The 55,475-nt window shown below is 59.3% G+C and carries 59 protein-coding genes and 5 tRNA genes; 61 read left to right on the forward strand and 3 right to left on the reverse strand.

Annotated elements, in window-relative coordinates:
- The first annotated feature begins 181 nt into the window (after positions 1–181).
- From birA to bfr, 50 genes are all read left to right on the forward strand, one after another.
- Positions 182–1,141: a bifunctional biotin--[acetyl-CoA-carboxylase] ligase/biotin operon repressor BirA gene (gene birA / locus HU720_RS09125; protein WP_186519342.1), complete on the forward strand. Its 960-nt coding sequence runs from the start codon at positions 182–184 to the stop codon at positions 1,139–1,141.
- Positions 1,131–1,880, forward strand: a complete 750-nt coding sequence (locus tag HU720_RS09130) for a pantothenate kinase (RefSeq protein WP_186519344.1) — start codon at positions 1,131–1,133, stop codon at positions 1,878–1,880. Before birA ends, HU720_RS09130 begins: the two co-directional genes overlap by 11 nt.
- Before the next feature lie 7 nt (positions 1,881–1,887).
- The gene (locus HU720_RS09135) at positions 1,888–2,313 is read left to right on the forward strand and encodes a hypothetical protein (protein WP_186519346.1); all 426 of its coding nucleotides are present in this window, start codon (positions 1,888–1,890) and stop codon (positions 2,311–2,313) included.
- Positions 2,314–2,456: 143 nt separating this feature from the next.
- Positions 2,457–2,541: transfer RNA gene (locus HU720_RS09140), tRNA-Tyr, on the forward strand.
- 23 nt (positions 2,542–2,564) lie between these two features.
- Positions 2,565–2,638 (forward strand) — tRNA-Gly (locus tag HU720_RS09145).
- Positions 2,639–2,666: 28 nt separating this feature from the next.
- A tRNA-Thr gene (locus HU720_RS09150) sits at positions 2,667–2,742 on the forward strand.
- Between the two features lie 80 nt (positions 2,743–2,822).
- Positions 2,823–4,016, forward strand: a complete 1,194-nt coding sequence (gene tuf, locus HU720_RS09155; protein WP_186519348.1) for an elongation factor Tu — start codon at positions 2,823–2,825, stop codon at positions 4,014–4,016.
- A 54-nt stretch (positions 4,017–4,070) separates the two neighbouring features.
- Positions 4,071–4,146: transfer RNA gene (locus HU720_RS09160), tRNA-Trp, on the forward strand.
- Between the two features lie 44 nt (positions 4,147–4,190).
- Positions 4,191–4,559, forward strand: coding sequence for a preprotein translocase subunit SecE (secE, locus tag HU720_RS09165; RefSeq protein WP_186519350.1), 369 nt, complete (start codon positions 4,191–4,193; stop codon positions 4,557–4,559).
- A gap of 9 nt (positions 4,560–4,568) precedes the next feature.
- Positions 4,569–5,102: a transcription termination/antitermination protein NusG gene (nusG, locus tag HU720_RS09170; RefSeq protein ID WP_186519353.1), complete on the forward strand. Its 534-nt coding sequence runs from the start codon at positions 4,569–4,571 to the stop codon at positions 5,100–5,102.
- Positions 5,103–5,221: 119 nt separating this feature from the next.
- On the forward strand, positions 5,222–5,653 hold the full coding sequence (rplK, locus tag HU720_RS09175) for a 50S ribosomal protein L11 (protein ID WP_186519355.1): 432 nt from the start codon (positions 5,222–5,224) through the stop codon (positions 5,651–5,653).
- A complete protein-coding gene (gene rplA, locus HU720_RS09180) occupies positions 5,653–6,348 on the forward strand; it encodes a 50S ribosomal protein L1 (RefSeq protein ID WP_186519357.1) in 696 nt (231 codons plus the stop codon). Before rplK ends, rplA begins: the two co-directional genes overlap by 1 nt.
- 199 nt (positions 6,349–6,547) lie before the next feature.
- Complete coding sequence (gene rplJ, locus HU720_RS09185) at positions 6,548–7,048, forward strand: 50S ribosomal protein L10 (RefSeq protein WP_186519359.1); 501 nt, start codon at positions 6,548–6,550, stop codon at positions 7,046–7,048.
- Positions 7,049–7,126: 78 nt separating this feature from the next.
- Positions 7,127–7,492 carry a 50S ribosomal protein L7/L12 gene (gene rplL / locus HU720_RS09190; RefSeq protein WP_033703494.1) on the forward strand — a complete coding sequence of 122 codons (366 nt, stop codon included), beginning with the start codon at positions 7,127–7,129 and terminating at the stop codon, positions 7,490–7,492.
- 219 nt (positions 7,493–7,711) lie between these two features.
- The gene (gene rpoB, locus HU720_RS09195; protein ID WP_186519361.1) at positions 7,712–11,785 is read left to right on the forward strand and encodes a DNA-directed RNA polymerase subunit beta; all 4,074 of its coding nucleotides are present in this window, start codon (positions 7,712–7,714) and stop codon (positions 11,783–11,785) included.
- A gap of 65 nt (positions 11,786–11,850) precedes the next feature.
- Positions 11,851–16,050, forward strand: coding sequence for a DNA-directed RNA polymerase subunit beta' (rpoC, locus tag HU720_RS09200; protein ID WP_186519363.1), 4,200 nt, complete (start codon positions 11,851–11,853; stop codon positions 16,048–16,050).
- A 209-nt stretch (positions 16,051–16,259) separates the two neighbouring features.
- Positions 16,260–16,631, forward strand: a complete 372-nt coding sequence (gene rpsL, locus HU720_RS09205) for a 30S ribosomal protein S12 (protein ID WP_003255492.1) — start codon at positions 16,260–16,262, stop codon at positions 16,629–16,631.
- A gap of 106 nt (positions 16,632–16,737) precedes the next feature.
- Complete coding sequence (gene rpsG, locus HU720_RS09210; protein WP_003246741.1) at positions 16,738–17,208, forward strand: 30S ribosomal protein S7; 471 nt, start codon at positions 16,738–16,740, stop codon at positions 17,206–17,208.
- Positions 17,209–17,238: 30 nt separating this feature from the next.
- Complete coding sequence (gene fusA, locus HU720_RS09215; RefSeq protein WP_186519365.1) at positions 17,239–19,386, forward strand: elongation factor G; 2,148 nt, start codon at positions 17,239–17,241, stop codon at positions 19,384–19,386.
- Positions 19,387–19,417: 31 nt separating this feature from the next.
- The gene (gene tuf, locus HU720_RS09220) at positions 19,418–20,611 is read left to right on the forward strand and encodes an elongation factor Tu (RefSeq protein WP_186519348.1); all 1,194 of its coding nucleotides are present in this window, start codon (positions 19,418–19,420) and stop codon (positions 20,609–20,611) included.
- A gap of 141 nt (positions 20,612–20,752) precedes the next feature.
- Positions 20,753–21,064, forward strand: coding sequence for a 30S ribosomal protein S10 (gene rpsJ / locus HU720_RS09225; protein WP_003186070.1), 312 nt, complete (start codon positions 20,753–20,755; stop codon positions 21,062–21,064).
- Positions 21,065–21,144: 80 nt separating this feature from the next.
- The gene (gene rplC, locus HU720_RS09230) at positions 21,145–21,780 is read left to right on the forward strand and encodes a 50S ribosomal protein L3 (RefSeq protein ID WP_186519368.1); all 636 of its coding nucleotides are present in this window, start codon (positions 21,145–21,147) and stop codon (positions 21,778–21,780) included.
- A 12-nt stretch (positions 21,781–21,792) separates the two neighbouring features.
- Entirely contained in the window at positions 21,793–22,395 is a 603-nt protein-coding gene (rplD, locus tag HU720_RS09235; protein WP_186519370.1) for a 50S ribosomal protein L4, read from the forward strand.
- On the forward strand, positions 22,392–22,691 hold the full coding sequence (gene rplW, locus HU720_RS09240; protein ID WP_010220306.1) for a 50S ribosomal protein L23: 300 nt from the start codon (positions 22,392–22,394) through the stop codon (positions 22,689–22,691). The genes rplD and rplW overlap by 4 nt, the downstream gene beginning before the upstream one ends.
- Before the next feature lie 14 nt (positions 22,692–22,705).
- The gene (gene rplB, locus HU720_RS09245; protein WP_008089816.1) at positions 22,706–23,530 is read left to right on the forward strand and encodes a 50S ribosomal protein L2; all 825 of its coding nucleotides are present in this window, start codon (positions 22,706–22,708) and stop codon (positions 23,528–23,530) included.
- 16 nt (positions 23,531–23,546) lie between these two features.
- Entirely contained in the window at positions 23,547–23,822 is a 276-nt protein-coding gene (gene rpsS / locus HU720_RS09250) for a 30S ribosomal protein S19 (RefSeq protein ID WP_010486981.1), read from the forward strand.
- Positions 23,823–23,833: 11 nt separating this feature from the next.
- Entirely contained in the window at positions 23,834–24,166 is a 333-nt protein-coding gene (rplV, locus tag HU720_RS09255; RefSeq protein ID WP_003103908.1) for a 50S ribosomal protein L22, read from the forward strand.
- Between the two features lie 13 nt (positions 24,167–24,179).
- On the forward strand, positions 24,180–24,866 hold the full coding sequence (gene rpsC, locus HU720_RS09260; protein WP_003255481.1) for a 30S ribosomal protein S3: 687 nt from the start codon (positions 24,180–24,182) through the stop codon (positions 24,864–24,866).
- A 12-nt stretch (positions 24,867–24,878) separates the two neighbouring features.
- The gene (gene rplP / locus HU720_RS09265; protein ID WP_009397508.1) at positions 24,879–25,292 is read left to right on the forward strand and encodes a 50S ribosomal protein L16; all 414 of its coding nucleotides are present in this window, start codon (positions 24,879–24,881) and stop codon (positions 25,290–25,292) included.
- Positions 25,292–25,483 (forward strand): 50S ribosomal protein L29, encoded by a 192-nt coding sequence (gene rpmC, locus HU720_RS09270; RefSeq protein ID WP_186519372.1) that lies wholly within the window; start codon positions 25,292–25,294, stop codon positions 25,481–25,483. The genes rplP and rpmC overlap by 1 nt, the downstream gene beginning before the upstream one ends.
- Positions 25,484–25,485: 2 nt before the next feature.
- On the forward strand, positions 25,486–25,752 hold the full coding sequence (gene rpsQ, locus HU720_RS09275; RefSeq protein ID WP_023534981.1) for a 30S ribosomal protein S17: 267 nt from the start codon (positions 25,486–25,488) through the stop codon (positions 25,750–25,752).
- 23 nt (positions 25,753–25,775) lie between these two features.
- Entirely contained in the window at positions 25,776–26,144 is a 369-nt protein-coding gene (rplN, locus tag HU720_RS09280) for a 50S ribosomal protein L14 (protein ID WP_186519374.1), read from the forward strand.
- Between the two features lie 11 nt (positions 26,145–26,155).
- Positions 26,156–26,470, forward strand: a complete 315-nt coding sequence (gene rplX / locus HU720_RS09285) for a 50S ribosomal protein L24 (protein WP_023629180.1) — start codon at positions 26,156–26,158, stop codon at positions 26,468–26,470.
- A 20-nt stretch (positions 26,471–26,490) separates the two neighbouring features.
- Complete coding sequence (rplE, locus tag HU720_RS09290) at positions 26,491–27,030, forward strand: 50S ribosomal protein L5 (protein ID WP_003255474.1); 540 nt, start codon at positions 26,491–26,493, stop codon at positions 27,028–27,030.
- Positions 27,031–27,043: 13 nt separating this feature from the next.
- Complete coding sequence (gene rpsN, locus HU720_RS09295; RefSeq protein ID WP_186519376.1) at positions 27,044–27,349, forward strand: 30S ribosomal protein S14; 306 nt, start codon at positions 27,044–27,046, stop codon at positions 27,347–27,349.
- Positions 27,350–27,559: 210 nt separating this feature from the next.
- The gene (rpsH, locus tag HU720_RS09300; protein WP_186519378.1) at positions 27,560–27,952 is read left to right on the forward strand and encodes a 30S ribosomal protein S8; all 393 of its coding nucleotides are present in this window, start codon (positions 27,560–27,562) and stop codon (positions 27,950–27,952) included.
- 12 nt (positions 27,953–27,964) lie between these two features.
- Positions 27,965–28,498, forward strand: coding sequence for a 50S ribosomal protein L6 (rplF, locus tag HU720_RS09305; RefSeq protein ID WP_186519380.1), 534 nt, complete (start codon positions 27,965–27,967; stop codon positions 28,496–28,498).
- 10 nt (positions 28,499–28,508) lie between these two features.
- Positions 28,509–28,859: a 50S ribosomal protein L18 gene (rplR, locus tag HU720_RS09310; RefSeq protein WP_029614571.1), complete on the forward strand. Its 351-nt coding sequence runs from the start codon at positions 28,509–28,511 to the stop codon at positions 28,857–28,859.
- A gap of 3 nt (positions 28,860–28,862) precedes the next feature.
- A complete protein-coding gene (gene rpsE / locus HU720_RS09315) occupies positions 28,863–29,363 on the forward strand; it encodes a 30S ribosomal protein S5 (RefSeq protein ID WP_011531894.1) in 501 nt (166 codons plus the stop codon).
- A 2-nt stretch (positions 29,364–29,365) separates the two neighbouring features.
- Entirely contained in the window at positions 29,366–29,542 is a 177-nt protein-coding gene (gene rpmD, locus HU720_RS09320; protein ID WP_008089798.1) for a 50S ribosomal protein L30, read from the forward strand.
- A 3-nt stretch (positions 29,543–29,545) separates the two neighbouring features.
- Positions 29,546–29,980 (forward strand): 50S ribosomal protein L15, encoded by a 435-nt coding sequence (gene rplO, locus HU720_RS09325; protein WP_110996350.1) that lies wholly within the window; start codon positions 29,546–29,548, stop codon positions 29,978–29,980.
- Positions 29,981–31,312 carry a preprotein translocase subunit SecY gene (gene secY / locus HU720_RS09330; RefSeq protein WP_186519382.1) on the forward strand — a complete coding sequence of 444 codons (1,332 nt, stop codon included), beginning with the start codon at positions 29,981–29,983 and terminating at the stop codon, positions 31,310–31,312. It abuts the gene before it with no gap.
- 29 nt (positions 31,313–31,341) lie between these two features.
- Complete coding sequence (gene rpmJ / locus HU720_RS09335; protein ID WP_002555468.1) at positions 31,342–31,458, forward strand: 50S ribosomal protein L36; 117 nt, start codon at positions 31,342–31,344, stop codon at positions 31,456–31,458.
- Between the two features lie 131 nt (positions 31,459–31,589).
- Positions 31,590–31,946 (forward strand): 30S ribosomal protein S13, encoded by a 357-nt coding sequence (gene rpsM, locus HU720_RS09340; protein ID WP_186519385.1) that lies wholly within the window; start codon positions 31,590–31,592, stop codon positions 31,944–31,946.
- Between the two features lie 18 nt (positions 31,947–31,964).
- On the forward strand, positions 31,965–32,354 hold the full coding sequence (gene rpsK / locus HU720_RS09345) for a 30S ribosomal protein S11 (protein ID WP_003255454.1): 390 nt from the start codon (positions 31,965–31,967) through the stop codon (positions 32,352–32,354).
- Positions 32,355–32,369: 15 nt separating this feature from the next.
- Positions 32,370–32,990 (forward strand): 30S ribosomal protein S4, encoded by a 621-nt coding sequence (rpsD, locus tag HU720_RS09350; RefSeq protein WP_011531898.1) that lies wholly within the window; start codon positions 32,370–32,372, stop codon positions 32,988–32,990.
- Between the two features lie 22 nt (positions 32,991–33,012).
- Complete coding sequence (gene rpoA, locus HU720_RS09355; protein ID WP_003255452.1) at positions 33,013–34,014, forward strand: DNA-directed RNA polymerase subunit alpha; 1,002 nt, start codon at positions 33,013–33,015, stop codon at positions 34,012–34,014.
- 42 nt (positions 34,015–34,056) lie between these two features.
- Positions 34,057–34,443: a 50S ribosomal protein L17 gene (gene rplQ, locus HU720_RS09360; protein ID WP_003255451.1), complete on the forward strand. Its 387-nt coding sequence runs from the start codon at positions 34,057–34,059 to the stop codon at positions 34,441–34,443.
- Positions 34,444–34,615: 172 nt separating this feature from the next.
- A complete protein-coding gene (locus HU720_RS09365) occupies positions 34,616–36,055 on the forward strand; it encodes a catalase (RefSeq protein ID WP_186519387.1) in 1,440 nt (479 codons plus the stop codon).
- Between the two features lie 163 nt (positions 36,056–36,218).
- Positions 36,219–36,683 (forward strand): bacterioferritin, encoded by a 465-nt coding sequence (gene bfr / locus HU720_RS09370; RefSeq protein ID WP_186519389.1) that lies wholly within the window; start codon positions 36,219–36,221, stop codon positions 36,681–36,683.
- Between the two features lie 66 nt (positions 36,684–36,749).
- Here bfr and uvrA read toward each other — a convergent pair whose 3' ends face one another.
- Positions 36,750–39,584, reverse strand: coding sequence for an excinuclease ABC subunit UvrA (gene uvrA, locus HU720_RS09375; RefSeq protein WP_186519391.1), 2,835 nt, complete (start codon positions 39,582–39,584; stop codon positions 36,750–36,752).
- A gap of 129 nt (positions 39,585–39,713) precedes the next feature.
- On the opposite strand from uvrA, the gene HU720_RS09380 reads away from it, so the two are divergent.
- The 10 genes from HU720_RS09380 (at position 39,714) to HU720_RS09425 (ending at position 51,763) form a co-directional block, all read left to right on the forward strand.
- Entirely contained in the window at positions 39,714–41,108 is a 1,395-nt protein-coding gene (locus tag HU720_RS09380; RefSeq protein ID WP_186519393.1) for an MFS transporter, read from the forward strand.
- 9 nt (positions 41,109–41,117) lie between these two features.
- Positions 41,118–41,675 carry a single-stranded DNA-binding protein gene (locus HU720_RS09385; protein ID WP_186519395.1) on the forward strand — a complete coding sequence of 186 codons (558 nt, stop codon included), beginning with the start codon at positions 41,118–41,120 and terminating at the stop codon, positions 41,673–41,675.
- A 240-nt stretch (positions 41,676–41,915) separates the two neighbouring features.
- Complete coding sequence (locus tag HU720_RS09390; RefSeq protein ID WP_186519397.1) at positions 41,916–42,398, forward strand: hypothetical protein; 483 nt, start codon at positions 41,916–41,918, stop codon at positions 42,396–42,398.
- Positions 42,399–42,583: 185 nt separating this feature from the next.
- A complete protein-coding gene (gene fdnG / locus HU720_RS09395; protein WP_186519399.1) occupies positions 42,584–45,652 on the forward strand; it encodes a formate dehydrogenase-N subunit alpha in 3,069 nt (1,022 codons plus the stop codon).
- Positions 45,652–46,602 (forward strand): formate dehydrogenase subunit beta, encoded by a 951-nt coding sequence (fdxH, locus tag HU720_RS09400; protein WP_186519401.1) that lies wholly within the window; start codon positions 45,652–45,654, stop codon positions 46,600–46,602. The genes fdnG and fdxH overlap by 1 nt, the downstream gene beginning before the upstream one ends.
- Positions 46,599–47,255 carry a formate dehydrogenase subunit gamma gene (locus tag HU720_RS09405; RefSeq protein ID WP_186519403.1) on the forward strand — a complete coding sequence of 219 codons (657 nt, stop codon included), beginning with the start codon at positions 46,599–46,601 and terminating at the stop codon, positions 47,253–47,255. The genes fdxH and HU720_RS09405 overlap by 4 nt, the downstream gene beginning before the upstream one ends.
- A 4-nt stretch (positions 47,256–47,259) precedes the next feature.
- Positions 47,260–48,180 carry a formate dehydrogenase accessory protein FdhE gene (fdhE, locus tag HU720_RS09410; RefSeq protein WP_186519406.1) on the forward strand — a complete coding sequence of 307 codons (921 nt, stop codon included), beginning with the start codon at positions 47,260–47,262 and terminating at the stop codon, positions 48,178–48,180.
- 135 nt (positions 48,181–48,315) lie between these two features.
- Entirely contained in the window at positions 48,316–49,740 is a 1,425-nt protein-coding gene (gene selA, locus HU720_RS09415) for an L-seryl-tRNA(Sec) selenium transferase (protein ID WP_186519408.1), read from the forward strand.
- Positions 49,737–51,659, forward strand: coding sequence for a selenocysteine-specific translation elongation factor (gene selB, locus HU720_RS09420; protein WP_186519414.1), 1,923 nt, complete (start codon positions 49,737–49,739; stop codon positions 51,657–51,659). The genes selA and selB overlap by 4 nt, the downstream gene beginning before the upstream one ends.
- An 8-nt stretch (positions 51,660–51,667) precedes the next feature.
- Positions 51,668–51,763: transfer RNA gene (locus HU720_RS09425), tRNA-Sec, on the forward strand.
- Between the two features lie 41 nt (positions 51,764–51,804).
- Here HU720_RS09425 and HU720_RS09430 read toward each other — a convergent pair.
- Positions 51,805–52,794: an asparaginase gene (locus HU720_RS09430; protein WP_186519410.1), complete on the reverse strand. Its 990-nt coding sequence runs from the start codon at positions 52,792–52,794 to the stop codon at positions 51,805–51,807.
- Positions 52,795–52,868: 74 nt separating this feature from the next.
- Complete coding sequence (locus HU720_RS09435; RefSeq protein ID WP_186519412.1) at positions 52,869–54,311, reverse strand: alanine/glycine:cation symporter family protein; 1,443 nt, start codon at positions 54,309–54,311, stop codon at positions 52,869–52,871.
- 179 nt (positions 54,312–54,490) lie between these two features.
- Here HU720_RS09435 and HU720_RS09440 point away from each other — a divergent pair, with 179 nt between their 5' ends.
- Positions 54,491–55,303: a helix-turn-helix transcriptional regulator gene (locus tag HU720_RS09440; protein WP_186519416.1), complete on the forward strand. Its 813-nt coding sequence runs from the start codon at positions 54,491–54,493 to the stop codon at positions 55,301–55,303.
- Positions 55,304–55,475 lie beyond the last annotated feature (172 nt).

Here is a 55,475-nt window from a genome sequence, read left to right on the forward strand (position 1 = left end):
CCATGTGAGAGTAGGTCATCGTCAAGATTCATTTCGCAAAACCCCTATCTGCGCATGCAGGTAGGGGTTTTGTCTTTCTGGCGATTAAAGCGCTGCAACGCTTGTCGCCGCAGGGCCCTTTTCCTATGCAAGGCCGAAGGCCGTGGCTATCATGCCAGCCTTATTCCAAGTCGAGACTGGCATGCTGAAGTTGTTGAACCTCCTCAAGGATGGCCGGTTCCATTCCGGTGAAGCCCTGGGGGCTACGCTCGGGGTGAGTCGCAGCGCCGTCTGGAAGCAGCTGCAGCACCTTGAGAGTGAGCTGAACCTGACCATTCACAAAGTGCGCGGCCGCGGCTATCAATTGGCGGTGCCACTTAACCTGCTCGATGCAGAGGCAATTGCTGGTTTTGAGTTGGGCGTACAATGGCCGACATTCATTCAGCAATCCTTGGATTCGACCAATGCCGAAGGCCTGCGCCTGGCAGCTGCTGGCCAGGCGGCGCCTTTCGTCGTGCTAGCCGAGCGCCAGACTGCTGGCCGTGGCCGGCGTGGTCGACAATGGGTGAGTCCGTTTGCCGAAAACCTCTATTACAGCCTGGTGCTGCGTGTCGAAGGCGGCATGCGTCAGCTCGAGGGGCTCAGCCTGATAGTCGGGCTCGCGGTGATGCGTACACTTCAGGCGTTCGGGCTGTCCGGTGTCGGCCTCAAGTGGCCCAACGATGTGCTGGTCAATGGTAAGAAAATCACCGGGATTTTGCTGGAGCTGGTGGGTGACCCTGCTGATGTTTGTCACGTGGTGCTGGGTATTGGTATCAATGTGAACATGCAGGTGAACGATGACATTGATCAGTTGTGGGCTTCCATGCGCAGCGAGACGGGCCAGCCCATTGATCGCAACCATCTGGTAGCGGTGCTGAATCAGCAACTGCAGCACGAGCTGGCCCGTCATGCTCGTTACGGTTTCGCTGCATTCCAGGAAGAGTGGGAGCAGGCGCACCTCTGGCAGGGCCGACCTGTTTCTCTGGTCGCCGGCTCCACCCGCATAGACGGTGTGGCGCGCGGTGTGGATGGTCAAGGTGCTTTGCGCCTTGAGGTAGATGGTGTTGAAAAGAGCTACAGCGGTGGTGAGCTCAGCCTGAGGTTGCGTGATGATTCTTGAGCTCGATTGTGGAAACAGCTTTATCAAGTGGCGTGTCATTCACGCGGTAGATGCCGTGATTGCCGGTGGCGGTATTGTTGATTCCGATCAAGCGCTGCTTGCCGAAATTGCTGCTGTGCACGGTTTGCGGCTTACCGGTGCGCGAATGGTCAGTGTGCGTAGCGAGGATGAAACCGAAGCCTTGTGTCGGCTGCTAGGTGATGCCTTCGCCATCCAGGTACACGTTGCACAACCGGCAAAGGCGATGGCCGGCGTCATAAATGGCTATGAAGATCATCTTCGCCTCGGCATGGACCGCTGGCTTGCCGCCTTGGGTGCGTACCACCTGGCTAAAGGCGCGTGCCTGGTGATTGATCTGGGCACCGCGGGCAAGGCCGACTTCGTTGCAACTGATGGCGAGCATTTGGGTGGATACATCTGCCCGGGCATGCCGCTGATGCGTAGCCAACTGCGTACCCATACGCGGCGCATACGTTATGACGACGCATCCGCCGAGCGGGCGCTTGGCAGCCTTGCGCCTGGGCGCTCCACTGTGGAGGCGGTCGAGCGTGGCTGCGTGCTGATGCTTCAGGGGTTTGCGCGTATCCAGATCGAGCAGGCGAGGGCGCTATGGGGTGATGACTTCACCGTTTTCCTGACTGGCGGCGATGCGCCTTTGGTGCGCGATGCTGCGCCCCAGGCGAGGATCGTGCCCGACCTGGTATTCGTTGGCTTGGCCATGGCCTGCCCATTGAACTGAGGTGTCTATGCGCTGGTTGTTTCTGCTGCTTCTGGTACTGAACGCTTTCTATTATGTGTGGCATCAGCAGGAGGCGCCGCTCAAGGCCAAAGAGGTTGCGCCGCTGTCTCTTTATAAAGGCAGCCAGCAGGAAATTCGCTTGTTACGTGAAACCGGTGCCGCGGCACCGGCCCGGCGCCGGGATGAATGCCTGGTAGTGGGGGGGCTTGCTGCGCGTGATCAGCTCGAAGCGTTGCGCCAGCGGTTGCTGAGCCTGGATATCGGTGCATTGCCACTGGCGGGCCAGCTGCCCGGCGCGGAGGGTTTCTGGCTAAAGGTGGCCCCTGAAAGCGAGCGTTTGCTGGACCAAGAGGTGCTCGCAAGTCTTTCCAAGGATTTCAAAGACTTAAAACAGAAAATTATTTTCTGCGAGGGTATTGCAACTGGTGAATAGATTGATAGAATGGCGCCCGCTTCACAGGGAACACCACTTAGGTGGTTAACCGGAAGCCGCTGTCAAATTAGCTAACTTCAAGATTTAATTGAAAAAAAGCTTGACAGCAGGACGGCAAGAGTTGAAAATGCCGCCCACGCTTAGGAGGGGTTCCCGAGCGGCCAAAGGGAACGGACTGTAAATCCGTCGTCTTCGACTTCGAAGGTTCGAATCCTTCCCCCTCCACCATTTCAGCGAGAGCCGCAAGCTCCGCGGGTATAGTTTAGTGGTAGAACCTCAGCCTTCCAAGCTGATGATGCGGGTTCGATTCCCGCTACCCGCTCCAAGTTTGCTGTTGTTGCACAATGTGTTTCGCTCTTGTAGCTCAGTTGGTAGAGCACACCCTTGGTAAGGGTGAGGTCAGCGGTTCAAGTCCGCTCAAGAGCTCCATACAAAACAAGGCAGATATGAAAATATCTGCCTTTGTTTTATCAGCAGTTTGACTATTTCTTCTGCAGAGGGCTGTATCGATGGCTAAGGAAAAGTTTGATCGTTCCCTACCGCACGTTAACGTTGGCACTATCGGCCACGTTGACCACGGTAAAACTACTCTGACTGCAGCGCTGACTCGTGTCTGCTCCGAAGTTTTCGGTTCGGCTGTTGTTGACTTCGACAAGATCGACTCGGCTCCAGAAGAAAAAGCACGCGGCATCACCATCAACACCGCGCACGTCGAGTACAACTCGAAGATTCGTCACTACGCTCACGTTGACTGCCCAGGTCACGCTGACTACGTGAAGAACATGATCACCGGTGCTGCCCAGATGGACGGCGCGATCCTGGTTTGCTCGGCCGCTGATGGCCCGATGCCACAAACCCGTGAGCACATCCTGCTGTCCCGTCAGGTTGGCGTTCCGTACATCGTGGTCTTCCTGAACAAGGCTGACCTGGTAGACGACGCTGAGCTGCTGGAACTGGTCGAGATGGAAGTTCGCGACCTGCTGTCCACCTACGACTTCCCAGGCGACGATACCCCGATCATCATCGGTTCGGCTCGTATGGCGCTGGAAGGCAAAGACGACAACGAGATGGGCACCACTGCCGTCAAGAAGCTGGTCGAAACTCTGGACAGCTACATCCCAGAGCCAGAGCGTGCTATCGACAAGCCGTTCCTGATGCCAATCGAAGACGTATTCTCGATCTCGGGTCGTGGTACCGTTGTTACCGGTCGTATCGAGCGTGGTATCGTCCGCGTTCAAGATCCGCTGGAAATCGTTGGTCTGCGTGACACCACCACCACCACCTGCACCGGTGTTGAGATGTTCCGCAAGCTGCTGGACGAAGGTCGTGCTGGCGAGAACTGCGGCGTTCTGCTGCGTGGTACCAAGCGTGACGACGTTGAGCGTGGCCAGGTTCTGGTCAAGCCAGGTTCGGTCAAGCCGCACACCAAGTTCACCGCAGAAGTCTACGTTCTGTCGAAGGAAGAAGGCGGTCGTCACACTCCGTTCTTCAAAGGCTACCGTCCTCAGTTCTACTTCCGTACTACTGACGTAACCGGTAACTGCCAGCTGCCAGAAGGCGTTGAGATGGTAATGCCAGGTGACAACATCCAGATGGAAGTCACCCTGATCAAGACCATCGCAATGGAAGACGGTCTGCGCTTCGCCATCCGTGAAGGCGGTCGTACCGTCGGCGCCGGCGTCGTTGCAAAAATTATCGAATAAGTAGTTGATTTAATTAATCAGGCCGGTATAATGGCCGGCCTGATACAGCGTTACAGGTCAGTAGCTCAATTGGCAGAGCGACGGTCTCCAAAACCGTAGGTTGGGGGTTCGATTCCCTCCTGACCTGCCATTCACCTTGGTGTGATTGGCTTTCTTCTTACAGGATCCTCCTCGATGACCCCCAAAACTGAAGCCCAAGAAACTCGTTTCGATCTGTTCAAGTGGCTGGCTGTAGTGGCTTTGGTGGTTGTTGGCGTCGTGGGTAATCAGTATTACTCCGCTTCTCCGATCCTGTACCGCGTCCTTGCACTTCTCGCCCTGGCTGCTGTCGCTGGCTTCGTTGCTCTGCAGACTGCGAAGGGTAAGTCGTTCTTCACGCTGGCGAAGGAAGCTCGTACCGAGATCCGTAAAGTCGTGTGGCCGACCCGCCAAGAAACCATGCAGACCACGCTGATTGTTGTGGCTGTCGTTTTGGTAATGGCACTGCTGTTGTGGGGTCTTGATTCCCTGCTCGGTTGGGCGGTCTCCTTGATTGTTGGCTAAGGGTGTCCCGTGGCTAAGCGTTGGTACGTAGTGCATGCTTACTCGGGTTACGAGAAGCATGTGATGCGCTCCCTGGTGGAGCGAGTCAAGCTGGCTGGCATGGAAGACGAGTTCGGCGAGATCCTGGTTCCTACCGAGGAAGTCGTCGAAATGCGCAATGGCCAGAAGCGCAAGAGCGAGCGCAAGTTCTTCCCGGGCTATGTGCTGGTTCAGATGGATATGAACGAAGGGACTTGGCACCTTGTCAAGGATACTCCTCGTGTCATGGGTTTCATTGGTGGTACCGCAGACAAGCCTGCGCCGATCACTGATAAAGAAGCTGAGGCTATCCTGCGTCGCGTTGCCGATGGCAGCGACAAGCCGAAGCCGAAGACGTTGTTCGAGCCGGGTGAAGTGGTCCGTGTTATTGACGGTCCCTTTGCAGACTTTAACGGTAACGTCGAAGAAGTTAACTACGAGAAGAGCAGGCTGCAGGTTGCAGTGCTCATTTTCGGTCGCTCTACCCCGGTGGAGCTCGAGTTCAGCCAGGTCGAGAAGGTCTAGCGGAACGAAGCATCCCACACCCCGCAGCCCTATGTGCTGCGGGGTTTTGTCGTCACTGGGATAAAACGCAAGTCATCCGGGGAGCCATCAGGCGTTCGTACCCGATTTTGGAGTAGCTCATGGCTAAGAAGATTCAGGCTTACATCAAGCTGCAAGTAAAGGCCGGCCAGGCCAACCCAAGCCCACCCGTAGGTCCAGCACTGGGCCAACACGGCGTGAACATCATGGAGTTCTGCAAGGCCTTCAACGCCCGTACTCAGGGTCAAGAAGCCGGTCTGCCGACTCCAGTGATCATCACTGTCTACAGTGACCGTAGCTTCACCTTCGAGACCAAGAGCACTCCTGCCTCGGTTCTGCTGAAGAAAGCTGCTGGCCTGACCAGCGGTTCGGCTCGCCCGAACACCGTCAAGGTCGGTACTGTGACCCGTGCCCAGCTCGAAGATATCGCCAAGACCAAACAGGCTGATCTGACTGCTGCTGACCTGGACGCTGCTGTACGCACCATCGCTGGCTCTGCCCGCAGCATGGGTCTGAACGTGGAGGGTGTGTAATGGCTAAGCTGACCAAGCGTCAAAAGGCAATCGCCGAGAAAATCGAAGCAGGCAAGGCCTACAGCTTCGAAGAAGCAGCAGTTCTGCTGGCTTCGCTGCCGGCTGCCAAATTCGTCGAGTCGTTCGACATCGCCGTTAACCTCGGTGTTGACCCGCGTAAATCCGACCAGGTCGTTCGTAGCGCTACTGTGCTGCCACACGGCACTGGCAAGACCGTACGCGTTGCTGTCTTCACCCAGGGTCCAGCTGCTGAGGCCGCTCTGGCTGCCGGCGCTGACCGCGTAGGTATGGACGATCTGGCTGCCGAAATGAAAGCCGGCGACCTGAACTACGACGTTGTTATCGCATCGCCTGATGCAATGCGCGTTGTCGGTCAGCTGGGTCAGGTTCTGGGTCCTCGCGGCCTGATGCCTAACCCGAAGGTTGGTACTGTTTCGCCAGACGTAGCCACTGCCGTGAAAAACGCCAAGGCTGGTCAGGTTCGCTACCGTACCGACAAGAACGGTATCATCCACACCTCCGTTGGCAAAATCGGCTTCGAAGCCGGCAAGCTGAAGGAAAACGTTGAAGCCCTGATCGCTGATCTGAAGCGTATCAAGCCAGCTTCCTCGAAAGGTATCTACGTCAAGCGCGTTACCCTGAGCACCACTATGGGCCCAGGTCTGATCATCGATCAGAGCTCGCTGGACGTGTAACACCTTGTCGGCGGGTATAATGCCCGCCGGCAGCAAAAATTGGGGTCCCTGCCTGGCGGGGGCTATCCAAGACCGTAGGCGGCGCAAGCCTTAAACCATCAGCCTACGCAGATGGTGCTCCCGGTTCCTTACCGAATCAGACACCAAAACGACATCCGGCTTCGGCCAGATGAAACGGTAACAAGCAGGAGTTTTACCCGTGGCAATTAGACTCGAAGACAAGAAGGCCATCGTCGCTGAAGTCAACGAGGCTGCCAAAGTCGCTCTGTCCGCTGTCGTGGCTGATGCCCGTGGTGTGACTGTAGGCGCAATGACCGGACTCCGTAAAGAGGCTCGTGAAGCTGGCGTTTACGTACGTGTCGTACGTAACACCCTGCTCAAGCGTGCTGTTGCTGACACTGAATTCAGTGTCCTCAACGACGTCTTCACTGGCCCGACCCTGATCGCTTTCTCCAACGAACACCCGGGCGCTGCTGCTCGTCTGTTCAAAGAGTTCGCCAAGGGTCAGGACAAGTTCGAGATCAAGGCAGCTGCGTTTGACGGCAATTTCATTGCCGCCAACCAGATCGATGTACTGGCTACCTTGCCGACCCGTGACGAAGCTATCGCACGTCTGATGAGCGTCATTCAAGGCGCTACCAGCAAGCTGGCTCGTACTCTGGCGGCCGTTCGCGACCAGAAAGAAGCTGCTGCTGCCTAAGGCTGCGTAACCTCTTTCAAAATCAATTGTTTAATTTGATGGCTGCGTAGGCTGTCACCCCAATACAGGATTTAAGTCATGTCCCTGACTAACGAGCAAATCATCGAAGCAATCGGCCAGAAAACCGTTCTGGAAGTTGTTGAGCTGATCAAAGCAATGGAAGAAACCTTCGGCGTTACCGCTGCTGTTGCCGCTGCTGGCCCAGCTGCTGCTGCTGCCGTTGTTGAAGAGCAGACCGAGTTCAACGTTGTTCTGCTGGAAGCCGGCGAGAAGAAAGTGAACGTCATTAAAGCCGTTCGCGAGCTGACCGGTCTGGGCCTGAAAGAAGCCAAAGAGAAAGTCGATGGCGCTCCTCAGGTTGTAGCTGAAGGCGTTTCGAAAGAAGCCGCTGAAGACGCTAAGAAGAAGCTGGAAGAAGCAGGCGCCAAAGTCGAGCTGAAGTAATTTCGACTGTGCGACTCCAGCCTGAGCGTCAAGCGTAGGGCTGATGGCTGGTGGCTTATGCCACCGGCCTTTTTCCGTTATTGGTGGCCGATCAGGTCGGCCCCGATAACGTAGCGGCAACCACCAAGACGGTGGCGCAAACCAAGGGGTTTGCACGATTTTCTGGCTGCTCCCGCCGGGAGATGCCAAACAAGCAGGTGACCAAGCTGGGGAATGCTGATGGCTTACTCATACACTGAGAAAAAACGTATCCGCAAGGACTTTAGCAAGTTGCCGGACGTCATGGATGTGCCTTACCTCCTGGCCATCCAGCTGGATTCGTATCGCGAATTCCTGCAGGCGGGAGCGTCCAAGGACCAGTTCCGCGACGTCGGTCTGCATGCGGCCTTCAAATCGGTATTCCCGATCATCAGCTACTCCGGCAATGCTGCCCTGGAGTACGTCGGCTATCGCCTGGGCGATCCGGCGTTCGATGTGAAGGAATGTGTCCTGCGTGGTGTGACCTTTGCGGTCCCACTGCGTGTGAAGGTGCGCCTGATCATCTTCGACAAGGAATCGTCGAACAAAGCGATCAAGGACATCAAAGAGCAAGAAGTCTACATGGGTGAAATCCCCCTGATGACTGAAAACGGTACCTTCGTTATCAACGGTACCGAGCGTGTGATCGTATCCCAGCTGCACCGTTCGCCTGGTGTGTTCTTCGACCACGACCGTGGCAAGACGCACAGCTCCGGCAAGCTGCTGTACTCCGCGCGTATCATCCCTTACCGCGGTTCGTGGCTGGACTTCGAGTTCGACCCGAAAGACTGCGTGTTCGTGCGTATCGACCGTCGCCGCAAACTGCCGGCCTCGGTACTGCTGCGCGCGCTGGGCTACAGCACCGAAGAAGTTCTGAATACCTTCTACACCACCAACGTGTTCCACGTTTCCGGCGAAAAACTGAGCCTGGAACTGGTACCACAGCGTCTGCGTGGTGAAGTTGCCGTCATGGATATCCATGACGAAACCGGCAAAGTCATCGTCGAGCAAGGCCGCCGTATTACCGCGCGCCACATCAACCAGCTTGAAAAATCTGGTGTGAAAGAGCTCGAAGTACCGATGGAGTACGTGCTGGGCCGTACCACCGCCAAGGCCATCGTGCATCCGGCCACCGGTGAGATTCTCGCTGAGTGCAATACCGAGCTGACGACCGATCTGCTGGTCAAGATCGCCAAGGCTCAGGTCGTTCGCATCGAGACCCTGTACACCAACGACATCGACTGCGGTCCGTTCATCTCCGACACGCTGAAGATCGACACCACCAGCAACCAACTGGAAGCGCTGGTCGAGATCTACCGCATGATGCGTCCTGGCGAGCCGCCAACCAAGGATGCTGCCGAGACCCTGTTCAACAACCTGTTCTTCAGCGCCGAGCGTTACGACCTGTCGGCCGTTGGCCGCATGAAGTTCAACCGTCGTATCGGTCGTACCGAGATCGAAGGTTCGGGCGTGCTGAGCAAGGAAGATATCGTCGAGGTCCTCAAGACCCTGGTCGACATCCGTAACGGCAAAGGCATCGTCGACGACATCGACCACCTGGGTAACCGTCGCGTGCGTTGTGTCGGCGAAATGGCCGAGAACCAGTTCCGCGTTGGCCTGGTGCGTGTAGAGCGCGCGGTCAAAGAGCGTCTGTCGATGGCCGAAAGCGAAGGCCTGATGCCTCAGGACCTGATCAACGCCAAGCCGGTTGCGGCGGCGGTGAAAGAGTTCTTCGGTTCCAGCCAGCTCTCGCAGTTCATGGACCAGAACAACCCGCTCTCCGAGATTACCCACAAGCGCCGTGTTTCGGCTCTTGGCCCGGGCGGTCTGACCCGTGAGCGCGCAGGCTTCGAAGTGCGTGACGTACACCCGACCCACTACGGCCGTGTGTGCCCGATCGAAACGCCGGAAGGCCCGAACATCGGTCTGATCAACTCCCTGGCGGCCTACGCCCGCACCAACCAGTACGGCTTCCTCGAAAGCCCGTACCGCGTGGTGAAAGAGGGTGTGGTCAGCGACGACATCGTGTTCCTGTCCGCGATCGAAGAAGCCGATCACGTCATCGCCCAGGCCTCCGCCGCGATGAACGAGAAAAAGCAGCTGATCGACGAGCTGGTAGCGGTCCGTCACCTGAACGAATTCACCGTCAAGGCGCCGGAAGACGTCACCCTGATGGACGTTTCGCCGAAGCAGGTTGTTTCGGTCGCCGCGTCGCTGATTCCGTTCCTCGAACACGACGACGCCAACCGTGCGTTGATGGGTTCGAACATGCAGCGTCAGGCTGTACCGACCCTGCGCGCCGACAAGCCGCTGGTAGGTACCGGCATGGAGCGCAACGTCGCCCGTGACTCCGGTGTCTGCGTGGTTGCGCGTCGTGGTGGTGTGATCGATTCGGTTGACGCCAGCCGTATCGTTGTTCGCGTTGCTGACGATGAAGTTGAAACCGGTGAAGCCGGTGTCGACATCTACAACCTGACCAAGTACACCCGTTCTAACCAGAACACCTGCATCAACCAGCGTCCGCTGGTGAGCAAGGGTGACGTGGTCAAGCGTCATGACATCATGGCTGATGGCCCGTCCACCGACATGGGTGAGCTGGCTCTGGGTCAGAACATGCGCATCGCGTTCATGGCATGGAACGGCTTCAACTTCGAAGACTCCATCTGCCTGTCCGAGCGTGTGGTTCAGGAAGACCGCTTCACCACGATCCACATCCAGGAACTCACCTGTGTGGCGCGTGACACCAAGCTTGGCCCAGAGGAAATCACCGCAGACATCCCGAACGTGGGTGAAGCTGCGCTGAACAAGCTGGACGAAGCCGGTATCGTCTATGTTGGTGCCGAAGTCGGCGCCGGCGACATCCTGGTCGGCAAGGTCACTCCGAAAGGCGAGACCCAACTGACTCCGGAAGAAAAGCTGCTGCGTGCGATCTTCGGTGAGAAGGCCAGCGACGTCAAAGACACCTCCCTGCGCGTACCTACCGGTACCAAGGGTACTGTCATCGACGTACAGGTCTTCACCCGTGACGGCGTCGAGCGCGACAGCCGCGCCCTGGCCATCGAGAAAATGCAGCTGGACGAGATCCGCAAGGACCTCAACGAAGAGTTCCGCATCGTCGAAGGCGCTACCTTCGAGCGTCTGCGTTCGGCTCTGAACGGCCAGGTTGTCGATGGCGGTGCGGGCCTGAAGAAAGGCACCGTGATCTCCGACGACGTCCTGAACGGTCTGGAGCATGGCCAGTGGTTCAAACTGCGCATGGCTGAAGATGCACTGAACGAGCAGCTGGAAAAGGCTCAACAGTACATCGTCGACCGTCGTCGTCTGCTGGACGACAAGTTCGAAGACAAGAAGCGCAAGCTGCAGCAGGGCGATGACCTGGCACCGGGCGTACTGAAGATCGTCAAGGTCTACCTGGCCATCCGCCGTCGCATCCAGCCGGGTGACAAGATGGCTGGTCGTCACGGTAACAAAGGTGTTGTCTCGGTAATCATGCCGGTTGAAGACATGCCGCACGACGCTAACGGTACTCCAGTTGACGTCGTACTGAACCCGCTGGGCGTACCTTCGCGTATGAACGTCGGTCAGATCCTTGAAACCCACCTGGGCCTCGCGGCCAAAGGTCTGGGCGAGAAGATCGATCGCATGATCGAAGAACAACGCAAAGCCGCAGAAATCCGTGGCTTCCTCACCGAGATCTACAACGAGATCGGCGGTCGTCAGGAGAACCTCGATGAGTTCACCGACGCTGAGATCATGGCCCTGGCAAGCAACCTGAAGAAGGGCGTGCCAATGGCAACGCCGGTCTTCGACGGTGCCAAGGAAAGTGAGATCAAGGCCATGCTGAAACTGGCAGACCTGCCAGAAAGCGGCCAGATGCAACTGTTCGACGGCCGCACCGGCAACAAGTTCGAGCGTCCTGTGACCGTTGGTTACATGTACATGCTCAAGCTGAACCACTTGGTGGACGACAAGATGCACGCGCGTTCCACTGGTTCCTACAGCCTGGTTACCCAGCAGCCGCTGGGTGGTAAGGCGCAGTTCGGTGGTCAGCGTTTCGGGGAGATGGAAGTGTGGGCGCTGGAAGCATACGGCGCGGCATACACCCTGCAAGAAATGCTCACAGTGAAGTCGGACGACGTGAACGGCCGTACCAAGATGTACAAGAACATCGTGGATGGCGATCACCGTATGGAGCCGGGCATGCCCGAGTCCTTCAACGTGTTGATCAAAGAGATCCGTTCGCTCGGTATCGATATCGATCTGGAAACCGAATAACACGTGACGCGAATTGGGAGCGGGGCTGAAACAGCCCGCTCCCTGCTCCGCCAGGAGGAAAGGCCTTGAAAGACCTACTGAATTTGCTGAAAAACCAGGGTCAAGTCGAAGAGTTCGACGCCATCCGTATCGGTCTGGCGTCGCCTGAAATGATCCGTTCGTGGTCGTTCGGTGAAGTCAAAAAGCCGGAAACCATCAACTACCGTACGTTCAAACCTGAACGTGATGGCCTGTTCTGCGCCAAGATCTTTGGCCCAGTCAAGGACTACGAGTGCCTGTGCGGCAAGTACAAGCGCCTCAAGCACCGCGGTGTAATCTGCGAGAAGTGCGGCGTCGAAGTTGCCCTGGCCAAGGTTCGTCGTGAGCGCATGGCGCACATCGAACTGGCCTCGCCGGTTGCCCACATCTGGTTCCTGAAGTCGCTGCCGTCCCGTATCGGCTTGCTGATGGACATGACCCTGCGTGACATCGAGCGCGTGCTCTATTTCGAGAGCTACGTGGTGATCGATCCGGGCATGACCACCCTCGAGAAGGGTCAGCTGCTCAACGACGAGCAGTACTTCGAAGCGCTGGAAGAGTTCGGTGACGACTTCGACGCCCGTATGGGTGCCGAGGCTGTTCGCGAGCTGCTGCACGCTATCGACCTGGAGCACGAGATTGGCCGCCTGCGCGAAGAGATTCCGCAGACCAACTCCGAAACCAAGATCAAGAAGCTGTCCAAGCGCCTGAAGCTGATGGAAGCTTTCCAGGGCTCGGGCAACCTGCCTGAGTGGATGGTCCTGACCGTCCTGCCAGTGCTGCCGCCGGATCTGCGTCCGCTGGTTCCGCTGGATGGCGGCCGCTTCGCGACCTCCGACCTGAACGACCTTTACCGTCGGGTGATCAACCGTAACAACCGTCTGAAGCGCCTGCTCGATCTGTCGGCGCCGGACATCATCGTGCGCAACGAAAAGCGCATGCTGCAGGAAGCGGTCGACGCCCTGCTCGACAACGGCCGTCGCGGTCGCGCCATCACTGGCTCGAACAAGCGTCCGCTGAAGTCGCTGGCCGACATGATCAAAGGTAAGCAAGGTCGTTTCCGTCAGAACTTGCTCGGTAAGCGCGTTGACTACTCCGGTCGTTCGGTAATTACCGTAGGCCCGACCCTGCGTCTGCACCAGTGCGGTCTGCCGAAGAAAATGGCCCTTGAGCTGTTCAAGCCGTTCATTTTCGGCAAACTGGAAATGCGTGGTCTGGCGACCACCATCAAGGCTGCCAAGAAGATGGTCGAGCGCGAGCTGCCAGAGGTTTGGGATGTGCTCGCCGAGGTGATCCGCGAACACCCCGTACTGCTCAACCGTGCACCGACCCTTCACCGTCTGGGTATCCAGGCGTTTGAACCGGTTCTGATCGAAGGCAAGGCCATCCAGCTGCACCCGCTGGTCTGTGCCGCGTACAACGCCGACTTCGACGGTGACCAGATGGCCGTTCACGTGCCGCTGACGCTGGAAGCCCAGCTCGAAGCGCGCGCGCTGATGATGTCGACCAACAACATTCTGTCGCCAGCCAACGGTGAGCCAATCATCGTTCCGTCGCAGGACGTTGTACTGGGTCTGTACTACATGACCCGTGAAGCCATCAACGCCAAGGGCGAGGGTCGCGTATTCGCCGACCTGCAGGAAGTCGACCGCGTATTCCGCGCCGGCGAAGCTGCCCTGCACGCGAAAATCAAGGTCCGTATCAACGAGACCGTGAACGACCGTGATGGCAGCTCGACCAAGAACACCCGTATCGTCGACACCACCGTCGGCCGTGCGCTGCTGTTCCAGGTAGTACCGGCAGGCCTGCCGTATGACGTGGTCAACCAGCCTATGAAGAAAAAGGCGATCTCCAAGCTGATCAACCAGTGCTACCGCGTGGTTGGTCTGAAAGAGACCGTCATCTTCGCTGACCAGCTGATGTACACCGGCTTTGCCTATTCGACCATTTCCGGCGTTTCGATCGGTGTGAACGACTTCGTCATCCCGGACGAAAAAGCTCGCATCATCGACAGCGCTACCGATGAAGTGAAGGAAATCGAGAGCCAGTACGCCTCCGGCCTGGTAACCCAGGGCGAGAAGTACAACAAGGTCATCGACTTGTGGTCCAAGGCGAACGACGAAGTGTCCAAGGCGATGATGGCCAACCTCTCGAAAGAGAAGGTCATCGACCGCGAAGGCAACGAAGTCGAGCAAGAGTCCTTCAACTCGATGTACATGATGGCTGACTCCGGTGCTCGTGGTTCCGCTGCTCAGATCCGTCAGCTGGCCGGTATGCGTGGCCTGATGGCCAAGCCGGACGGCTCGATCATCGAGACGCCGATCACCGCGAACTTCCGTGAAGGCCTGAGCGTACTGCAGTACTTCATCTCGACTCACGGTGCTCGTAAGGGTCTGGCGGATACCGCCTTGAAGACTGCGAACTCCGGTTACCTGACCCGTCGTCTGGTAGACGTGGCGCAGGATCTGGTCGTGACCGAGATCGATTGTGGTACCGACCATGGTCTGGTCATGACCCCACACATCGAAGGCGGTGACGTCGTCGAGCCGTTGGGTGAGCGCGTACTGGGCCGTGTAATTGCCCGTGACGTATTCAAGCCAGGCACCGAGGACGTCATCGTTCCGGCCGGCACCTTGGTCGACGAGCAGTGGGTCGAGTTCATCGAGCTGAACAGCATCGACGAAGTCATCGTGCGTTCGCCAATCAGCTGCGAAACCCGCTTCGGTATCTGCGCCAAGTGCTACGGCCGTGATCTGGCTCGTGGTCACCAGGTGAACATCGGTGAAGCTGTCGGCGTAATCGCTGCACAGTCGATCGGTGAGCCGGGTACCCAGCTGACCATGCGTACGTTCCACATCGGTGGTGCTGCAAGCCGTACTTCGGCTGCCGACAGCGTCCAGGTGAAGAACGGCGGTATGGTTCGTCTGCACAACCTGAAGCAGGTCGAGCGTGCCGATGGCAACCTGGTTGCTGTATCGCGTTCCGGCGAGCTGGCCATTGCCGATGAATTCGGTCGTGAGCGTGAGCGCTACAAGCTGCCTTACGGTGCGGTGATTTCGGTCAAGGAAGGTGACAAGGTCGAAGCTGGCGCAATCGTCGCCAAGTGGGACCCGCACACCCACCCGATCGTTACCGAGCTGAAAGGTACCGTGACCTTCGTGGGCATGGAAGAAAACATCACCATCAAGCGCCAGACCGACGAACTGACCGGTCTGACCAACATTGAAGTCCTGGACGTCAAGGATCGCCCTGCCGCTGGCAAGGAAATCCGTCCGGCAATCAAGATGGTCGATGCCAACGGCAAGGACCTGTACCTGCCTGGTACCGACGTACCGGCTCAGTACTTCCTGCCTGCCAACGCCCTCGTCGGTGTGGCTGACGGTGCCCAGATCGGCGTCGGTGACGTAATTGCGCGTATCCCGCAAGAAACGTCGAAGACCCGTGACATCACCGGTGGTCTGCCACGCGTTGCCGACTTGTTCGAAGCGCGTCGTCCGAAAGAAGCGTCGATTCTGGCTGAAGTCAGCGGTACTATCGCATTCGGTAAAGAAACCAAGGGCAAGCGTCGCCTGGTCATTACTCCGACCGACGGCAGCGATCCTTACGAAGAGCTGATTCCGAAGTGGCGCCACCTGAACGTCTTCGAAGGCGAACAGGTAAACCGCGGCGAAGTTATCTCCGACGGCCCGAGCGATCCGCACGATATCCTGCGTCTGCTGGGTGTCAGCGCGCTGGCGAAATACATCGTCAACGAGATCCAGGACGTTTACCGTCTGCAAGGCGTGAAGATCAACGACAAGCACATCGAGACCATCCTGCGTCAGATGCTGCGTAAGGTCGAGATCAGCGAGTCCGGCGATTCCAGCTTCATCAAGGGCGACCAGATGGAACTGACTCACGTACTCGGCGAGAACGAGCGCCTGGCGGGTGAAGACAAGTTCATCTCGAAGTTCACTCGTGTACTGCTCGGTATCACCAAGGCGTCGCTGTCGACCGAATCGTTCATCTCCGCGGCTTCCTTCCAGCAAACCACCCGCGTACTGACCGAAGCGGCCGTTACCGGCAAGCGCGATTACCTGCGCGGCCTGAAAGAGAACGTGGTCGTGGGTCGTCTGATCCCGGCAGGTACCGGTCTGGCTTACCACAGCGAGCGCAAGCGTCGCCGTGAAGCCGACAAGCCGCTGCGTGTGAGCGCCAGTGAGGTCGAAGCTGCACTGACCGAAGCGCTGAACTCCAGCGGTAACTAAGTAAGGGCAAGGCCCCGGCCAGCCTCGCCCGACCTTCGGTGACAGTAATGTTGCCGATGATCGGGTGAGGATGGTCGGGGCTTCGTCTTGACTGGGTGCAAGATCCTCCGTAGACTTTTGTACCCTTAAATTTGGTGGGACTCCGTCTCGTCAATTTTTGGCTTTCTTGCAAGACAATAGAGTCGCAAGGCAATCAGTGGAGCTAGTAGATGGCAACTATCAACCAGCTGGTACGTCAGCCGCGTAAGCGTTCGGTCGAGAAATCGGACGTTCCTGCGCTGCAGAACTGCCCGCAACGTCGTGGCGTGTGCACCCGCGTGTACACCACCACGCCGAAAAAACCTAACTCGGCACTGCGTAAAGTATGCCGTGTGCGTCTGACCAACGGTTTCGAGGTTTCCTCGTACATCGGCGGTGAAGGCCACAACCTGCAAGAGCACAGCGTCGTCCTGATTCGTGGCGGCCGTGTAAAAGACTTGCCAGGTGTTCGTTACCACACCGTTCGCGGCTCTCTGGATACTTCGGGCGTTAAAGGCCGTAACCAGGGTCGTTCGAAGTACGGTACCAAGCGTCCGAAGTAATCGGCCGTTTGCACATATCCATTTTTTTGAGTCGATAAGAGTAAGGTCGGGCAGGGGTCAAAGACCCACGTCCCGGGCTAACCTGAAGACCGTTTGAGGGCTTATCATGCCAAGACGTCGTGTAGCAGCAAAACGTGAGATTCTTGACGATCCGAAGTACGGGTCCCAGATCCTCGCCAAGTTCATGAACCACGTGATGGAAAGCGGCAAAAAGGCCGTAGCCGAGCGCATCGTTTACGGTGCCCTGGATACCGTCAAAGCACGCAAGAACAGCGACCCCCTGGAAATCTTCGAGAAAGCTCTCGACGCCATCGCTCCGCTGGTCGAAGTCAAGTCCCGCCGTGTCGGCGGTGCCACTTACCAGGTTCCGGTTGAAGTTCGTCCTTCCCGTCGTAATGCTCTGGCAATGCGTTGGCTCGTAGACTACGCCCGCAAGCGTGGCGAGAAGTCCATGGCCCTGCGCCTGGCTGGCGAGCTGCTGGATGCTGCTGAAGGCAAAGGTGCTGCAGTCAAGAAGCGTGAAGACGTGCACCGTATGGCCGAAGCCAACAAAGCGTTCTCGCACTACCGCTTCTAATTCAAGCATCAATCATTTTGCGAGGGCTTTATGGCTCGTACTACAGCAATTAACCGCTACCGTAACATCGGTATCTGTGCGCACGTTGATGCGGGCAAGACTACCACTACCGAGCGGATCCTGTTCTACACAGGCCTGAGCCACAAGATGGGCGAGGTGCACGACGGCGCCGCGACCACCGACTGGATGGTGCAGGAGCAGGAGCGGGGTATTACCATTACCTCCGCTGCCGTTACCACCTTCTGGCAGGGTTCCCGTGGTCAGTACGACAACTACCGCGTAAACGTCATCGATACCCCCGGCCACGTTGACTTCACCATTGAAGTTGAGCGTTCGCTGCGTGTACTCGACGGCGCGGTCGTTGTGTTCTGCGGTACCTCCGGCGTTGAGCCTCAGTCCGAAACCGTATGGCGTCAGGCCAACAAGTACGGCGTTCCACGTGTTGTCTACGTGAACAAGATGGACCGTGCCGGTGCCAACTTCCTGCGCGTTATCGGCCAGATCAAGACTCGCCTGGGTCACACCCCGGTTCCGGTCCAGCTGGCTATCGGTGCAGAAGATGACTTCCAGGGTCAGGTTGACCTGATCAAGATGAAGGCCATCTACTGGAACGACGACGACAAGGGCACCACCTACCGCGAGGAAGAAATTCCTGCGGACATGCTTGAGCTCGCTGAAGAGTGGCGCTCGAACATGGTCGAGGCTGCTGCCGAGTCCAGCGAAGAGCTGATGAACAAGTACCTGGAAGGCGAAGAGCTGACCGTCGAAGAGATCAAAGCCGGTCTGCGTGCGCGCACCCTGGCCAGCGAGATCGTTCCGGCTGTCTGTGGTTCGTCGTTCAAGAACAAGGGTGTTCCCCTGGTTCTCGATGCTGTCATCGACTTCCTGCCTGCGCCAACCGAGATCCCTGCGATCAAGGGTATCCACCCTGATCTGATCGACGTGCCGAAGGATGAAGTCAAGCCTGAGCAGTACGACGAGCGTCCGGCTAACGACGACGCGCCGTTCTCGGCTCTGGCGTTCAAGATTGCCACCGACCCGTTCGTGGGTACCTTGACGTTCGTTCGCGTTTACTCTGGCTTCCTGAGCTCCGGTGACTCCGTCATCAACTCGGTCAAAGGCAAGAAAGAGCGCGTTGGTCGTATGGTGCAGATGCACGCCAACCAGCGTGAAGAAATCAAGGAAGTACGTGCAGGCGACATCGCTGCTCTGATCGGCATGAAGGACGTCACCACCGGTGACACCCTGTGCAACGCCGACAAGCCGATCATCCTTGAGCGTATGGACTTCCCTGAGCCGGTAATTTCGCTCTCCGTAGAGCCGAAAACCAAGGCTGACCAGGAGAAGATGGGTATTGCACTGGGCAAACTGGCCCAGGAAGACCCGTCGTTCCGCGTCAAGACTGACGAAGAAACCGGTCAGACCATCATCTCCGGTATGGGTGAGCTGCACCTGGACATCCTCGTTGACCGCATGAAGCGCGAGTTCAACGTCGAAGCCAACGTCGGCAAGCCGCAGGTTTCGTACCGCGAGAAGATCACCAAGTCCAACGTCGAGATCGAAGGTAAATTCGTTCGTCAGTCGGGTGGTCGTGGTCAGTTCGGTCACTGCTGGATCCGTTTCTCGGAGCCAGATCAGGACGACAAAGGCAACATCACCGAAGGTCTGGTGTTCACCAACGAAGTCGTTGGTGGCGTGATTCCTAAGGAATTCATCGCCCCGATCCAGAAGGGTATCGAAGAGCAGATGAAAAACGGCGTTGTTGCCGGTTATCCTCTGATCGGCCTCAAGGCCACGGTATTCGACGGTTCGTACCACGACGTCGACTCCAACGAAATGGCGTTCAAGATCGCTGCTTCGATGGCAACCAAGCAACTGGCCCAGAAGGGCGGTGGCGTGGTTCTCGAGCCGATCATGAAGGTCGAGGTTGTAACCCCGGAAGACTACCTGGGTGACGTGATGGGTGACCTGAGCCGTCGTCGCGGGATGATCCAGGGTAATGAAGACTCGGTGTCCGGCAAGGTAATCACTGCTGAGGTGCCACTCGGAGAGATGTTCGGTTACGCAACCGACGTTCGTTCCATGTCTCAGGGTCGCGCGAGCTACTCCATGGAATTTTCCAAATACGCCGAAGCTCCGTCGAACATCGTCGAAGCTCTCGTTAAAAAACAAGGCTGATTCAGCCCCTTTAGGCTAGGAGTTCACTGTCGTGGCTAAAGAAAAATTTGATCGTTCCCTCCCGCACGTCAACGTTGGCACCATCGGTCACGTCGACCACGGTAAAACCACTCTGACTGCTGCTCTGACTCGCGTCTGCTCCGAAGTTTTCGGTTCGGCTGTTGTTGACTTCGACAAGATCGACTCGGCTCCAGAAGAAAAAGCACGCGGCATCACCATCAACACCGCGCACGTCGAGTACAACTCGAAGATTCGTCACTACGCTCACGTTGACTGCCCAGGTCACGCTGACTACGTGAAGAACATGATCACCGGTGCTGCCCAGATGGACGGCGCGATCCTGGTTTGCTCGGCCGCTGATGGCCCGATGCCACAAACCCGTGAGCACATCCTGCTGTCCCGTCAGGTTGGCGTTCCGTACATCGTGGTCTTCCTGAACAAGGCTGACCTGGTAGACGACGCTGAGCTGCTGGAACTGGTCGAGATGGAAGTTCGCGACCTGCTGTCCACCTACGACTTCCCAGGCGACGATACCCCGATCATCATCGGTTCGGCTCGTATGGCGCTGGAAGGCAAAGACGACAACGAGATGGGCACCACTGCCGTCAAGAAGCTGGTCGAAACTCTGGACAGCTACATCCCAGAGCCAGAGCGTGCTATCGACAAGCCGTTCCTGATGCCAATCGAAGACGTATTCTCGATCTCGGGTCGTGGTACCGTTGTTACCGGTCGTATCGAGCGTGGTATCGTCCGCGTTCAAGATCCGCTGGAAATCGTTGGTCTGCGTGACACCACCACCACCACCTGCACCGGTGTTGAGATGTTCCGCAAGCTGCTGGACGAAGGTCGTGCTGGCGAGAACTGCGGCGTTCTGCTGCGTGGTACCAAGCGTGACGACGTTGAGCGTGGCCAGGTTCTGGTCAAGCCAGGTTCGGTCAAGCCGCACACCAAGTTCACCGCAGAAGTCTACGTTCTGTCGAAGGAAGAAGGCGGTCGTCACACTCCGTTCTTCAAAGGCTACCGTCCTCAGTTCTACTTCCGTACTACTGACGTAACCGGTAACTGCCAGCTGCCAGAAGGCGTTGAGATGGTAATGCCAGGTGACAACATCCAGATGGAAGTCACCCTGATCAAGACCATCGCAATGGAAGACGGTCTGCGCTTCGCCATCCGTGAAGGCGGTCGTACCGTCGGCGCCGGCGTCGTAGCCAAAATCATCGAGTAATTACTCGACCGATTAAAAAGACCCCCGCTCAGCGGGGGTTTTTTTTATTGGGTTGACACTAAATTGAGGCCTCTATAGAATCACGCCTCCTTTTAGCGGGCGTAGTGCGTCCGTTGGGAACAGCCTGGAGTCTGAAATCCAATGCAAAATCAGCAAATCCGTATCAGGTTGAAGGCTTTCGACCATCGCCTGATCGACCAATCCACCCAGGAAATCGTGGAAACCGCGAAACGTACTGGTGCACAAGTGCGTGGTCCAATTCCACTGCCTACCCGCAAAGAGCGTTTCACCGTTCTGGTCTCCCCGCACGTCAACAAAGACGCGCGTGACCAGTACGAGATCCGCACTCATAAGCGCGTTCTGGACATCGTCCAGCCAACGGATAAAACCGTTGATGCGCTGATGAAGCTTGATCTTGCGGCAGGTGTGGAAGTGCAGATCAGCCTCGGCTAAGACTTCGGTCTTGTCGTGTAACGCTCTGAAATGGGCGGCCATAGCGGGTGAAAGCCCCGTACACTCATGAGGTTTACAACATGACTATTGGTGTAGTCGGTCGTAAATGCGGTATGACCCGTATTTTCACCGAAGAAGGTGTCTCCATTCCGGTCACGGTCGTTGAGATCGAACCGAATCGCGTCACCCAGTTCAAAACCGAAGAAACTGATGGCTACCGTGCAGTGCAAGTCACTGTCGGCGAGCGTCGTGCTTCGCGCGTGACCGCCGCTCAGGCAGGCCACTTTGCCAAGGCCAACGTTGCCGCTGGTCGCGGTGTCTGGGAGTTCCGTCTTGAAGAAGGCGATTTCCAGGCTGGCGATCTGATCAAAGCTGAACTCTTCACTGCAGGCCAGCTGGTAGACGTAACCGGTCAGTCCAAAGGTAAAGGCTTTGCCGGTACCATCAAGCGTTGGAATTTCCGTGGTCAAGATAACACCCACGGTAACTCCGTATCGCACCGCGTTCCTGGCTCTATCGGCCAGTGCCAGACTCCTGGTCGTGTATTCAAGGGCAAGAAAATGTCCGGTCACATGGGCGCTGAGCGCGTGACTGTGCAGTCCCTGGAAGTAGTACGCGTAGACGCTGAACGCAACCTGCTGCTGATCAAGGGTGCCGTTCCAGGCGCTACTGGCGGCGACGTGGTTGTACGTCCAGCTGTCAAGGCTCGCGGGTAAGGGGAAACTGACATGCAACTTAATGTAAATGACGCTCAGGCGATCGAAGTTTCCGAACTGACTTTCGGTGGCGAATTCAACGAGACGCTGGTGCACCAGGCAGTCGTGGCCTACATGGCTGGCGGTCGTCAAGGTACCAAGCAGCAAAAGACTCGTTCTGACGTATCCGGTGGCGGTAAGCGCCCATGGCGTCAGAAGGGTACTGGCCGTGCTCGTGCTGGTACCAGCCGTGGTCCGATCTGGCGTGGCGGTGGTGTAACCTTCGCAGCTCGTCCTCAAGATCACTCGCAGAAGCTCAACAAGAAGATGTATCGCGCAGCTCTGCGCTCCATCCTCGGTGAGCTGGTGCGTAGCGACCGTCTGGTCGTGGTTCAGGACTTCGCTGTTGAAGCGCCGAAAACCAAAGATCTGCTGAACAAGCTGAACGGCATGGGCCTGACCGATGTTCTCATCGTTTCGGACTCTGTTGATCAGAACCTGTACCTGGCTGCTCGCAACCTGCCGCACGTCGATGTTCGTGACGTTCAAGGTTCCGACCCGGTCAGTCTGATCGCATACGAGAAAGTGTTGATCACTGTCTCGGCCGTGAAGAAATTCGAGGAGCTGCTGGGATGAACCAGGAACGCGTATTTAAAGTCCTCCTTGGCCCGCACGTTTCCGAGAAGGCTACCGTTCTGGCTGAGAAGAAAGGCCAGTTCGTATTCAAGGTTGCTACTGATGCAACCAAGCTGGAAATCAAGAAAGCTGTCGAAGGCCTGTTCGGCGTAAAAGTCGAAAACGTGTCGACTGTTAACGTTCTGGGTAAAACCAAGCGTACCGCACGTGGTCTGGGCAAGCGTAATGACTGGAAGAAGGCGATCGTCTCCCTTCAGCCAGGCCAAGATCTCGATTTCAGCAGCAGTGCTGAGTAAGGAAGGGGTGCATCATGGCAATCGTTAAATGCAAACCGACTTCCCCTGGCCGCCGTTTTGTGGTCAAGGTGGTCAACAAGGAGCTGCACAAAGGCGCTCCTCACGCACCGCTGCTCGAGAAAAAATCGAAGTCTGGTGGTCGTAACAACAATGGCCGCATCACCACTCGTCACGTTGGTGGTGGTCATAAGCAGCATTACCGTCTGGTTGACTTCCGTCGCAACGACAAAGATGGCATTCCTGCCACTGTCGAGCGTATCGAATACGACCCGAACCGTACTGCTCACATCGCCCTGCTGTGCTACGCAGACGGTGAGCGTCGCTACATCATCGCCCCTAAAGGCGTGAGTGCTGGCGATCAGCTGATCGCAGGTGCCCTGGCCCCAATCAAGGCTGGTAACTCCCTGCAGCTGCGCAACATCCCAGTAGGTAGCACTATTCACGGCGTCGAACTGAAGCCGGGTAAAGGTGCACAGATCGCTCGTTCCGCTGGTGCTTCGGCTCAGCTGATTGCGCGTGATGGCGTCTACGTGACCCTGCGTCTTCGCTCTGGCGAAATGCGTAAAGTACTGGCTGAGTGCCGTGCGACCCTGGGCGAAGTCTCGAACTCCGAGCACAGCCTGCGCTCGCTGGGTAAAGCTGGTGCCAAACGCTGGCGCGGCGTTCGCCCAACCGTTCGTGGTGTTGCCATGAACCCGGTTGACCACCCGCATGGTGGTGGTGAAGGTCGTACCTCCGGTGGTCGTCATCCGGTATCGCCATGGGGCTTCCCAACCAAGGGTGCTAAAACCCGTGGTAATAAGCGTACCGACAACATGATCGTCCGTCGTCGCAAGTAACTAGAGGGATACGACAGTGCCACGTTCTCTGAAAAAAGGTCCTTTTATCGATCTTCACCTGTTGAAGAAGATCGAAGTGGCGGTGGAGAAGAACGATCGCAAGCCAGTTAAAACCTGGTCGCGCCGTTCGATGATCCTGCCACAAATGGTCGGTCTGACCATCGCGGTACACAACGGTCGCCAACACGTCCCCGTTCTCGTGAACGAAGACATGGTCGGCCACAAACTGGGCGAGTTTGCCGGTACCCGCACCTACCGCGGGCACGTGGCTGACAAGAAAGCCAAGCGTTAAGGGGTTAGGAAATGGAAGTAGCCGCTAAGTTGTCGGGCGCTCGCATCTCCGCCCAGAAAGCCCGCTTGGTCGCCGACCAGATCCGCGGGAAGAAGGTGGGCGAAGCGCTCAACCTGTTGGCCTTCAGCAGCAAAAAAGCCGCTGAAATCATGAAGAAAGTCCTCGAGTCGGCCGTTGCCAACGCCGAACACAACGAAGGCGCAGACGTTGATGACCTGAAGGTCTCCACCGTTTTCGTCAACGAAGGGCGTTCGCTGAAGCGCATCATGCCGCGTGCCAAAGGCCGCGCTGATCGCATCGTCAAGCGGTCTTGCCATATCACTGTCAAGGTTGCGGACAAGTAACGGAGTCGATCAGATGGGTCAGAAAGTACATCCCACTGGCATTCGCCTGGGAATCGTCAAGGAGCACACCTCCGTCTGGTATGCAGACGGCGCTACTTACGCAGATTACCTGTTGAAGGATCTGAAAACACGTGAGTACCTCCAAGACAAACTAAAAAGCGCGTCCGTAAGCCGTATCGATATCCATCGTCCGGCTCAAACTGCACGCATCACCATCCACACTGCTCGTCCCGGTATCGTTATCGGCAAGAAAGGTGAAGATGTTGAGAAACTGCGTCAGGACCTGACCAAGCAGATGGGTGTGCCTGTGCACATCAACATCGAAGAGATCCGCAAGCCGGAGCTCGACGCTATGCTGGTTGCTCAAAGCGTTGCCCAGCAGCTGGAGCGCCGCGTTATGTTCCGTCGTGCCATGAAGCGCGCCGTGCAGAACGCCATGCGTATTGGTGCCAAGGGCATCAAGATCCAGGTGAGCGGTCGTCTCGGCGGTGCCGAGATCGCACGTACCGAGTGGTATCGCGAAGGTCGTGTGCCTCTGCACACCCTGCGTGCCGATATCGACTACAACACCTACGAAGCTCACACCACTTATGGTGTGATCGGTGTGAAGGTTTGGATCTTCAAAGGCGAAGTAATTGGTGGTCGCCAAGAAGAACTGAAACCACAAGCACCAGCGCCTCGTAAAAAAGCTGCTAAGTAAGGGGTACGCCAAATGTTGCAACCAAAGCGTACAAAATTCCGCAAGCAGATGACTGGCCACAACCGTGGTCTGGCACTGCGCGGTAGCAAGGTCAGCTTCGGCGAGTTCGCCTTGAAGGCTGTTGCTCGCGGTCGCCTCACCGCCCGCCAGATCGAGTCGGCACGTCGTGCTCTGACCCGTCACGTTAAGCGTGGCGGCAAGATCTGGATCCGTGTCTTCCCGGACAAGCCAGTTACCAAAAAGCCTCTCGAGGTTCGTATGGGTAAAGGTAAGGGTTCCGTGGAATACTGGGTTGCCCAGATTCAGCCAGGCAAAGTCCTGTATGAAATCGAGGGTGTTTCTGAAGAGCTGGCGCGCGAAGCTTTCGCCCTGGCTGCTGCAAAGCTGCCACTCGCCACCTCCTTTGTTAAGCGGACGGTGATGTGATGAAAGCGAATGACCTTCGTGAAAAATCGGCACAGCAGCTGAACGAGCAATTGCTCGGCTTGCTGCGCGACCAGTTCAATCTGCGTATGCAGAAAGCAACTGGCCAGTTGGGGCAGTCGCACCTGCTCTCGCAAGTTAAGCGTGACATCGCTCGCGTGAAAACTGTGCTCAACCAGCAGGCAGGTAAGTGATCATGGCTGAAGCTGAAAAAACCGTCCGTACGCTGACTGGCCGTGTCGTCAGCGACAAAATGGACAAGACCATCACCGTTCTGATCGAGCGTCGCGTAAAGCACCCGATCTACGGTAAATACGTTAAGCGTTCGACTAAGCTGCACGCGCACGACGAAACCAACCAGTGCAAGATCGGCGACAAAGTTTCGATTACCGAAACTCGTCCGCTGGCCAAGACCAAGTCCTGGGCACTGGTTGAAGTCCTCGAACGCGCTGTTGAAGTCTAAGGGCTAGGGGTCGGAGAAATTTTATGATTCAGACTCAATCCATGCTCGATGTGGCCGATAACAGCGGCGCTCGTCGCGTCATGTGCATTAAAGTGCTCGGCGGTTCGCACCGTCGTTACGCTGGCATCGGTGACATCATCAAAGTTACCGTCAAGGAAGCAATTCCTCGCGGTAAGGTCAAAAAAGGCCAGGTGATGACTGCTGTTGTCGTCCGTACCCGTCACGGTGTACGTCGCGCTGACGGTTCCATCATTCGTTTCGACGGTAACGCTGCTGTTCTGCTGAACACCAAGCAAGAGCCGATCGGCACTCGCATCTTCGGGCCAGTGACCCGTGAACTTCGCAACGAGAAGTTCATGAAGATCGTCTCGCTCGCCCCTGAAGTGCTCTAAGGAGATCCGACATGCAAAAGATTCGTCGTGACGACGAGATCATCGTGATCGCCGGCAAAGACAAAGGTAAGCGCGGTAAGGTGCTGAAGGTTCTCGCTGATGACCGTCTGGTCATTGGTGGTGTGAACCTGGTCAAGCGTCATACCAAGCCTAACCCGATGGCGGGCGTCCAAGGCGGTATCGTCGAGAAAGAAGCGCCTCTGCACGCTTCCAACGTTGCTATCTTCAACAGCGAAACCAACAAGGCTGATCGCGTTGGCTTCAAAGTAGAAGAAGGCAAGAAAATTCGTGTCTTCAAGTCGACCCAAAAAGCGGTTGATGCTTGAACACTGCTAGGTAGAAGACCATGGCACGACTGAAAGAGATTTACCGGAACGAAATCGCTCCCAAGCTTAAGGAAGAACTTAAGCTTTCGAACGTGATGGAAGTCCCGCGCGTTACCAAAATCACCCTGAACATGGGTCTGGGCGAAGCGATCGGCGACAAAAAAGTCATCGAGCACGCTGTAGCTGACCTGGAAAAGATCACTGGCCAAAAGCCAGTTGTGACTTTCGCTCGTAAATCCATCGCGGGCTTCAAAGTCCGTGAGGGCTGGCCGATCGGCGTCAAGGTGACTCTGCGTAGCGACAAGATGTACGAGTTCCTGGACCGCCTGCTGGCGATCTCCCTGCCTCGGGTTCGCGACTTCCGCGGCCTGAATGCCAAGTCCTTCGATGGTCGTGGCAACTACAGCATGGGCGTGAAAGAGCAGATCATCTTCCCGGAAATCGACTACGACAAGATCGATGCTCTGCGCGGTTTGGACATCACCCTGACCACCACTGCTCGTTCGGACGACGAAGGCCGCGCTCTGCTGCGTGCTTTCAAGTTCCCGTTCCGCAACTGATTGGAGTAGGAAAATGGCCAAGAAGAGCATGAAAAACCGCGAGCTGAAGCGTCAGCTCACGGTAGCCAAGTACGCCAAAAAGCGTGCCGAGCTGAAAGCGACCATCGTCAACCTGAACGCTTCTCCTGAAGAGCGTTTTGCTGCCGTAGTCGCTCTGCAGAAGCAGCCACGTGACGCCAGCGCTGCGCGCATGCGTAACCGCTGCCGCATCACCGGTCGTCCGCACGGCGTGTACCGCAAGTTCGGCCTCGGCCGTAACAAGCTGCGCGAAGCTGCGATGCGCGGTGACGTGCCTGGTCTGGTCAAGGCTAGCTGGTAATCCCAGTTGCCGTGACACCGGGGGGAGGGGGAGTAATCTTCCGACCGCCGGTGACCTCGCAAAGAAACAAGCCCCTATATGGGGCTTGTTTCGTTTCTGGCTTGTGTCTAGAATGACCGGCTCACCTGAGCCTGGGGTTTTTACCCTGCCTGCTCGGGTGGTTGTGATAGCCGCAAGGCTAATAATTCTTGTATCAGGAGCATCTAGCCCATGAGTATGCAGGACCCGTTAGCGGACATGCTAACTCGCATCCGTAATGCCCAGATGGCTGAAAAGTCTGTCGTAAGCATGCCTTCTTCTACCCTGAAGGTCGCGGTTGCCAAAGTACTGAAAGACGAAGGTTACATCGCCAGCTACGAAGTTACCGGCGAAGCCAAACCTTCCCTCTCTATCGAACTGAAGTACTTCGAAGGCCGTCCGGTCATCGAGGAACTGAAGCGTACCAGCCGTCCTGGCCTTCGCCAGTACAAGGCCGTCACTGACCTGCCGAAAGTACGTGGCGGTCTGGGCGTGTCTATTGTCTCCACCAACAAAGGTGTGATGACTGACCGCGCTGCGCGCGCTGCCGGTGTCGGCGGCGAAGTTCTGTGCACAGTGTTCTAAGGGGGGATAGGCATGTCTCGCGTCGCTAAGAACCCCGTTAAGCTGCCAGCAGGCGTCGAAGTTAAATTCGCCGGCCAACAGCTTTCGGTGAAGGGTGCCAAGGGCACTCTCGAACTGAACGTTCACTCGTCTGTTGAAGTTACCGAAGAGTCTGGTGAGCTGCGTTTCGTCGCTCGCAACGGTGATCAGCAAGCTCGCGCCATGGCCGGTACCACCCGCGCCCTGGTGAACAACATGGTCCAGGGCGTAAGCCAAGGCTTCGAGCGTAAGCTCCAGCTGGTCGGTGTTGGTTACAAGGCTCAGGCCAAGGGCACCATCCTGAACCTGGCTCTGGGCTTCTCGCACCCAGTGGATTACGAACTTCCAGCCGGTATCACCGCTGAAACCCCAAGCCAGACCGACATCCTGATCAAGGGTATCGATAAGCAGCTCGTGGGTCAGGTGGCCGCTGAAGTCCGCGGTTTCCGTCCGCCAGAGCCTTACAAGGGCAAGGGTGTGCGTTACGCGGATGAAGTAGTCCGTCGTAAAGAAGCCAAGAAGAAGTAGGGCCTAGCAAATGACCGACAAAAAAGTTACTCGACTGCGTCGCGCTCGCAAAGCACGCCTGAAAATGCACGAGCTCGAAGCCGTGCGTCTCTGCGTGTTCCGCTCGTCGCAGCACATTTATGCCCAGGTTATTTCGGCCGACGGCAGCAAGGTTCTGGCAAGCGCCTCGACCTTGGACAAAGACCTGCGTGATGGCGCCACTGGCAACATCGACGCGGCCACTAAGGTTGGCAAGCTGGTAGCTGAGCGCGCGAAAGCCGCCGGTGTATCTCAAGTTGCCTTTGACCGTTCCGGCTTCAAGTACCATGGCCGCGTCAAAGCGCTGGCTGATGCTGCTCGTGAAGGCGGGCTGGAGTTCTAAGTTATGGCAAATAACGATCAAAAGCGCGACGAAGGCTACATCGAGAAGCTGGTTCAAGTTAACCGCGTAGCCAAAACCGTCAAAGGCGGCCGTATCTTCACCTTCACCGCGTTGACCGTGGTGGGTGATGGTAAAGGTCGTGTTGGTTTCGGCCGTGGTAAATCGCGCGAAGTACCAGCTGCTATCCAGAAAGCTATGGAAGCTGCTCGTCGCAACATGATCCAGGTTGACCTGAAAGGCACCACCCTGCAGTACGCCACCAAGGCCGCCCACGGCGCCTCGAAGGTTTACATGCAGCCTGCCTCGGAAGGTACCGGTATCATCGCTGGTGGCGCCATGCGTGCCGTCCTCGAAGTTGCTGGCGTACAGAACGTTCTGGCCAAGTGCTACGGCTCGACTAACCCAGTGAACGTGGTTCATGCCACTTTCAAGGGTCTGAAAGCCATGCAATCCCCTGAGTCCATTGCTGCCAAACGCGGCAAGACTGTCGAGGAGATCTTCTGATCATGGCAACTGTAAAAGTAACGCTGATCAAGAGCGTCTCGGGCCGCATCCCTAACCACAAACTGTGCGTTAAGGGTCTGGGTCTGCGTCGTATCGGTCACACTGTAGAAGTCCAGGATACTCCCGAGAATCGCGGGATGATCAACAAGGCTTACTACATGCTGCGCGTCGAGGGCTAATCGATGAAACTCAATGATCTGAGTCCAGCGCCGGGTTCCCGTCGCGAGAAGCACCGTCCGGGCCGTGGTATCGGTAGCGGTCTGGGTAAGACTGGTGGCCGCGGCCACAAAGGTCAAACCTCGCGCTCCGGTGGCACCATTGCTCCAGGCTTCGAAGGCGGTCAACAGCCGCTGCACCGTCGCCTGCCGAAGTTCGGCTTCGTTTCCCTGAAAGCCATGGATCGCGCAGAAGTGCGTCTGTCCGAGCTGGCCAAGGTGGAAGGCGATCTGATCACCGTTCAGTCCCTCAAGGACGCCAACGTGATCGGCCAGCACGTACAGCGTGTGAAAATCATGCTGTCGGGCGAAGTCACTCGCGCAGTCACCCTCAAGGGTATCGCCGTCACCAAAGGTGCACGTGCGGCTATCGAAGCAGCTGGCGGCAAGTTCGAGGAATAAATGGCTAAGCAAGGTGCTCTCTCTTCGCTCGGTAAGGGCGGGATGTCGGAACTCTGGGCTCGTCTGCGCTTTCTGTTCATGGCGATCATCGTCTATCGGATCGGCGCGCACATCCCTGTACCAGGCATTAACCCGGACCGTCTTGCGGATCTGTTCCGGCAGAATGAGGGGACCATTCTTAGCTTGTTCAACATGTTTTCCGGTGGCGCGCTGGAGCGTATGAGCATCTTTGCACTGGGGATCATGCCGTACATTTCGGCATCGATCATCATGCAGCTCATGACCGCTGTCAGCCCGCAGCTGGAGCAGTTGAAGAAGGAAGGTGAAGCTGGCCGTCGCAAGATCAGCCAGTACACCCGCTACGGCACCGTTATCCTGGCGCTGGTTCAAGCCATTGGCATGTCCATTGGCCTGGCCAACCAGGGCGTGGCGTTTTCTGTAGACCTGGGCTTCCATGTCGTCGCCGTCTCCACCTTTGTGGCAGGCGCGATGTTCATGATGTGGCTCGGCGAGCAGATCACCGAGCGCGGTGTGGGCAACGGTATCTCGATGTTGATCTTCGCGGGTATCGTTGCCGGTCTTCCGAGAGCAATCGGGCAGTCTTTCGAGTCTGCACGCACAGGCGATATCAACATTTTCGCCTTGGTCGCTATCGGTTTGCTGGCAGTAGCGATTATCGGTTTCGTGGTGTTCATTGAGCGTGGTCAGCGTCGTATCGCCGTTCACTACGCCAAGCGTCAGCAGGGCCGTAAGGTCTTCGCTGCGCAGACCAGCCACTTGCCGCTGAAAGTGAATATGGCGGGTGTAATCCCGGCCATCTTCGCGAGCAGCATCTTGCTGTTCCCGGCTTCGCTGGGTGCCTGGTTTGGTCAGTCCGAAGGTATGGGCTGGCTGCAGGACATCTCGCAGTCGATCGCTCCTGGTCAGCCGTTGAACATTCTGCTGTTTAGTGCAGGGATCATTTTCTTCTGCTTCTTCTACACAGCGTTGATGTTCAACCCGAAAGACGTAGCGGAAAACCTGAAGAAGTCCGGTGCCTTTATTCCGGGTATCCGTCCTGGTGAGCAGTCGGCACGCTACATTGATGGCGTTCTGACCCGTTTGACCATGTTCGGTGCTCTTTACATGATGGCCGTGTGCTTGCTGCCCCAGTTCCTGGTGGTGGCTGCAAACGTGCCGTTCTACCTTGGCGGGACCTCGTTGCTGATTGTGGTAGTGGTTGTGATGGACTTCATGTCCCAAGTACAATCGCACCTCGTTTCGCACCAGTACGAATCCCTGATGAAGAAAGCCAACCTGAAAGGCTACGGCGGCAGCGGTTTGCTGCGCTGATTTAGCCCCTTAAGGTTCGAGGAGTCGGTATGAAAGTTCGTGCATCGGTGAAAAAGCTGTGCCGCAACTGCAAGATCATTCGTCGCGAAGGTGTCGTGCGCGTGATCTGCAGCGCGGAACCGCGTCACAAGCAGCGCCAAGGCTGAGTGTGATCTGCGTTTCAAACCCAGCAGCTAGTGCGCTGCTGGGTTGATTATTCGTTTCTACAGCGATATTATCTCGCGCCCTATTTCTTGGCTTCCGGGGCGTAGGTAGCTGTCAATTGGAGTCCCACTGAATGGCCCGTATTGCAGGCGTCAACATTCCAGATAACAAGCACACTGTTATCTCGCTGACCTACATCTATGGTGTCGGTCGCACTACTGCGCAGAAAATCTGTGCAGACACTGGGGTTAACCCAGCCGCAAAGATCAAGGATCTGAGCGACGAGCAAATCGAAACCCTGCGTGGCGAAGTTGCGAAGTTCACCACTGAAGGTGACCTGCGTCGTGACATCAACATGAAGATCAAGCGCTTGATGGACCTGGGTTGCTACCGCGGCCTGCGTCATCGTAAAGGTCTGCCGGTTCGCGGTCAGCGCACCAAGACCAACGCACGCACCCGTAAGGGCCCGCGTAAGCCGATCCGCAAGTAACCGCCCAGGAATATAGACATGGCAAAACCTGCTGCTCGTCCTCGTAAGAAAGTCAAAAAGACAGTGGTTGATGGCATCGCCCACATCCACGCTTCTTTTAACAACACCATCGTGACCATCACCGATCGTCAGGGCAACGCGTTGTCCTGGGCTACCTCCGGTGGTTCGGGTTTCCGTGGTTCGCGCAAATCCACCCCGTTCGCAGCTCAGATCGCTGCAGAGCGTGCTGGTCAAGCTGCGCTGGAATACGGTCTGAAAAACCTCGACGTAAACGTCAAGGGTCCAGGTCCAGGTCGTGAGTCCGCCGTTCGTGCTTTGAACAGCTGCGGCTACAAGATCGCCAGCATCACCGACGTGACGCCAATCCCGCATAACGGGTGCCGTCCGCCGAAGAAGCGTCGCGTGTAATCAGGAGACAGATAAATGGCACGTTACATTGGTCCAAAATGCAAACTGTCTCGCCGTGAAGGCACTGACCTGTTCCTGAAGAGCGGCGTTCGCGCTCTGGAATCGAAGTGCAACATCGAAGCAGCCCCAGGTATCCACGGCCAGCGCCGTGGCCGTCAGTCCGACTACGGTACCCAGCTGCGCGAGAAACAGAAAGTTCGTCGTATCTACGGTGTACTGGAGCGTCAATTCCGCGGTTACTACCAAGCGGCAGCCTCGAAGAAAGGCGCCACTGGTGAGAACCTGCTGCAGATGCTTGAGTGCCGTCTGGATAACGTCGTTTATCGTATGGGCTTCGGTTCGACTCGTTCCGAATCCCGTCAGCTGGTTTCGCACAAGGCGATCAGCGTAAACGGCAAGACTGTAAACATTCCATCCTACCAAGTTCGTCCGGGTGACGTGGTCTCGGTTCGCGAGAAGTCGCTGAACCAGCTTCGCATTGTTCAAGCCCTTGAACTGTGCGCTCAGCGTGGCCGCGTTGAGTGGGTAGACGTGGATGCTGCTAAAAAGTCGGGCGTTTTCAAGAACGTTCCTGCTCGCAGCGACCTGTCCGCCGACATCAACGAAAACCTGATTGTCGAGCTCTACTCCAAGTAAGGGCTAGAAAATAGGTGCATCCATGCAGATTTCGGTAAATGAGTTTCTGACACCCCGTCACATCGACGTGCAGGTTGTCAGTCCAACCCGCGCCAAGATCACGCTCGAGCCTCTCGAGCGTGGCTTCGGCCATACCCTGGGCAACGCGCTGCGCCGCATCCTGTTGTCCTCCATGCCTGGCTGTGCAGTAGTCGAGGCCGAGATCGATGGCGTACTCCATGAGTACTCCGCGATCGAAGGTGTACAGGAAGACGTCATTGAAATCCTGTTGAACCTGAAAGGCCTGGCTATCAAACTGCACGGTCGTGACGAAGTTACGCTGACCTTGTCGAAAAAGGGTTCGGGGGTGGTTACCGCTGCCGATATTCAGCTGGATCACGATGTCGAGATCGTCAACCCCGATCACGTAATCGCGAACCTGGCGTCCAACGGCGCCCTGAACATGAAGCTCACTGTAGCTCGTGGTCGCGGTTACGAGCCGGCCGACTCTCGTCAGACTGACGAAGATGAAAGCCGCAGCATTGGCCGTCTCCAGCTGGACGCTTCGTTCAGCCCGGTGCGTCGTATCGCCTACGTGGTCGAAAACGCCCGTGTTGAACAGCGTACTAACCTGGACAAGCTGGTCATCGATCTGGAAACCAACGGTACCCTGGATCCTGAAGAGGCTATCCGTCGTGCCGCGACCATCCTGCAACAGCAGCTGGCCGCGTTCGTCGACCTCAAAGGTGACAGCGAGCCGGTTGTGGTCGAGCAGGAAGACGAGATCGATCCGATCCTGCTGCGCCCGGTTGACGACCTGGAACTGACTGTACGTTCGGCCAACTGCCTCAAGGCGGAGAACATCTACTACATCGGCGACCTGATTCAGCGTACCGAAGTAGAGTTGTTGAAGACTCCTAACCTGGGCAAGAAGTCCCTGACTGAAATCAAGGACGTCCTGGCCTCCCGTGGTCTGTCTCTCGGCATGCGCCTCGACAACTGGCCGCCTGCAAGCCTTAAGAAAGACGACAAGGCGACTGCCTGATCGTCGTAATCACCGAACGTAGTGTTTGGTAAGGAATGAATCATGCGTCATCGTAAAAGTGGACGTCACCTGAGCCGTACCAGCTCTCACCGCAAAGCTATGTTCCAGAACATGGCTGTGTCGTTGATCGAGCACGAGCTGATCAAAACCACCCTGCCGAAAGCCAAGGAACTGCGCCGCGTTGCCGAGCCGCTGATCACCCTGGCCAAGGAAGACAGCGTTGCCAATCGCCGTCTGGCCTTCGACCGTACCCGTTCGAAGTCTGCTGTTGGCAAACTGTTCAACGATCTGGGCAAGCGCTACGCCACTCGTCAGGGCGGCTACCTGCGCATCCTGAAGTGCGGTTTCCGCGCTGGCGACAACGCGCCTATGGCGTACGTCGAGCTGGTTGATCGTCCAGTTGGTGGTGCTGTAGAAGCCGCCGAGTAAGACGTCAGTCTGCTTACAAGAAACCGGGCCTAGTGCCCGGTTTTTTGTGTCTGCAAACATTGCAAATATCTATCGTAACTACCTAATCAATTAATTGGCTCTGGTTGTACACCTCGCGGATACTTCACTGCATGCCGATTAGCCGGCGACTGAAGATCGATAAGGAGAGCCCATGAGCAAGATTCTCACCACCGCCAGCGGTGCACCCGTAGCCGACAACCAGAATTCCCGTTCCGCAGGTCCCCGTGGCCCGCTGTTGCTCGATGACTTCCACCTGATCGAGAAGCTCGCCCACTTCAACCGCGAGAACATTCCTGAGCGCCGGGTACACGCCAAGGGCTCGGGCGCCTACGGCACCTTTACCGTAACCCGGGACATCACGGGCTACAGCAGCGCTGCCTTGTTTGCCGCCGTCGGCAAGCAGACCGAAACCTTCCTGCGTTTCTCCACTGTAGGGGGTGAGCGTGGTTCGGCCGATACCGAGCGAGACCCGCGCGGCTTCGCCTTGAAGTTCTACACCGAGGAAGGCAACTGGGACATCGTGGGTAACAACACCCCGGTGTTCTTCATCCGCGACCCGCTGAAGTTCCCTGACTTTATCCACACGCAAAAGCGCCACCCGCAGACCAACCTCAAGAACGCCCAGATGATGTGGGACTTCTGGTCGCATTCGCCCGAGGCGTTGCACCAGGTCACCATCCTGTTCTCCGATCGGGGTATTCCGGACGGATACCGCCACATGCACGGGTTCGGCAGCCACACCTATAGCCTGATCAACGCCCGTGGCGAGCGCACTTGGGTCAAGTGGCACTTCAAGACCCAACAAGGCATCAAGAACCTGACGCCTGCTGAAGCTGCGCGCCTGGCCGGCAGCGAGCCTGACTATGCCCAACGCGACCTGTTCGAGGCCATTGAGCGGGGCGACTACCCCCGCTGGACGGTGTGCATTCAGGTGATGAGTGAGGCCGAAGCGGCTGACCGTCAGGAAAACCCGTTCGATGTGACCAAGACCTGGTCGCAGAAGGACTACCCGCTGATCGAAGTGGGCGTGCTGGAGCTCAACCGCAACCCGCTCAACTACTTCGCAGAAGTCGAGCAGGCCACCTTCGGGCCGAGCAACATGGTCCCAGGCGTTGGGCTGTCGCCGGACCGCATGCTGCAGGGCCGGGTATTCGCCTACGCCGATGCCCACCGCTACCGCGTCGGCACCAACCACCAGCAGTTGCCGGTGAACGCCCCGCGCAGCCCCGTGCACAGCTACCAGCGTGATGGCTCCATGGCCACTGGCAGCTACGGCAGCGCGCCGAACTACGAGCCGAATAGCTATACCGATGCGCCCAAGCAGTCCCCGCGCCATGCCGAACCTGCGCTTGCCCTCAGCGGCGCCGCAGATCGCCACGACCACCGCGATGACAACGACTACTACAGCCACGCCGGTGCGCTGTTCCGCCTGATGAGCGATGAGCAAAAAGCGCTGTTGATCAACAACATCGCCGGGACCATGGCCGGTGTCAGCGAAGACGTGGTGCAGCGCCAGTTGCAGTACTTCTTCAAGGCAGATCCGGCTTACGGTGAAGGCATTGCCAAGGCCTTGGGCGTGAATCTCGCTTAAGTCGAAGTGATAACAAGAACCGCCCTCGTTTGGGCGGTTTTTCAATGAATATCACTACTGTTTAGCCGATCTTTTACCTGTAATTGCGCATTTTCCCGTGACCGCGAGCAAAAGCTGGTTCACACTATGCGGCATTGAAGCATTCACAGGGAGAATCAGGGCGATGCAAGGTCACCCGGACGTAATCAATTACCTCGTCACGTTGCTGAAGGGCGAACTGGCAGCACGCGATCAGTATTTCATTCACTCGCGGATGTACGAAGACTGGGGCCTGACCAAGCTCTACGAGCGTATCAACCACGAAATGGAGGAAGAGACGCAGCACGCCGATGCTCTGATGCGCCGTATCCTGATGCTCGAAGGCACTCCAGACATGCGCGCCGACGATCTCGAAGTGGGCAGTACCGTCCCTGAGATGATCGCTGCCGATCTGAAGCTTGAGTACAAAGTCCGCGCCGCGCTGTGCAAGGGCATCGAACTGTGCGAGCTGCACAAGGATTACATCAGCCGCGACATTCTGCGCGCGCAGTTGGCCGACACCGAAGAAGACCACACCTACTGGCTGGAGAAGCAGCAAGGTCTGATCAAGATCATCGGGCTGGAAAACTACCTGCAATCGCAGATGTAAGTTATCCACAGCCACTAAAAAGCCCCTGCCACGTAAGTGACAGGGGCTTTTTCATGGGCGCTCGGATCAGGCCCGGTCACGCTCCAGCAGTGGTTTGAGGTAGTGCCCGGTATACGACTGTTTCTTCTCGGCCAGTTCCTCAGGCGTACCGCAGGCAATGATCTGCCCACCTTTGGAGCCACCCTCCGGCCCAAGGTCCACCAACCAGTCGGCGGTCTTGATCACGTCCAGGTTGTGCTCGATCACGACCACGGTGTTGCCGTGGTCGCGCAGACGATGCAGGACGTCCAGCAGTTGCTGGATGTCGGCAAAGTGCAGGCCTGTGGTCGGCTCGTCGAGGATGTACAGAGTTTTGCCGGTATCACGCTTGGACAGCTCGCGTGACAGCTTCACCCGCTGCGCCTCGCCGCCAGACAGCGTGGTCGCCGACTGCCCCAGCTTGATGTAGGAAAGCCCCACGTCCATCAGCGTCTGCAGCTTGCGCGCCAGCGCCGGGACCGCGTCGAAGAACTCGCGGGCATCCTCGATGGTCATTTCCAGCACCTCGTGGATGTTCTTGCCCTTGTACTTGATCTCCAGGGTTTCGCGGTTGTAGCGCTTGCTCTTGCACACATCGCACGGCACGTAGATGTCCGGCAGGAAGTGCATCTCGACCTTGATCAGGCCATCGCCCTGGCACGCCTCGCAGCGCCCACCCTTGACGTTGAACGAGAAGCGGCCTGGCCCGTAGCCACGGGAACGCGACTCCGGCACGCCGGAAAACAGCTCGCGAATCGGTGTGAAAATACCGGTGTAGGTGGCCGGGTTCGAACGCGGTGTGCGGCCGATCGGGCTCTGGTCGATGTCGACCACCTTGTCCAGGTGTTGCATGCCATCGATGCTGCTGTGCGGCGCCGCTTCCAAGGTGCTTGCGCCGTTGAGCGCGGTAGCCGCCAGCGGGAACAAGGTGTTGTTGATCAGTGTCGATTTGCCCGAACCGGAAACCCCGGTCACGCAGGTCAGCAGGCCGATCGGCAGCTCCAGGTCGACGTTTTGCAGGTTGTTGCCGCGCGCGCCCTTGAGCTTGAGCGACAGCTTTTTGTTGCGCGGGGTGCGTTTGGCCGGGACGGCGATTTTCTTGCGTCCGGACAGATACTTGCCGGTCAGCGAGTCAGGGTGTGCCATGACCTCGGCCGGGGTGCCCTCGGCGACGATCTGGCCGCCGTGCACACCCGCGCCCGGGCCGATATCCACCACGTAGTCCGCCAGGCGAATGGCGTCTTCGTCGTGTTCCACCACGATCACCGTGTTGCCCAGGTCGCGCAGGTGGTTGAGGGTGCCCAGCAGGCGATCGTTGTCACGCTGGTGCAGCCCGATGGACGGCTCATCGAGGATGTACATCACCCCCACCAGGCCTGCACCGATCTGGCTGGCAAGGCGGATACGCTGCGCCTCGCCGCCAGACAATGTGTCGGCGCTGCGATCCAGGGTGAGGTAGTCCAGGCCGACGTTGACCAGAAACTGCAGGCGCTCGCAGATCTCCTTGAGAATCTTCGCGGCGATCTCACCGCGCCGGCCGGTCAGGGTCAGCGTCGCAAAATACGCGCTGGCATCGCCAATTGGCAGGTTGGTCACCGCCGGCAGGGTTTTCTCGCCCACCCACACATGGCGCGCCTCACGGCGCAGGCGGGTGCCACGGCAATCGGGGCAGGGCTGGGTGCCGAGCAACTTGGCCAGCTCTTCACGCACGGTGGCCGACTCGGTCTCGCGGTAACGACGCTCAAGGTTCGGCACGATGCCTTCGAACGGGTGCGAGCGCTTGACGATGTCGCCACGGTCGTTGAGGTACTTGAAGTCGACACTGTGCTTGCCGCTGCCGTGCAGGATCACCTTCTGGTGGTCCGCCGACAGCTCGGCGAACGGCTCCTCAAGGCTGAAGCCATAGTGCGCGGCCAATGAGCCGAGCATCTGGAAATAATAGACGTTGCGCCGGTCCCAGCCACGGATGGCGCCTTCGGCCAAGGTCAGTTCGCCATTGACCAGGCGCTTGGTGTCGAAGAATTGCTTGACCCCCAGGCCGTCGCAGGTGGGGCAGGCGCCAGCGGGGTTGTTGAAGGAGAACAGCTTGGGCTCGAGTTCGCTGATGGCATGGCCGCAGATCGGGCAGGCGAAGCGCGCCGAGAAAATCGTCTCTTCGCCGTCTTCATCGTCCATTGGCGCGACCAGCGCAATGCCATCGGCCAGCTTCAGGGCGGTCTCGAACGACTCGGCCAGGCGTTGCTGCAGGTCGGCGCGCACCTTGAAGCGGTCCACCACCACATCGATGCTGTGCTTCTTCTGCTTGTCGAGCTTGGGCAACTCGTCCAGTTCGTAGAGCTTGCCGTTCACCCGTGCGCGCACGAAGCCCTGGGCACGCAGTTCGTCGAACACCGCCAGGTGCTCACCCTTGCGTTCACGGATGACCGGGGCCAGCAGCATGAGCTTGCTGCCTTCGGGTTTTTCCAGCACCAGGTCGACCATCTGGCTGACGGTCTGCGCTTCCAGCGGAATATCGTGGTCCGGGCAGCGCGGCGTGCCAACGCGTGCATAGAGCAGGCGCAGGTAGTCGTAGATCTCGGTGATGGTGCCTACGGTCGAACGCGGGTTGTGCGAAGTCGATTTCTGTTCGATGGAAATCGCCGGCGACAGGCCTTCGATAGTGTCTACGTCGGGTTTTTCCATCATCGACAGGAACTGCCGGGCATAGGCCGACAGCGACTCGACGTAGCGGCGCTGGCCTTCGGCATACAGCGTGTCGAACGCCAGCGATGACTTGCCGGAACCGGACAGGCCGGTGATCACGATCAGCTTGTCCCGGGGCAGGGTCAGGTCGATGTTCTTAAGGTTGTGGGTACGCGCCCCACGAATCAGGATCTTGTCCACTGCGGCCTCGCTTGGCGGGCATAAACGAAGAAGTATACGGCGCGTGGCCAGTACGCGGCAAAGCGTCGCGCAGATGCCGTTATGGGCTCGGACTGATAGAATCGCCGCCGGTTCACACGAGGTTCATCCATGCACGACCCCCACAACGATCGCATGAGCAGCAGCGAAACCCGCGCCGCTGGTGGCCTGGCCCTGGTCTTTGCCTTTCGTATGCTGGGCATGTTCATGGTGCTGCCGGTGCTCGCCACCTACGGCATGGACCTGGCCGGCGCCACGCCTGCGCTGATCGGCCTGGCCATTGGTGCCTACGGCCTCACCCAGGCGGTGCTGCAAATCCCGTTCGGCATGATTTCCGACCGCATCGGCCGGCGCCCGGTAATCTACCTGGGCCTGGTGATCTTTGCCCTGGGCAGCGTGCTGGCGGCCCAGGCCGATTCAATCTGGGGCGTGATTGCCGGGCGCATCCTGCAAGGCGCCGGGGCGATTTCGGCCGCGGTCATGGCACTGCTCTCGGACCTCACCCGCGAACAGCACCGCACCAAGGCCATGGCCATGATCGGCATGAGCATCGGCCTGTCGTTCGCAGTGGCAATGGTCGTCGGCCCTCTGTTGACCAGTGCCTTTGGCTTGTCAGGATTGTTCCTCGCAACGGCAGGGCTTGCCGTGGTCGGCATCGCCTTGATTGCCTTCGTGGTGCCCAGCGCCCATAGCCAGTTGCAGCACCGCGAGTCGGGCGTTGCCCGCCAGGCGCTCGGCCCAACCCTGCGCCACCCGGACCTTCTGCGCCTGGACGTGAGTATTTTTGTGCTTCACGCCATTCTCATGGCCAGCTTCATTGCACTGCCCCTGGCGTTCGTCGAGCGCGGCGGGCTGCCCAAAGAGCAGCACTGGTGGGTGTACCTGACCGCGCTGCTGATTTCATTTTTTGCAATGATCCCCTTCATCATCTATGGCGAAAAGAAGCGCAAGATGAAACGCGTCCTGCTTGGCGCGGTCAGTGTGCTGCTGCTGGTGGAGGTGTTTTTCTGGCAGTGGGCTGACAACTTGCACGGACTGGTCATCGGCACCGTGGTATTCTTCACGGCCTTCAATCTGCTGGAGGCATCCTTGCCTTCACTGGTCAGCAAGGTGTCGCCGGCCGGTGGCAAAGGGACTGCGATGGGTGTTTACTCAACGAGCCAGTTCCTCGGCGCCGCGCTGGGAGGAATCATCGGTGGCTGGTTGTTCCAGCACGGTGGCCTGAGCATGGTTTTTCTGGGTTGCGCGGGCCTGTGTGCCCTGTGGCTGATCACTGCATTGAGCATGAACGAGCCGCCCTATGTCACCAGCCTGCGCATGCCGCTAACGCCCGAGGCGCTGCGGGAAGCCGGGCTGACCGAGCGCCTGATGGCCGTGCCGGGTGTAACCGACGCCGTGGTGGTGGCAGAAGAAGCCGCCATCTATATCAAACTGGATACGAAAATTTTGGACCGTGCGACCCTCGAGCGTCTGGTAAACCCAGCCTCAGCGGCGTGCGAAGCCTAGGAGAACGTTATGGCCCGTGGGGTTAACAAAGTCATTCTGGTCGGTACCTGTGGTCAGGATCCCGAAGTCCGCTACCTGCCCAACGGTAACGCCGTGACCAACCTGAGCCTGGCCACCAGCGAGCAGTGGACCGACAAGCAGTCTGGCCAGAAGGTCGAGCGCACCGAGTGGCACCGTGTTTCGCTGTTCGGCAAGGTTGCCGAAATTGCTGGCGAGTACCTGCGCAAAGGTTCGCAGTGCTACATCGAAGGCAAGCTGCAAACCCGCGAGTGGGAAAAAGACGGCATCAAGCGCTACACCACCGAGATCATCGTCGACATCAACGGCACCATGCAGCTGCTTGGCGGCCGTCCGCAGGGCCAGCAAGGCGGCGGCGACCAGTACAACCAGGGTGGTGGCAACAACTACAACCAGGGTGGCCAGCAGCAACAGCAGCAGTACAACCAGGCTCCGCCACGCCAGCAGGCCCAGCGCCCGCAACAGGCCCAGCAGCGCCCAGCGCCGCAACAGCCTGCGCCGCAGCCGGCTGCTGACTTCGACAGTTTCGATGACGATATTCCGTTCTGAGCGAAAGCGCTCGGCGTAACGCCAAGCCAAAAAACCCAAGGCCTGTGCCTTGGGTTTTTTTATGCCTGCCTGTTTCGCGCTTCGAGCGCAGCTGAGACAGCGCTACATTTGCCACATTTGACCCATAAATTAATAACGCGGTCTTTCCTGTAAGCAGCACGAAGTTTCTGAGTATTTATCGATCACATAGCTTTCTCTCGCTGCAGTTAGTTACCATCCGTTTTTTTCAAGGAGCGGGCGATGCAAGGCAGCACTGAAGGTATCAGCACTAACGAAATCCAACTGACGTCCATGGCCGAAGATTACCAAATGCTTGGTTTCTCGGCGCTTTATGCCGAGCACCTGCAGACCAGTATCGAAGGGGCCATCTACTTCCGCATACTTTCGTTCGTAGGGCTTGCGATCACGGTCGTGGGCATATTGACCATCATGTTCGGCCCGTCGACGATCACCTACAGCATTCTTACCGGCCCCACCTTCACCCAGTTCGTGCAAATGTACCCAGGCCCGATTGCTACGGTAGGTGGCTTCGTCTATGTGATTGGCAACGCGTTGTATGCGAAAAGGTCGCTGCCCCCTGAGGTACTTGTGCGGTCGCTGTTCAGGTTTGTCGGGCTTGACGGTGAAGATGTGACAGAAAGTGTGAACATTCACTATCTGGGTGGTGATGACTTCAATTTTTCACTTACCCCCGTTGCCCCGCCTGCGCCTGGCTCGCACTGATTTCGCTGCTTCAAACCAGGCGGGCCGTTCGCAAGCAGCCCGTCGCACCTGGGTTTTGACCCACGTCATCGCATTCGTCTGATTCTTGGCTACTCTTAACGGTTGGCGGTCTGCGTATCGCCAACCGTGAAGTCACAGAGGCGCCGGCAAGGTCCCGTGCGTCCAAACCTGATCAGGAGTGCACGATGGATCTCAACCGTCGGCAATTCTTCAAGGTCGCCGCCGTCGGCCTTGGAGGCTCAAGCCTTGCGGCGCTGGGTATGGCCCCCGCGCCGGCGTTCGCCGAGCAGGTGCGCCACTTCAAGCTGGCGCACACCAAGGAAACCCGTAACACCTGCCCTTATTGTTCGGTCGGCTGCGGCCTGATCATGTACAGCCAGGGTGATGCGGGCAAGAACGTCAAACAGAACATCATCCATATCGAAGGCGACGCCGACCACCCGGTCAACCGCGGCACCTTGTGCCCGAAAGGCGCAGGCCTTCTGGACTTTATCCACAGCCCCAACCGCCTGCAGTACCCGCAAGTACGCAAGGCCGGCAGCAACGAGTGGACCCGGGTCAGTTGGGATGAAGCCCTCGACCGGGTGGCGGACCTGATGAAAAAGGACCGTGACGCCAACTTCATCGAGAAGAACGCCCAAGGCCAGACGGTCAACCGCTGGCTCACCACGGGCTTTTTGGCGGCTTCGGCGGCCTCGAGCGAAGCGGGTTACCTGACCCACAAGGTCATTCGTGCCACTGGAATGCTGGGGTTCGATAACCAGGCGCGTGTCTGACACGGCCCGACGGTGGCAAGTCTTGCCCCGACGTACGGCCGTGGCGCGATGACCAATCATTGGTCTGACATCGCCAACGCAAACCTGGTCCTGGTAATGGGCGGCAACGCTGCTGAAGCGCACCCGTGCGGCTTCAAGTGGGTGACCGAAGCCAAAGCGCACAACAAGGCGCGGTTGATCGTGGTCGACCCGCGGTTTACCCGTACCGCATCGGTGGCGGACTACTACGCACCGATCCGCACCGGCACCGATATCGCCTTCATGGGCGGGCTGATCAACTACCTGCTGAGCAACGACAAGATCCAGCACGAATACGTGCGCAATTACACCGACGTGTCGTTCATCGTCAAAGAAACCTATGGTTTCGAGGACGGGCTGTTCAGCGGCTACGACGAAGCCAAGCGCGTGTATGCCGACAAGTCTGGCTGGGGTTATGAGCTGGGCGAGGACGGCTTTGCCAAGGTCGACCCGACCCTGCAGCACCCGCGCTGCGTATTCCAGTTGATGAAGCAGCATTACAGCCGCTACACGCCTGAGCTGGCCAGCATGACCTGTGGCATGCCCCAGGCACAGATGATGAAAGTCTGGGAAGAGATCGCCACCTGTTCGGTGCCGGGCAAGACCATGACCATCCTCTATGCGCTGGGCTGGACGCAGCACTCCATCGGCGCGCAGATCATCCGCAGTGCGGCCATGGTCCAGTTGCTGCTGGGTAACGTCGGCATGCCGGGTGGCGGGGTCAACGCCCTGCGCGGGCACTCCAACATTCAGGGGCTGACCGACCTGGGCCTGCTGTCCAACTCGCTGCCGGGTTACCTGACCCTGGCCGGCGATGCCGAACAGGACTACGCAAGCTACATCGACAAGCGCGCCTCCAAACCGCTGCGCCCAGGCCAACTGTCGTACTGGCAGAACTACGGCAAGTTCCATGTCAGCCTGATGAAGGCCTGGTATGGCGCCAACGCCACGGCTGAAAACAACTGGGGCTACGACTGGCTACCCAAGCTCGACGTACCGGCCTACGACGTGCTGCGCATGTTCGAGATGATGAGCCAGGGCAAGGTCAACGGCTACATGTGCCAGGGCTTCAACCCGATTGCTGCGCTGCCGGACAAGAACCGCGTCACCGCCGCCCTGGCCAAGCTCAAGTGGCTGGTGGTGATGGACCCGCTGGCCACCGAAACGTCCGAGTTCTGGCGCAATGCCGGCCCCTACAACGACGTCGACACGGCCAATATCCAGACCGAAGTGATCCGCCTGCCCACCACCTGCTTTGCCGAGGAAGACGGCTCGCTGGTCAACAGCAGCCGCTGGTTGCAGTGGCACTGGAAGGGCGCCGATGGCCCGGGCGAGACGCGCACCGACGTGCAGATCATGAGCGAGCTGTTCCTGCGCCTGCGCCACCGCTACCAGGCCGAAGGCGGCGCCTACCCCGACCCGTTGCTGAACATCAGCTGGCCGTACAAGATCGCCGACGAGCCTTCGCCTGAAGAGCTGGCCAAAGAGATGAACGGCTGGGCGGTCAGCGACCAGACCGACCCGACCGGCGCGGTGCTCAAGGCCGGCCAGCAGTTGGCGGGCTTCGGCCAATTGAAAGACGACGGCAGCACGGCGTCCGGTTGCTGGATTTTCGCCGGTAGTTGGACCGAGCAGGGCAACCAGATGGCCCGGCGCGACAACAGCGACCCGTACGGCATGCATCAGGTGCAGAACTGGGCCTGGGCCTGGCCGGCCAACCGCCGCATCCTCTACAACCGCGCCTCCAGCGACCCGCAAGGCAAGCCTTGGGACCCTGAGAAAAAACGCCTGGTGTGGTGGAACGGCAAAACCTGGACCGGCACAGACGTACCCGACTTCAAGGTCGACTCGCCGCCCGAGGCAGGGATGAACCCGTTCATCATGAACCCCGAGGGGGTGGCGCGTTTCTTTGCCATCGACAAAATGGCCGAAGGGCCATTCCCCGAGCACTACGAGCCGTTCGAGACGCCGATTGGCATCAACCCTCTGCACCCGCATAACAAAAAGGCCACCAGCAACCCGGCCGGGCGCATCTTCGATTCGGTGTGGGACACCTTGGGCACTCACGACCAGTTCCCCTACGCCGCGACCACCTACCGGCTGACCGAGCACTTCCACTTCTGGAGCAAGCATTGCCGGTTGAACGCCATCGCCCAGCCCGAGCAGTTCGTCGAGATCGGCGAAGTGCTGGCCAACGAGAAGGGCATCAAGGCCGGTGATCGAGTGCGGGTGTCGAGCAAGCGCGGGCATATCGAGGCGGTTGCGGTGGTGACCAAGCGGATTCGCCCGCTGCAGGTCAACAACCAGACCGTGCATCAGATCGGCATTCCGCTGCACTGGGGCTTCACCGGGACCACGCGGCACGGCTACCTGACCAACACCTTGGTGCCGTTCCTCGGTGATGGCAACACCCAGACGCCGGAGTCCAAGTCGTTCCTCGTCAACGTGGAGAAACTCTGATGGCCAGCCAAGACATCATTGCCCGCTCGGCCACCACCACGGTGCCGCCCTCGGTGCGCCAGGTGGACGAGGTCGCCAAGCTGATCGACACCACCAAGTGCATCGGCTGCAAGGCCTGCCAGGTGGCGTGCTCGGAGTGGAACGAACTGCGTGACGAGGTGGGCCACAACCATGGCACCTACGACAACCCCCAGGACCTCAGCGCCGAAACCTGGACCCTGATGCGCTTCACCGAGCATGAGCGTGACGACGGCAACCTGGAGTGGCTGATCCGCAAGGACGGCTGCATGCACTGTGCCGACCCCGGTTGCCTCAAGGCCTGCCCAAGCCCTGGGGCGATCATCAAGCACGCCAACGGCATCGTCGACTTCAACCAGGACCACTGCATCGGCTGCGGCTACTGCATCACGGGCTGCCCGTTCAACATCCCGCGCATTTCGCAGAAGGACCACAAGGCGTACAAGTGCACCCTGTGTTCCGACCGCGTCAGCGTGGGCCTGGAGCCTGCCTGTGTGAAAACCTGCCCAACCGGCGCCATCGTCTTCGGCACCAAGCAGGAGATGAAGGTGCATGCCGATGAGCGCATCGTCGACCTGAAATCCCGTGGTTTCGACAACGCCGGGCTGTACGACCCCGACGGCGTCGGCGGCACCCATGTGATGTACGTGCTGCACCACGCCGACACGCCCAAGCTGTATGCCGGGCTACCGGAGGCGCCGGTGATCAGCCCGCTGGTTGGCCTGTGGAAGGGGGTCAGCAAGCCGCTGGCGCTGTTGGCCATGGGCGCGGCGGTGCTGGCCGGGTTCTTCCACTATGTGCGTGTGGGGCCGCAGCGGGTCGAGGAGGACGAGCATGCCCCGGCGCCTGATGCCAGCGTCCAGCAGGTCGACCCGGCTGTGCATGTCTATGACCCGAACCGCCCGGACGGGCAGGGGGAGCAGCGGCCATGAACGACGACAAACCTATCCTGCGTTACAACGCCAACGAGCGCAGCAACCACTGGCTGGTGGCTATCCTGTTCGTGCTGGCGGCGTTTTCCGGGCTGGCGCTGTTCCACCCGGCGCTGTTCTGGCTCAGCCACCTGTTCGGCGGCGGCCCGTGGACGCGCATCCTGCACCCGTTCATCGGCGTGGCGATGTTCGTGTTTTTCCTCGGGCTGGTGCTGCGCTTCTGGCGCGCCAACTTCATTACCGCCAATGACCGCTTGTGGCTGCGGCGCATTGACCGGGTGATGCTGAACAAGGAAGAAGGCGTGCCGCCGATTGGCAAATACAACGCCGGCCAGAAGTTGCTGTTCTGGACCTTGCTGACCTGCATGCTGGTGCTGTTGATCAGTGGCGTGGTGATCTGGCGGGCCTACTTCAGCCATTTCTTCGGTATCGGCGCAATTCGCCTGGCCACCTTGCTGCACGCCCTGGCGGCGTTCGTGCTGGTGCTGAGCATCATCGTGCACATTTATGCCGGGATCTGGATCAAGGGCTCCATCGGCGCCATGCTGCATGGCTGGGTCAGCCGCGCCTGGGCGCGCAAGCACCATGAACTCTGGTACCGGGACGTGACGGGCGACAAGACGCCACCCAACCCCGGACGAAAAGAAGGATGACCGTTTGAGCACCATTCTCGAACCCGGGCAGATCGAAGCGTCGGCAGTCATGCCGCCGTTTCTGCATCTGCCGCCTGCCAACCTGTTTACCTTGCGTGCCACGCGCCTTGAGCACCTGGCCGCAGGCAATGCCCTCGGCGACTACCTGTTGCTGATGGCGCGGCTGTGCCGCATTCAGCAACAGCTTGTGGATAACCCCCCGGGCGCGCTGCCGGTGGCCGATGAACGCCAGCGCCTGTGCATAAGTCATGGGCTGCCGCCGCTGGCCGCTGACAGCCTGGTCCGCGAAGGGCCGTGGCTGGTGTGGTTGCAGGCGCTGCTGGAGCGGCTAGAGGCTGAACCCGAAGGCCCGCTGGGCGACGCGCTGGCGAGTTTGCGCGGTAGTAATGACACTCAGCGCAAAGGCTGGGGCATCGCCTTGCTCAGTGGCCAGTACGACGCTGTACCCGCGGCGCTGGTGCCTTTCATTGGCGCAGCGTTGCAGGCCGCCTGGGCCAGCTGGTTGCTGGCGTTGCCGCAGCCTGAACTTAAGCCCGCCGACAGCCTGGCGCAATGCCCGGCCTGCGGTTCACCGGCGATGGCGGGGGTGGTGCGCAACCGCGGCAAGCATAACGGCCTGCGCTACCTGGCCTGCTCGCTGTGTGCCTGCGAATGGCATGTGGTGCGGGTCAAGTGCGTGTATTGCGAGTCGAGCAAAGGGCTGCGCTACACCAGCCTTGAGGATGACCGCCATGCACCGGGCAAGGCGCCGCTGCGTGCGGAGTGCTGCCCGCAATGCCAGGGGTATCTGAAGCAGAGCTATCTGGAAAACGACGCCTACGCCGAGCCGCTGGCAGACGACCTGGCCAGCCTGGCGCTGGACATTCGCCTGGACCAGGAGGGCTTTCAGCGCCTGGCGCCGAACCTGCTGCTGGCGCCGGGGTAGGGTCTACACTGCAATACCGAGTTGCCTTGTTCGCCGGTTAAGCCCGCCCCTACATGTTTACACAAAATTCTGTAGGAGCGGGCTTGCCCCGCGAATGCGCCCGCATCGACAACGGATCAGTCAAGGTAGTACCGAATGCCCTCAAGCCCTGCCAGCACACTGCGCCTGCCCTCCATCGACACCCTGCTGCGCCACCCCGCCTGCCAGCCGCTGCTCGACCGCCACGGCCGCGAAGCCACCTTGGCCACCCTGCGCCAGTTGCTCGACGACCTGCGCGAGCCCGCCCGCAATGGTGGCTTGAGCCCCGCCGAGCTTGCTGCTGAAATTCTGCTGGGCCGTGCCGGCGAACGCCTGGCCATCCAGCAGCGCAGCCAGGTACGCCGGGTGTTCAACCTCACCGGCACTGTGTTGCACACCAACCTTGGCCGCGCGCTGTTGCCCGAGGAGGCGGTCGAGGCGATGCAGACCGCCGCCCGCTACCCGCTGAACCTGGAGTTCGACCTGGCCACCGGCAAGCGCGGTGACCGTGACGACCTGATCGAAGGCCTGATCCGCGAGCTGACCGGCGCCGAGGCCGTCACCGTGGTCAACAACAACGCCGCCGCCGTGCTGCTGGCGCTGAACAGCCTCGGCGCGCGCAAAGAGGGGGTTATTTCCCGCGGCGAGCTGATCGAGATCGGCGGCGCCTTCCGCATCCCCGACATCATGGCCCGCGCCGGGGTCAAGCTGCACGAGATCGGCACCACCAACCGCACCCATGCCCGCGATTACGAAGCCGCCATCAACCCGCGCACCGGCCTGTTGATGCGCGTGCATTGCAGCAACTACAGCATCCAGGGCTTCACCACCCAGGTGCCCACCGCTGAGCTTGCGCACATCGCCCACCAGCATGGCCTGCCGCTGCTCGAAGACCTGGGCAGTGGCAGCCTGCTCGACCTGACCCGCTGGGGGCTGCCTGCCGAGCCCACGGTGCGCCAGGCCCTCGCCGACGGCGCCGACATCGTCACGTTCAGTGGCGACAAGCTGCTCGGCGGGCCGCAGGCCGGGATTATCGTCGGGCGCAAGGCGCTGATCGCCAAGATCAAGAAGAACCCGCTCAAACGTGCCTTGCGCGTCGACAAGATCACCCTCGCCGCGCTCGAAGCGGTGCTGGCGCTGTACCGCAACCCCGACCGCCTCGCCGAGCGCCTGCCCAGCCTGCGCCTGCTGACCCGCAGCCAAGCCGAGATCCAGGCTCAGGCCGAACGCCTGGCCCCTGAACTGCGGGCGCATTTGGGTGAGCAATGGTCGCTCAGCGTAGCGCCGGCATTGGGCATGATTGGCAGTGGCAGCCAGCCGGTGGCGCGTTTACCCAGTGCCGCGTTGTGCCTGCGCCCACTAGTGTCGAAGAAGCTGCGCGGGCGCAGCCTGCATGTGCTTGAACGGGCGCTGCGCGACTTGCCGGTGCCGGTGCTCGGGCGTATCGACGATGATGCCCTGTGGCTCGATTTGCGCCAGCTCGATGACGAGGCGCAGTGGCTGGCGCAATTGCCGGCGTTGCGCCTGGGGCCGGTGCAGTGATCGTCGGCACCGCCGGGCATATCGACCACGGCAAGACCGCGCTGCTGCAAGCCCTGACCGGCCAGGCCGGCGATACCCGCCAGGAAGAACGCGCCCGTGGCATGACCATCGACCTCGGCTACCGCTACGCAGCGCTGGCCGAGGGTGCGCCGCTGACCGGCTTCATCGACGTGCCCGGCCATGAGCGGTTTATCCACAATATGCTGGCCGGTGCCCATGGCATCGACCTGGTGCTGCTGGTGGTGGCCGCTGACGACGGGGTGATGCCGCAGACCCGTGAGCACCTGGCAATCATCGAGCTGCTGGGTATCCCGCAGGCGCTGGTGGCGATCAGCAAGTGCGACCGTGTCGAGGCGCAACGGCTGGCCGAGGTGCAGGCGCAGGTCACTGCGTTGCTGGCGGCGGGGCCCTACGCCGGGGCACAGCAGTTTGCCTTGTCGAGCATCACCGGCCAGGGCGTCGATGCATTGCGCCAGGCCTTGCGGGCTGCTGCTGGCAAGGTTCGGCAGCGCAGTAGCGAAGGTGGTTTTCGGCTGGCGGTGGACCGGGCTTTTGCGGTGTCTGGCGCAGGCGTGGTGGTCACCGGTACCGCGCTGGCCGGGCAGGTCAGTGCCGGCGATACGCTATTGCTCGGCAAAGCCGGCAAACCTGTGCGGGTGCGCGGCCTGCACGCGCAAAACCAGCCGGCGCTGGTCGCCCACGCCGGGCAGCGGGTAGCACTGAACATCAGCGGCGAGCGCCTGGCCGTGGAGCAGGTGCATCGTGGCGACTGGCTGCTGCCGGCATGGTTGCACGCGCCAAGCCAGCGGGTGGATATCGAGCTGACGCTGCAGGCCGATGAAGCCCGTGCCTTCGAACATTTCAGCGCGGTGCACGTGCACCTCGGCACCCAGGATGTGACTGCCCGCGTGGCGCTGCTCGAAGGCGAGCAACTGCGCGGTGGGCAACGCATGTTTGCCCAGTTGCTGCTCAACGCGCCGCTGCAGGCCGTGCACGGCGACCGCCTTGTGCTACGTGACCAGCGCGCCCAGCACACCCTGGGCGGTGGCCGAGTGCTGGACCCGTTCGCCCCCAGCCGGCACCGGCGTTCGCCGGCGCGGCTGCGTCAGTTGCAGGTGCTGCGCGATGCCGAAACCCTCGAACAGGCCCTGCCAGCGTTGCTCGACAGCGCCCCGGGCGGCCTCGACCCGCAGCGCCTGGAGCGCCAGTTCAACCGGCTGCGCGAGAGCTGGCAGTTGCCGGGCGACGTGCGGGGGGTGGCCACGCGCCAGGGCCAATTGCTGTTTGCCCGCGCCCATTGGCTGGCGCTGCGCGAGCAACTGCTGGCGCGCCTGGGCCAGTTCCATGAGCAAGAACCCGACCAGTTGGGCCCTGACCGCGACCGGCTAAGGCGCTTCTGCGCCATGGCCCTGGAGCGGCCAGCCTTTGTCAGCCTGCTGGATGAACTGCTTGGCGAAGGCGCGATCAGCAGCAGCGGCCCGTGGCTGCATTTGCCGCAGCACAAGGTGCAGTTGAGCGACGCCGATACTGCGCTGTGGGCGCGTCTTGAACCGCGTTTGCTGGCTGGCGAGTTCGACCCGCCGTGGGTGCGCACCCTGGCCGCTGAGCAAGGGGTGGGCGAGGGCGATGTACGTATGTTGTTGCGCAAGCTGGCGCGCCTGGGGTTGGTGCACCAGGTGGTGCGTGACCTGTTCTACCCCGAGGCAACCCTCACGTGCATGGCGGAGCGGCTGTTGCAGCAGGCTCAGGCATCGCCGATAGTGCAGGTTGCCGCGTTTCGCGATATGTTGGGCATCGGTCGCAAACGCAGTGTGCAGATTCTCGAATATTTCGACCGCCTCGGCCTGACCCGACGGGTCGGCGATCAGCGTCACATCCGTATCGATAGTGCCCTGGCCCAGCAGCAGGCCAGGCACTGACAGACCAAGGAAGGCAATCGCGCCCGGTGGCGCGGCCGGGCTTCAAACCCGGTTGGGGACGGCATCCGTTCCCGGGCAGGTTCGACTCCCGCTGCCTTCCGCCACTTTCCGGCTGCACAAAAAAACGCGGTGGTTCGGCTTGCGCTTAAGCGCGCTCCCCGCACAGGTCCAGCGCCAACCAGTGTTCGGTGGCGTCGGCATCGAGCCCGGCACCGAGCAGTGCGAACAACTTGCCCAGCGCGGCCTCACGGGTCATGCCTCCGCCACTGACCAGCCCGGTATCACGCAGGCGGCTGCCGGCGGCGTAGGTGTCGAACACCACTGAGCCTTCTGCGCACTGGCTGATTGCGACGATCACCACACCCCGTTGCCGCGCCGTATGCAGCGCATCGAGCAGTGCCTGGTCATCGGACGGGCCGGTACCGCTGCCGTAGCATTCCAGCACCAAACCTTGAATGCCGCTGGCGAACAGGCCATGCAGGTGCTCGGCGGCAAGGCCTGGGAACACCGGCATTACCGCCAGTTTTACCGGCGTGCGCGGCTGGCGATAGCCAAGGGCCGCGGGCAGCTCGGCGGCATGCTCGCCGTGGCGATGACGGGCCGGCGCGGTGAAGGCGTCGAACGCTTCGCTGCGCAGCTTGGCCGCGCGACAGCCATGCAGCAACTGGCCGTGGAAGTACAGTTGCACGCCGTTGGCAAGGCCCTGCTCGAATTGGCGCAGGGCGCCGACCAGGTTGTCCCAGGCGTCGCTGTCGGGGGTACCGGCAGGCAGCATGGAACCGGTCAACAGTACCGGTACCGGCAGGCCCAGCAGCAGGAACGACAAGGCCGCTGCGCTGTAGGCCAGGGTATCGGTGCCGTGCAGCACCAGCACGCCGTCGTGGCCACCGTGCTCGACCGCCTCGACGATGGCATCACGCATTGCCAGCCAGTTGGCCTGCTGCATGTTGGCGCTGTCGATCAGCGGGTTGAGTTCGAGCAGCGACCAGCGCAGTTGCGGCGCGTCGCTGAGCTGGGCCAGGTGTTCACGCATGCGCGCATCGAAGCCACCCGCCGGCGCCAGGCCTTGCGGAGTCTCCAGCATGCCGATGGTGCCACCGGTATAAAGGACGAGAAGGTTCATGACTGGACGCATGGAAGCATTCCGTAGCCGAGGTGACGAGAAAAGTCAGCCGCCCACGAACGGGGCGGCTGGGGCAGGGGAGCGTATCAGCGCTGGGCTTGCGCTTGCACAGCGCTATTGTCAGCGACTGTTTCAGCCTGCGATGGGACAGGCCAGGCGGCGCGGTCCAGGTCCAGGTCGGCGAACTTGCTGGAGTCGAACACGGGTTGCTTGATGCCGGCTTTACGCTGCTCGTCGTAGTCGCGCATTACACGCAGGCCGACGTTGAACAGCATGGCCAGGGCGACCAGGTTGACGAACGCCAGGCAGGTCATGGTGATGTCGGCGAAGGCGAACACGGTCGACAGGTCTTGCATCGAGCCCCATACCACCAGCGCCAGTACCAAGGCGCGGAAGCCCATCAGCACCGCACGGTTGCGGGTCAGGAACTGCAGGCTGTTTTCGCCCAGGTAGTAGTTGTAGAGGATGCAGGTGAACACGAACAGCGACAGTGCAACGCTGACGAACAGACGGCCCCAGTCACCGACCACGGCGGCCAGCGAGTTCTGGGTCAGGGTAATGCCGTCACCTTCGAAGCCTGGGGTGTAGAAGCCCGACAGCAGGATCAGCAGTGCGGTGCAGGTGCAGATCACGAAGGTATCGAGGAACACGCTGAACGCCTGGACCACGCCTTGCGCGCCCGGGTGTTTCACCGCAGCCACGGCCGCTACGTTAGGTGCACTGCCCAGGCCGGCTTCGTTGGCGAACACGCCACGTTTCACGCCCATCACGATGGCGCTGCCGAGCAGGCCGCCGAACGCAGGGTCGAGGCCGAAGGCGCTCTTGAAGATGGTTTCCAGCATGGCTGGCACGTGTTCGATCTGGGTGCCGATCACGTACAGGGTCACGCCGATGTAGGCCAGGGTCTTGACCGGAACCAGCAGGTCCGACACGGCAGCGATACGCTTGATACCGCCGATGAAGGTGATTGCCAGCAGCACTGCCAGTACCAGGCCGGTGTGGCTTGGGGCGAAGTCAAAGGCGTTTTGCAGCGAGTGGGTCACGGTGTACGACTGCAGGCCGATGAAGGCGAAGCCGTAGGTGACCAGCAGCAGGATCGAGAACACGATCGCCATGCTTTTGCGCTTCAGGCCATGCTGGATGTAGTACGCCGGGCCGCCACGGTACAGGCCATCGCCATCGGCGCGCTTGTAGACCTGGGCCAGGGTGCACTCGAAGAAGCTGCTGGACATGCCCACCAGTGCGGTGACCCACATCCAGAACACAGCGCCTGGGCCGCCGAGGGTTACGGCGATACCGACGCCTGCGATGTTACCGGCGCCGACGCGGCCGGCGAGGCTCAGCATCAGGGCCTGGAAGGAGCTCAGTTGGCCTGCCTGGCCGCGAAGGGATTCCTTGAAGACGCCGAACATGTGAGCAAAGTGGCGGAACTGCACAAACCGCGAGCGGAGGGTGAAGTAGCTGCCGAGTCCGACGATCAGCACGATGAGCACTTTCCCCGAGAGGAAGTCGTTGATTACTTCGAGCATTGAAAATGACCTCGATTCTTATTCTTCGTATGGAATGACCAGCGGATGGCAGGCACACCGCTATTCGTTAGCGCGCATGTTTGGCGATGACACCTGTAGTTACAATTTCGCGGGTTGCTCCGTTTTGGTGCGACCTGATGCTACAATGGCGTCATTCGCATCACCTGGACCTGGGCAACATGGCCGATCACTTCGCTGTAAACCTCAAATTGGCCTGTAGCCACTACCGCTCTATCTCGGAGGTTTGCCGTCAACTGGCAATCAACCGTGCGCAGTTCAACAAGTACCTGAGCGGGCAAAGCCGTCCGACGGCTTACAACCTCAAGCGCATCGGCGATTTCTTCGGTGTGGAGGATTACGAGCTGGGTTTGCCGCCAGAACACTTCGCCCGCCTGATCGGTGCGCGCACACCGAGCGAACAGCCGGGGCAGGCCGACGACCCGATCAGCGAGTTGTTCAAGCCGCTGCATAAAGAGGCCGGCAACCTGTCGCGTTACTGCGGGTATTACTTCGAGTATTCCAACTGCATGTCGGTGCCCGGCTCGATCCTGGTGTCGCTGGTGCACCTGCGCGAGGAGCGCGGCAGTTTTCTGTTCGAGCGCCAGGAGCGTCAGGAGCGCAGCAGCGCCAACGACTTGCACGCCGAAGTGCGCTGCCGCTACCTGGGCGCGGCGTTTCAGTTGCAGGACCGCATGTTCCTCATCGATTACGAGTCGCTGACGCTCAACGAGATGAGCCAGACCATTCTCATTCCAAGCTTCAAGAGCCGTATCAGCCGCCTGAATGGCCTCAAGACGGGGGTGTCCAGCGGCGACCGGCGTAACCCGGCCTGCACCCGCGTGGTCTGGGAATACCTCGGTGAGGAAATCAACCGCATCAATGCCTACCGCCAGGTGCGCCTGTACCGCCCGGACGATGTGCGCATCGACGACGACATCCGCGAACGCCTGAGTGCCGGGATGATCAGCAACGGCTTGTTCGAGATCGAGTAGCAGTGATTGTTTCGAGCGCCCTGTAGCGCCTCTGCTCGAGATTCCATGGTTTTGTACAAGCCTGCTCTCGCCAGGCAGATCTCCTTGTGGCGAGCTCCCTTGTGGCGAGCGGGCTTGTCCCGCGTTGGGCTGCGCAGCAGCCCCTTGGGTTTTCAGGGCTGCTGCGCAGCCC

This window comes from Pseudomonas sp. SWRI51 (genome assembly GCF_014268825.1).
In the GTDB taxonomy this organism is placed as follows: domain Bacteria; phylum Pseudomonadota; class Gammaproteobacteria; order Pseudomonadales; family Pseudomonadaceae; genus Aquipseudomonas; species Aquipseudomonas farsensis.

What these genes read in the sequence shown, in the direction of transcription:
- birA (WP_186519342.1), top strand. Translation starts at nt 182, where the DNA reads ATGCTGAAGTTGTTGAACCTCCTCAAGGATGGCCGGTTCCATTCCGGT.
- HU720_RS09130 (WP_186519344.1), top strand. Translation starts at nt 1,131, where the DNA reads ATGATTCTTGAGCTCGATTGTGGAAACAGCTTTATCAAGTGGCGTGTC.
- HU720_RS09135 (WP_186519346.1), top strand. Translation starts at nt 1,888, where the DNA reads ATGCGCTGGTTGTTTCTGCTGCTTCTGGTACTGAACGCTTTCTATTAT.
- tuf (WP_186519348.1), top strand. Translation starts at nt 2,823, where the DNA reads ATGGCTAAGGAAAAGTTTGATCGTTCCCTACCGCACGTTAACGTTGGC.
- secE (WP_186519350.1), top strand. Translation starts at nt 4,191, where the DNA reads ATGACCCCCAAAACTGAAGCCCAAGAAACTCGTTTCGATCTGTTCAAG.
- rplK (WP_186519355.1), top strand. Translation starts at nt 5,222, where the DNA reads ATGGCTAAGAAGATTCAGGCTTACATCAAGCTGCAAGTAAAGGCCGGC.
- rplA (WP_186519357.1), top strand. Translation starts at nt 5,653, where the DNA reads ATGGCTAAGCTGACCAAGCGTCAAAAGGCAATCGCCGAGAAAATCGAA.
- rplL (WP_033703494.1), top strand. Translation starts at nt 7,127, where the DNA reads ATGTCCCTGACTAACGAGCAAATCATCGAAGCAATCGGCCAGAAAACC.
- rpoB (WP_186519361.1), top strand. Translation starts at nt 7,712, where the DNA reads ATGGCTTACTCATACACTGAGAAAAAACGTATCCGCAAGGACTTTAGC.
- rpsL (WP_003255492.1), top strand. Translation starts at nt 16,260, where the DNA reads ATGGCAACTATCAACCAGCTGGTACGTCAGCCGCGTAAGCGTTCGGTC.
- rpsG (WP_003246741.1), top strand. Translation starts at nt 16,738, where the DNA reads ATGCCAAGACGTCGTGTAGCAGCAAAACGTGAGATTCTTGACGATCCG.
- fusA (WP_186519365.1), top strand. Translation starts at nt 17,239, where the DNA reads ATGGCTCGTACTACAGCAATTAACCGCTACCGTAACATCGGTATCTGT.
- rpsJ (WP_003186070.1), top strand. Translation starts at nt 20,753, where the DNA reads ATGCAAAATCAGCAAATCCGTATCAGGTTGAAGGCTTTCGACCATCGC.
- rplC (WP_186519368.1), top strand. Translation starts at nt 21,145, where the DNA reads ATGACTATTGGTGTAGTCGGTCGTAAATGCGGTATGACCCGTATTTTC.
- rplD (WP_186519370.1), top strand. Translation starts at nt 21,793, where the DNA reads ATGCAACTTAATGTAAATGACGCTCAGGCGATCGAAGTTTCCGAACTG.
- rplW (WP_010220306.1), top strand. Translation starts at nt 22,392, where the DNA reads ATGAACCAGGAACGCGTATTTAAAGTCCTCCTTGGCCCGCACGTTTCC.
- rplB (WP_008089816.1), top strand. Translation starts at nt 22,706, where the DNA reads ATGGCAATCGTTAAATGCAAACCGACTTCCCCTGGCCGCCGTTTTGTG.
- rplV (WP_003103908.1), top strand. Translation starts at nt 23,834, where the DNA reads ATGGAAGTAGCCGCTAAGTTGTCGGGCGCTCGCATCTCCGCCCAGAAA.
- rpsC (WP_003255481.1), top strand. Translation starts at nt 24,180, where the DNA reads ATGGGTCAGAAAGTACATCCCACTGGCATTCGCCTGGGAATCGTCAAG.
- rplP (WP_009397508.1), top strand. Translation starts at nt 24,879, where the DNA reads ATGTTGCAACCAAAGCGTACAAAATTCCGCAAGCAGATGACTGGCCAC.
- rpmC (WP_186519372.1), top strand. Translation starts at nt 25,292, where the DNA reads ATGAAAGCGAATGACCTTCGTGAAAAATCGGCACAGCAGCTGAACGAG.
- rpsQ (WP_023534981.1), top strand. Translation starts at nt 25,486, where the DNA reads ATGGCTGAAGCTGAAAAAACCGTCCGTACGCTGACTGGCCGTGTCGTC.
- rplN (WP_186519374.1), top strand. Translation starts at nt 25,776, where the DNA reads ATGATTCAGACTCAATCCATGCTCGATGTGGCCGATAACAGCGGCGCT.
- rplX (WP_023629180.1), top strand. Translation starts at nt 26,156, where the DNA reads ATGCAAAAGATTCGTCGTGACGACGAGATCATCGTGATCGCCGGCAAA.
- rplE (WP_003255474.1), top strand. Translation starts at nt 26,491, where the DNA reads ATGGCACGACTGAAAGAGATTTACCGGAACGAAATCGCTCCCAAGCTT.
- rpsN (WP_186519376.1), top strand. Translation starts at nt 27,044, where the DNA reads ATGGCCAAGAAGAGCATGAAAAACCGCGAGCTGAAGCGTCAGCTCACG.
- rpsH (WP_186519378.1), top strand. Translation starts at nt 27,560, where the DNA reads ATGAGTATGCAGGACCCGTTAGCGGACATGCTAACTCGCATCCGTAAT.
- rplF (WP_186519380.1), top strand. Translation starts at nt 27,965, where the DNA reads ATGTCTCGCGTCGCTAAGAACCCCGTTAAGCTGCCAGCAGGCGTCGAA.
- rplR (WP_029614571.1), top strand. Translation starts at nt 28,509, where the DNA reads ATGACCGACAAAAAAGTTACTCGACTGCGTCGCGCTCGCAAAGCACGC.
- rpsE (WP_011531894.1), top strand. Translation starts at nt 28,863, where the DNA reads ATGGCAAATAACGATCAAAAGCGCGACGAAGGCTACATCGAGAAGCTG.
- rpmD (WP_008089798.1), top strand. Translation starts at nt 29,366, where the DNA reads ATGGCAACTGTAAAAGTAACGCTGATCAAGAGCGTCTCGGGCCGCATC.
- rplO (WP_110996350.1), top strand. Translation starts at nt 29,546, where the DNA reads ATGAAACTCAATGATCTGAGTCCAGCGCCGGGTTCCCGTCGCGAGAAG.
- secY (WP_186519382.1), top strand. Translation starts at nt 29,981, where the DNA reads ATGGCTAAGCAAGGTGCTCTCTCTTCGCTCGGTAAGGGCGGGATGTCG.
- rpmJ (WP_002555468.1), top strand. Translation starts at nt 31,342, where the DNA reads ATGAAAGTTCGTGCATCGGTGAAAAAGCTGTGCCGCAACTGCAAGATC.
- rpsM (WP_186519385.1), top strand. Translation starts at nt 31,590, where the DNA reads ATGGCCCGTATTGCAGGCGTCAACATTCCAGATAACAAGCACACTGTT.
- rpsK (WP_003255454.1), top strand. Translation starts at nt 31,965, where the DNA reads ATGGCAAAACCTGCTGCTCGTCCTCGTAAGAAAGTCAAAAAGACAGTG.
- rpsD (WP_011531898.1), top strand. Translation starts at nt 32,370, where the DNA reads ATGGCACGTTACATTGGTCCAAAATGCAAACTGTCTCGCCGTGAAGGC.
- rpoA (WP_003255452.1), top strand. Translation starts at nt 33,013, where the DNA reads ATGCAGATTTCGGTAAATGAGTTTCTGACACCCCGTCACATCGACGTG.
- rplQ (WP_003255451.1), top strand. Translation starts at nt 34,057, where the DNA reads ATGCGTCATCGTAAAAGTGGACGTCACCTGAGCCGTACCAGCTCTCAC.
- HU720_RS09365 (WP_186519387.1), top strand. Translation starts at nt 34,616, where the DNA reads ATGAGCAAGATTCTCACCACCGCCAGCGGTGCACCCGTAGCCGACAAC.
- bfr (WP_186519389.1), top strand. Translation starts at nt 36,219, where the DNA reads ATGCAAGGTCACCCGGACGTAATCAATTACCTCGTCACGTTGCTGAAG.
- HU720_RS09380 (WP_186519393.1), top strand. Translation starts at nt 39,714, where the DNA reads ATGCACGACCCCCACAACGATCGCATGAGCAGCAGCGAAACCCGCGCC.
- HU720_RS09385 (WP_186519395.1), top strand. Translation starts at nt 41,118, where the DNA reads ATGGCCCGTGGGGTTAACAAAGTCATTCTGGTCGGTACCTGTGGTCAG.
- HU720_RS09390 (WP_186519397.1), top strand. Translation starts at nt 41,916, where the DNA reads ATGCAAGGCAGCACTGAAGGTATCAGCACTAACGAAATCCAACTGACG.
- fdxH (WP_186519401.1), top strand. Translation starts at nt 45,652, where the DNA reads ATGGCCAGCCAAGACATCATTGCCCGCTCGGCCACCACCACGGTGCCG.
- HU720_RS09405 (WP_186519403.1), top strand. Translation starts at nt 46,599, where the DNA reads ATGAACGACGACAAACCTATCCTGCGTTACAACGCCAACGAGCGCAGC.
- selA (WP_186519408.1), top strand. Translation starts at nt 48,316, where the DNA reads ATGCCCTCAAGCCCTGCCAGCACACTGCGCCTGCCCTCCATCGACACC.
- HU720_RS09430 (WP_186519410.1), bottom strand. Translation starts at nt 52,794, where the DNA reads ATGCGTCCAGTCATGAACCTTCTCGTCCTTTATACCGGTGGCACCATC.
- HU720_RS09435 (WP_186519412.1), bottom strand. Translation starts at nt 54,311, where the DNA reads ATGCTCGAAGTAATCAACGACTTCCTCTCGGGGAAAGTGCTCATCGTG.
- HU720_RS09440 (WP_186519416.1), top strand. Translation starts at nt 54,491, where the DNA reads ATGGCCGATCACTTCGCTGTAAACCTCAAATTGGCCTGTAGCCACTAC.